Source organism: Rhodocytophaga aerolata, assembly GCF_030503435.1.
Lineage (GTDB): Bacteria > Bacteroidota > Bacteroidia > Cytophagales > 172606-1 > Rhodocytophaga > Rhodocytophaga aerolata.
Genome location: NZ_JAUKPO010000004.1, coordinates 115,344 through 173,014, shown reverse-complemented (window position 1 = coordinate 173,014; position 57,671 = coordinate 115,344). Strand labels below are relative to the sequence as shown.

At 42.2% G+C, this 57,671-nt stretch carries 53 protein-coding genes (2 of these 53 cut by a window edge); 42 read left to right on the top strand and 11 right to left on the bottom strand.

Annotated features, from left to right (window positions below):
- Together Q0590_RS09545 and Q0590_RS09540 are read right to left on the bottom strand one after the other, a co-directional pair.
- On the bottom strand, positions 1-677 hold the 5' portion of the coding sequence (locus Q0590_RS09545) for a PAS domain-containing sensor histidine kinase (RefSeq protein ID WP_302037295.1). Its footprint begins 460 nt before the window's first position; 677 of the gene's 1,137 nt are visible here — the first part of the coding sequence; the start codon lies at positions 675-677; the stop codon falls past the left edge of the window.
- Positions 678-1,189: 512 nt separating this feature from the next.
- Positions 1,190-2,008, bottom strand: coding sequence for a hypothetical protein (locus Q0590_RS09540; protein WP_302037294.1), 819 nt, complete (start codon positions 2,006-2,008; stop codon positions 1,190-1,192).
- 1,164 nt (positions 2,009-3,172) lie between these two features.
- Here Q0590_RS09540 and Q0590_RS09535 point away from each other — a divergent pair.
- The 5 genes from Q0590_RS09535 (at position 3,173) to Q0590_RS09515 (ending at position 8,919) form a co-directional block, all read left to right on the top strand.
- Entirely contained in the window at positions 3,173-3,811 is a 639-nt protein-coding gene (locus Q0590_RS09535; protein ID WP_302037293.1) for a vWA domain-containing protein, read from the top strand.
- Between the two features lie 154 nt (positions 3,812-3,965).
- On the top strand, positions 3,966-5,372 hold the full coding sequence (locus Q0590_RS09530; protein WP_302037292.1) for a PP2C family serine/threonine-protein phosphatase: 1,407 nt from the start codon (positions 3,966-3,968) through the stop codon (positions 5,370-5,372).
- Between the two features lie 81 nt (positions 5,373-5,453).
- Positions 5,454-6,998 (top strand): helix-hairpin-helix domain-containing protein, encoded by a 1,545-nt coding sequence (locus Q0590_RS09525; RefSeq protein ID WP_302037291.1) that lies wholly within the window; start codon positions 5,454-5,456, stop codon positions 6,996-6,998.
- Positions 6,999-7,093: 95 nt separating this feature from the next.
- A complete protein-coding gene (locus Q0590_RS09520) occupies positions 7,094-8,155 on the top strand; it encodes an acetate and sugar kinases/Hsc70/actin family protein (RefSeq protein ID WP_302037290.1) in 1,062 nt (353 codons plus the stop codon).
- Positions 8,152-8,919 (top strand): hypothetical protein, encoded by a 768-nt coding sequence (locus Q0590_RS09515; protein ID WP_302037289.1) that lies wholly within the window; start codon positions 8,152-8,154, stop codon positions 8,917-8,919. Before Q0590_RS09520 ends, Q0590_RS09515 begins: the two co-directional genes overlap by 4 nt.
- A gap of 241 nt (positions 8,920-9,160) precedes the next feature.
- On the opposite strand, the gene rbp is transcribed toward Q0590_RS09515, so the two are convergent.
- Positions 9,161-9,424, bottom strand: a complete 264-nt coding sequence (gene rbp, locus Q0590_RS09510; protein WP_302037288.1) for an RNA-binding regulator — start codon at positions 9,422-9,424, stop codon at positions 9,161-9,163.
- Between the two features lie 405 nt (positions 9,425-9,829).
- Here rbp and Q0590_RS09505 point away from each other — a divergent pair, with 405 nt between their 5' ends.
- Both Q0590_RS09505 and Q0590_RS09500 read left to right on the top strand, forming a co-directional pair.
- Positions 9,830-11,197, top strand: a complete 1,368-nt coding sequence (locus Q0590_RS09505; RefSeq protein WP_302037287.1) for a sensor histidine kinase — start codon at positions 9,830-9,832, stop codon at positions 11,195-11,197.
- Positions 11,198-11,389, top strand: a complete 192-nt coding sequence (locus Q0590_RS09500) for an ATP-binding protein (protein WP_302037286.1) — start codon at positions 11,198-11,200, stop codon at positions 11,387-11,389. It abuts the gene before it with no gap.
- Between the two features lie 99 nt (positions 11,390-11,488).
- Here the strand turns inward: Q0590_RS09500 and Q0590_RS09495 are convergent, their stop codons facing one another.
- Entirely contained in the window at positions 11,489-12,451 is a 963-nt protein-coding gene (locus Q0590_RS09495; RefSeq protein ID WP_302037285.1) for an O-fucosyltransferase family protein, read from the bottom strand.
- Between the two features lie 408 nt (positions 12,452-12,859).
- Between Q0590_RS09495 and Q0590_RS09490 the strand changes: the two genes are divergently transcribed.
- The 9 genes from Q0590_RS09490 to Q0590_RS09450 are packed head-to-tail and all read left to right on the top strand — an operon-like array spanning position 12,860 to position 29,456.
- Positions 12,860-13,867, top strand: coding sequence for a hypothetical protein (locus Q0590_RS09490; RefSeq protein ID WP_302037284.1), 1,008 nt, complete (start codon positions 12,860-12,862; stop codon positions 13,865-13,867).
- Between the two features lie 12 nt (positions 13,868-13,879).
- Positions 13,880-16,600 (top strand): hypothetical protein, encoded by a 2,721-nt coding sequence (locus tag Q0590_RS09485; RefSeq protein ID WP_302037283.1) that lies wholly within the window; start codon positions 13,880-13,882, stop codon positions 16,598-16,600.
- 32 nt (positions 16,601-16,632) lie between these two features.
- The gene (locus tag Q0590_RS09480) at positions 16,633-19,143 is read left to right on the top strand and encodes a hypothetical protein (RefSeq protein WP_302037282.1); all 2,511 of its coding nucleotides are present in this window, start codon (positions 16,633-16,635) and stop codon (positions 19,141-19,143) included.
- Between the two features lie 37 nt (positions 19,144-19,180).
- The gene (locus Q0590_RS09475) at positions 19,181-21,460 is read left to right on the top strand and encodes a hypothetical protein (RefSeq protein WP_302037281.1); all 2,280 of its coding nucleotides are present in this window, start codon (positions 19,181-19,183) and stop codon (positions 21,458-21,460) included.
- A 24-nt stretch (positions 21,461-21,484) separates the two neighbouring features.
- Complete coding sequence (locus Q0590_RS09470; protein WP_302037280.1) at positions 21,485-23,779, top strand: hypothetical protein; 2,295 nt, start codon at positions 21,485-21,487, stop codon at positions 23,777-23,779.
- 8 nt (positions 23,780-23,787) lie between these two features.
- Complete coding sequence (locus tag Q0590_RS09465) at positions 23,788-26,028, top strand: hypothetical protein (RefSeq protein WP_302037279.1); 2,241 nt, start codon at positions 23,788-23,790, stop codon at positions 26,026-26,028.
- Positions 26,029-26,040: 12 nt separating this feature from the next.
- Positions 26,041-28,341 carry a hypothetical protein gene (locus Q0590_RS09460; RefSeq protein ID WP_302037278.1) on the top strand — a complete coding sequence of 767 codons (2,301 nt, stop codon included), beginning with the start codon at positions 26,041-26,043 and terminating at the stop codon, positions 28,339-28,341.
- Positions 28,342-28,368: 27 nt separating this feature from the next.
- A complete protein-coding gene (locus Q0590_RS09455; protein WP_302037277.1) occupies positions 28,369-28,986 on the top strand; it encodes a hypothetical protein in 618 nt (205 codons plus the stop codon).
- Positions 28,986-29,456, top strand: a complete 471-nt coding sequence (locus tag Q0590_RS09450; RefSeq protein WP_302037276.1) for a hypothetical protein — start codon at positions 28,986-28,988, stop codon at positions 29,454-29,456. The genes Q0590_RS09455 and Q0590_RS09450 overlap by 1 nt, the downstream gene beginning before the upstream one ends.
- 177 nt (positions 29,457-29,633) lie before the next feature.
- On the opposite strand, the gene Q0590_RS09445 is transcribed toward Q0590_RS09450, so the two are convergent.
- Positions 29,634-30,416 (bottom strand): hypothetical protein, encoded by a 783-nt coding sequence (locus Q0590_RS09445; RefSeq protein WP_302037275.1) that lies wholly within the window; start codon positions 30,414-30,416, stop codon positions 29,634-29,636.
- Positions 30,417-31,038: 622 nt separating this feature from the next.
- On the opposite strand from Q0590_RS09445, the gene Q0590_RS09440 reads away from it, so the two are divergent.
- From Q0590_RS09440 to Q0590_RS09415, 6 genes are all read left to right on the top strand, one after another.
- Complete coding sequence (locus Q0590_RS09440; RefSeq protein ID WP_302037274.1) at positions 31,039-32,064, top strand: sensor histidine kinase; 1,026 nt, start codon at positions 31,039-31,041, stop codon at positions 32,062-32,064.
- A complete protein-coding gene (locus tag Q0590_RS09435; protein WP_302037273.1) occupies positions 32,061-32,807 on the top strand; it encodes a LytR/AlgR family response regulator transcription factor in 747 nt (248 codons plus the stop codon). The genes Q0590_RS09440 and Q0590_RS09435 overlap by 4 nt, the downstream gene beginning before the upstream one ends.
- 107 nt (positions 32,808-32,914) lie before the next feature.
- Positions 32,915-33,697: an acyl-CoA desaturase gene (locus Q0590_RS09430; protein ID WP_302037272.1), complete on the top strand. Its 783-nt coding sequence runs from the start codon at positions 32,915-32,917 to the stop codon at positions 33,695-33,697.
- Positions 33,698-34,131: 434 nt separating this feature from the next.
- Positions 34,132-34,350, top strand: a complete 219-nt coding sequence (locus Q0590_RS09425) for a hypothetical protein (RefSeq protein ID WP_302037271.1) — start codon at positions 34,132-34,134, stop codon at positions 34,348-34,350.
- 237 nt (positions 34,351-34,587) lie between these two features.
- Positions 34,588-35,028, top strand: coding sequence for a PRC-barrel domain-containing protein (locus tag Q0590_RS09420; RefSeq protein ID WP_302037270.1), 441 nt, complete (start codon positions 34,588-34,590; stop codon positions 35,026-35,028).
- 104 nt (positions 35,029-35,132) lie between these two features.
- Positions 35,133-35,504, top strand: a complete 372-nt coding sequence (locus Q0590_RS09415; protein ID WP_302037269.1) for a hypothetical protein — start codon at positions 35,133-35,135, stop codon at positions 35,502-35,504.
- A 164-nt stretch (positions 35,505-35,668) separates the two neighbouring features.
- Here the strand turns inward: Q0590_RS09415 and Q0590_RS09410 are convergent, their stop codons facing one another.
- The gene (locus tag Q0590_RS09410) at positions 35,669-35,881 is read right to left on the bottom strand and encodes a hypothetical protein (protein ID WP_302037268.1); all 213 of its coding nucleotides are present in this window, start codon (positions 35,879-35,881) and stop codon (positions 35,669-35,671) included.
- Positions 35,882-36,026: 145 nt separating this feature from the next.
- Here Q0590_RS09410 and Q0590_RS09405 point away from each other — a divergent pair, with 145 nt between their 5' ends.
- Both Q0590_RS09405 and Q0590_RS09400 read left to right on the top strand, forming a co-directional pair.
- A complete protein-coding gene (locus Q0590_RS09405) occupies positions 36,027-36,239 on the top strand; it encodes a hypothetical protein (RefSeq protein WP_302037267.1) in 213 nt (70 codons plus the stop codon).
- 455 nt (positions 36,240-36,694) lie between these two features.
- On the top strand, positions 36,695-37,657 hold the full coding sequence (locus Q0590_RS09400; RefSeq protein ID WP_302037266.1) for a bifunctional helix-turn-helix transcriptional regulator/GNAT family N-acetyltransferase: 963 nt from the start codon (positions 36,695-36,697) through the stop codon (positions 37,655-37,657).
- 303 nt (positions 37,658-37,960) lie between these two features.
- On the opposite strand, the gene Q0590_RS09395 is transcribed toward Q0590_RS09400, so the two are convergent.
- Complete coding sequence (locus Q0590_RS09395) at positions 37,961-38,155, bottom strand: cold-shock protein (protein WP_302037265.1); 195 nt, start codon at positions 38,153-38,155, stop codon at positions 37,961-37,963.
- A 591-nt stretch (positions 38,156-38,746) separates the two neighbouring features.
- Between Q0590_RS09395 and Q0590_RS09390 the strand changes: the two genes are divergently transcribed.
- Together Q0590_RS09390 and Q0590_RS09385 are read left to right on the top strand one after the other, a co-directional pair.
- Positions 38,747-39,262, top strand: a complete 516-nt coding sequence (locus Q0590_RS09390) for a hypothetical protein (RefSeq protein WP_302037264.1) — start codon at positions 38,747-38,749, stop codon at positions 39,260-39,262.
- Positions 39,263-39,383: 121 nt separating this feature from the next.
- On the top strand, positions 39,384-39,794 hold the full coding sequence (locus Q0590_RS09385; protein ID WP_302037263.1) for a RidA family protein: 411 nt from the start codon (positions 39,384-39,386) through the stop codon (positions 39,792-39,794).
- Positions 39,795-39,981: 187 nt separating this feature from the next.
- Here Q0590_RS09385 and Q0590_RS09380 read toward each other — a convergent pair whose 3' ends face one another.
- Positions 39,982-40,512, bottom strand: a complete 531-nt coding sequence (locus tag Q0590_RS09380) for an NAD(P)H-dependent oxidoreductase (protein ID WP_302037262.1) — start codon at positions 40,510-40,512, stop codon at positions 39,982-39,984.
- Positions 40,513-40,612: 100 nt separating this feature from the next.
- Here Q0590_RS09380 and Q0590_RS09375 point away from each other — a divergent pair, with 100 nt between their 5' ends.
- From Q0590_RS09375 to Q0590_RS09355, 5 genes are all read left to right on the top strand, one after another.
- Complete coding sequence (locus Q0590_RS09375; protein ID WP_302037261.1) at positions 40,613-40,969, top strand: winged helix-turn-helix transcriptional regulator; 357 nt, start codon at positions 40,613-40,615, stop codon at positions 40,967-40,969.
- A 120-nt stretch (positions 40,970-41,089) separates the two neighbouring features.
- The gene (locus tag Q0590_RS09370) at positions 41,090-41,482 is read left to right on the top strand and encodes an Imm10 family immunity protein (RefSeq protein ID WP_302037260.1); all 393 of its coding nucleotides are present in this window, start codon (positions 41,090-41,092) and stop codon (positions 41,480-41,482) included.
- Positions 41,483-41,528: 46 nt separating this feature from the next.
- Positions 41,529-42,098, top strand: coding sequence for a Riean_0653 family protein (locus tag Q0590_RS09365; protein WP_302037259.1), 570 nt, complete (start codon positions 41,529-41,531; stop codon positions 42,096-42,098).
- A gap of 212 nt (positions 42,099-42,310) precedes the next feature.
- Positions 42,311-42,754, top strand: coding sequence for a SpoIIE family protein phosphatase (locus tag Q0590_RS09360; RefSeq protein WP_366970385.1), 444 nt, complete (start codon positions 42,311-42,313; stop codon positions 42,752-42,754).
- A gap of 206 nt (positions 42,755-42,960) precedes the next feature.
- Positions 42,961-43,821 carry a coiled-coil domain-containing protein gene (locus Q0590_RS09355; protein ID WP_302037258.1) on the top strand — a complete coding sequence of 287 codons (861 nt, stop codon included), beginning with the start codon at positions 42,961-42,963 and terminating at the stop codon, positions 43,819-43,821.
- 73 nt (positions 43,822-43,894) lie between these two features.
- On the opposite strand, the gene Q0590_RS09350 is transcribed toward Q0590_RS09355, so the two are convergent.
- Positions 43,895-46,573 (bottom strand): ABC transporter permease, encoded by a 2,679-nt coding sequence (locus Q0590_RS09350; protein WP_302037257.1) that lies wholly within the window; start codon positions 46,571-46,573, stop codon positions 43,895-43,897.
- A complete protein-coding gene (locus Q0590_RS09345) occupies positions 46,570-46,908 on the bottom strand; it encodes a PadR family transcriptional regulator (RefSeq protein ID WP_302037256.1) in 339 nt (112 codons plus the stop codon). Before Q0590_RS09345 ends, Q0590_RS09350 begins: the two co-directional genes overlap by 4 nt.
- Positions 46,909-47,425: 517 nt before the next feature.
- Between Q0590_RS09345 and Q0590_RS09340 the strand changes: the two genes are divergently transcribed.
- The 7 genes from Q0590_RS09340 (at position 47,426) to Q0590_RS09310 (ending at position 51,348) form a co-directional block, all read left to right on the top strand.
- Positions 47,426-48,247: a helix-turn-helix domain-containing protein gene (locus tag Q0590_RS09340; RefSeq protein WP_302037255.1), complete on the top strand. Its 822-nt coding sequence runs from the start codon at positions 47,426-47,428 to the stop codon at positions 48,245-48,247.
- Between the two features lie 77 nt (positions 48,248-48,324).
- The gene (locus Q0590_RS09335; RefSeq protein ID WP_302037254.1) at positions 48,325-48,951 is read left to right on the top strand and encodes an NAD(P)-dependent oxidoreductase; all 627 of its coding nucleotides are present in this window, start codon (positions 48,325-48,327) and stop codon (positions 48,949-48,951) included.
- A gap of 91 nt (positions 48,952-49,042) precedes the next feature.
- Positions 49,043-49,372 carry an ArsR/SmtB family transcription factor gene (locus tag Q0590_RS09330; protein ID WP_302037253.1) on the top strand — a complete coding sequence of 110 codons (330 nt, stop codon included), beginning with the start codon at positions 49,043-49,045 and terminating at the stop codon, positions 49,370-49,372.
- 1 nt (position 49,373) lies between these two features.
- A complete protein-coding gene (locus Q0590_RS09325) occupies positions 49,374-49,847 on the top strand; it encodes an SRPBCC domain-containing protein (protein WP_302037252.1) in 474 nt (157 codons plus the stop codon).
- Positions 49,844-50,224 carry a DoxX family protein gene (locus Q0590_RS09320; protein ID WP_302037251.1) on the top strand — a complete coding sequence of 127 codons (381 nt, stop codon included), beginning with the start codon at positions 49,844-49,846 and terminating at the stop codon, positions 50,222-50,224. Before Q0590_RS09325 ends, Q0590_RS09320 begins: the two co-directional genes overlap by 4 nt.
- A 60-nt stretch (positions 50,225-50,284) precedes the next feature.
- Positions 50,285-50,851 carry a DUF4256 domain-containing protein gene (locus tag Q0590_RS09315; RefSeq protein ID WP_302037250.1) on the top strand — a complete coding sequence of 189 codons (567 nt, stop codon included), beginning with the start codon at positions 50,285-50,287 and terminating at the stop codon, positions 50,849-50,851.
- Between the two features lie 254 nt (positions 50,852-51,105).
- Positions 51,106-51,348 (top strand): TraR/DksA C4-type zinc finger protein, encoded by a 243-nt coding sequence (locus Q0590_RS09310; protein ID WP_302037249.1) that lies wholly within the window; start codon positions 51,106-51,108, stop codon positions 51,346-51,348.
- A gap of 50 nt (positions 51,349-51,398) precedes the next feature.
- Here Q0590_RS09310 and Q0590_RS09305 read toward each other — a convergent pair whose 3' ends face one another.
- On the bottom strand, positions 51,399-52,073 hold the full coding sequence (locus tag Q0590_RS09305) for a hypothetical protein (protein ID WP_302037248.1): 675 nt from the start codon (positions 52,071-52,073) through the stop codon (positions 51,399-51,401).
- Between the two features lie 642 nt (positions 52,074-52,715).
- Between Q0590_RS09305 and Q0590_RS09300 the strand changes: the two genes are divergently transcribed.
- From Q0590_RS09300 to Q0590_RS09285, 4 genes are all read left to right on the top strand, one after another.
- Positions 52,716-53,150, top strand: coding sequence for a hypothetical protein (locus Q0590_RS09300; RefSeq protein ID WP_302037247.1), 435 nt, complete (start codon positions 52,716-52,718; stop codon positions 53,148-53,150).
- A 461-nt stretch (positions 53,151-53,611) separates the two neighbouring features.
- Positions 53,612-55,882 (top strand): heavy metal translocating P-type ATPase, encoded by a 2,271-nt coding sequence (locus tag Q0590_RS09295; RefSeq protein WP_302037246.1) that lies wholly within the window; start codon positions 53,612-53,614, stop codon positions 55,880-55,882.
- Between the two features lie 252 nt (positions 55,883-56,134).
- Entirely contained in the window at positions 56,135-56,425 is a 291-nt protein-coding gene (locus Q0590_RS09290; protein WP_302037245.1) for an ArsR/SmtB family transcription factor, read from the top strand.
- A 162-nt stretch (positions 56,426-56,587) separates the two neighbouring features.
- Positions 56,588-57,671: the 5' portion of an ABC transporter ATP-binding protein gene (locus Q0590_RS09285; protein WP_302037244.1), read on the top strand. It continues 710 nt past the right edge of the window; only the first 1,084 of its 1,794 coding nucleotides appear in the window; its start codon is at positions 56,588-56,590; its stop codon lies beyond the right edge, outside the window.

Sequence of the window (57,671 nt, the reverse complement as noted above, 5' to 3'; positions counted from 1 at the left end):
TCTACGCGTGTTTTAATCAGTTCTATATCAGCCGATTCTAAAAACTCTTGCTTAACAAAATCTCTAATCAGCGTAATGCCTCTTGTACTGGTTTCTTTAATGAGCTGCAAAATTTCTATATCTTCTTTTTTTTGCGTATTCCCTTCTAGTATGGTGGCTAAGCCCTGAATAGAGCCAAGCGGCCCAGCCAGATCATGCGATAGAATTTCTAAAATAGAGTTTTTCTTTGCCGCATGTCTTTTCAATATGTCACTGTATTTTTTGTATTCGGTAACATCGGTTGCAAAGCCTGCTACAGCAACCCTGCCTGTTCTGGTTTTTATCAGGAAAGCAGACAGGCGAATGGTGCTTTCCGAGCCATCAGGATGGTTAATCCGGAATTCCACATTTTGTTGGGTTCCTCCCTTCAATTCCTGATACGCATTGGTTAGAAAATCCAGATCATCTTTATGAATACTTTTTACCACGTTTTCTGGGTGGGTACTAACACTTTCCCGTGTCAGTGTCCAGATTGACTCGAAAGAAGGGTTTAGGTAAAGAAACTGGCTGGTGGCAATATCAAAAACAAAAACTACCTGGTTAATTTGTTCGGCCATTTCAATAAGGAATTCTGCATAGGGGGCATTAGGCAAAGAATGTACATGCTCTGCTGCTAATGGCTTCTTTGGTTTCTTCATTGATATGAATTTACATAGATTGATAAAACGAAAGCAGCACGTTTCTATGCTGTATACTAGTCTTGGAGGCTCAGCAGGATTTTGTAGCTATCGTGTTTAGGTTTTCTATACTACAGAATTTTTCCTGCTTTATCAACCTCTCCACAGAAAACAATGGTCAATAGATATAAAACCCAGCCTGTTATCTGTTTGTTTTTATACCAAAAGGCAAGTATGTCTACATAAAGTTACTAGGATACAAAGACTCTGTAAATGGATCTGACTATTAGTGTATGCAGAGAGTAGCGTTAGGCAGGGAATTCTTGCAAACAAAAGAGATGTAACCTTTTGATCAAGCCTTCAAAGAAGCAAGACAGGGAAACAGCTCAATACACTCTGCTATGATTCCCTGTCTTACGTTAAAAAATAACCTCCATTATCTCAGAAACTGATACCCTTCCGACAGATTACCTAATCTTTTTCTCAAGCAGGCGAGAATCTATACTATCAAATTAGAGAGGATAATTGTGTGATCAAGGTTGGAGCAGTTCATTTTCTGCACTCAGCCAGTTGGCTTCATGGGCATCCGGATTTTGCTGGGAAAGTTCATAAGCTCTTCGACCGATCTGATCATGTGAGGCAAGTTTATGAACATGTAAAGTAGGATAAGAACCGGCTTTGTTTTTCTGCGCCAGCTCGCCTGCTATGGTTACATACTGCCCACTATATTGATCCAGCTGATCTTCCAGTTGTTGTGGATAACGTAATTGAAGCTTCTCCTCAGGCACATTCCCTTCTTTAATAAAATAGGTATTTTCTGCCTTATATAGCACACCATATATTCTGCTTATCCGGGCAGCTTGCTTGGGAGATGATTTTCTTTTTGCACTTCCGGTAATAGTTTTTTTAGCAGTCGGTGAGCTGGTATCAGCCTCACGGATCTGTCCTTCACTTCCAGCGTTTACGGCAGCCGGGGTGGAGATTGGCGTTGCGGCAGTTTCTTCTACGGAACTGGCCAAAACCTCTGGCGTAGCTAAAAAGGGAGTTGGTGAAGCAGAATTACCACCTATATCTTGCTGAGTGGCAGCTTCCGGATAATTTTCTTGAACTACTTTAAGTGAATCCACTTCCGCCGATTGTGCATAGGTGTTTGTGGAGGTGTCATTAACTAACTCATCGGAAGTAGCCTCGGCACGTGTAGGAGTAACTTTATCGGCCGTAATCTGGTTTTCTTCCTCCTTCGACCCGCCAGGTAACTGAGCAGCTATTCCTGTAGTATCTGTATCTGCCCTCTGGTTATCTTTGTTTACTTGGGGGTCTTTAGTAACAGCTTTGTTTTTGTCTTTTTTCATAGTGTATAAAATAAATTACTGTATGAAGAATATACGACAGGAAATTGAAAAGGTCAATTAAATAATGGACCAGTGCAAATTTTTGTCAGAAGAAAAGCATTAAAAAGGCTTTGGTTTAAAGATAGCAGGGTAGAGTAGGAGATAAGCCCCATTGACTTACAGGAAGATAGTCCATCGTTTTGAAAACCCCAGTGGTGAAGAAAATTTCGTGAGGGCTGAATGTTTTTTCTGACAAAAGTTTACTGGATGAATTTACCCTCTCGATGTATCTATCTTGTATTAATGTACTTATAGGTCAAGCAAGAAAGGCTGCCTACCCGTAAATTTGATTTACCAATGGATAAAAGTATTGAAATTCTATGAACAGGTACCTAACATCAATTTAGGTTTGGTTAAGTCAGCCTTAGCAATGTTTGTAAGTAAAGTAGGTGGAGAAGATCGTGTTTATAGGTTTTTGCTAAATATATCCATAAAAAAAGAAGGCTGCATAACAGCCTTCTTTTTCACAGTTGCTGGAATAGTTTGAAATAAAAATAATAACCAATTCTAACCCACTTAACCCTCAAATAGGCATACTACGAAATACCTCTTTTATCATATTACCTCTCAGACGCAGATGGGGAAACTGAAGTTATACCTACTTTTTAAATTGGGTATTAGCCGTTGAATGTTGCTACAAACACCTAAAATCTTTCGGTTTGTACGGTAGACACTTTTTGTAAGAAACCTTTTACTGGAAAAACACAGCAGAAAAACACTAGCCATTAACGTATACCAAAATAAAAAGCAGATAGACTAGTAATTGATAACAGCCTTATCAAAAATAGTCTTCTGTTGAAAGTTAGTAAGTAATTTGAATTTTATATGAGTATAAGGATTTCCGCATATAACAGAATTGCCATGCTGCGTACCTCCCTATGCGTTCTTACCGGAACATTGGCTCAGCATAGTCTTCCAAGGTAGAAAGCTGTGGATAAACCAATGTTTACGCCGCACAGAAGAAACTTTGAATAGAGGGCTACGTTTAAGTTTGGGAACAACTATCAACTGGTACATGAAGCATGTATTCTTAACCAGGAAGAATAACAGAGCAGATTTGTTAAATATACGAATAGCTGTTTCCATTGCCTATCCTGACTTTGTAAAACTAAACCACGCATAAACATGAGAAGACTACCAGTCTATTTAGTATTAGATACTTCCGGCTCAATGACCGGAGAACCCATAGAAGCTGTAAAAAACGGCGTACAAGTGATGATAAGTTCATTGCGTCAGAATCCGCAAGCTATTGAAACGGCTTATATCAGCATTATTACCTTTGATAGCACTGCCCGGCAGATAGTCCCATTAACCGATTTAGCTTCTTTTCAGATGGTAGATATCAAGGCAACTGGCACCACGAATCTGGGAGAAGCTTTAAAGCTGGTTTCAACCTGTATAGATAACGAAGTAACGAAAACCACTGCTGAGCAAAAGGGTGACTGGAAACCTTTGGTATTCATTATGACCGATGGTATTCCCACCGATGACTGGCAGAGTGGCCTGGAGGAATTCAAAAAACGCAAAACAGCCTATACGGTAGCTTGTGCAGCCGGAAATGCCGCAGATTCTAACCTGCTCAAACAAATAACTGAAAATGTGGTAAGCCTGGATACAGCCGACAGTCAGAGTATAGCTAAGTTCTTTACCTGGGTAAGTGCTTCTATTGGTGTTACCTCTACTAAAGTGGAAGATGCCGGCAAAGAAGTAACCGGGATGAGTGAATTGCCGCCACCTCCATCAGAATTAAACATTGTAGTATAAGAACAGGTAGCTGGTTGAACAAACGGCATCTTATCTAACGTAAGGAGTGAGCTAGTTACTTGACATATATACTAGCTTACCCCTATTATTTTTAGATACAGTTTTAGAAATATATGTATAAAAAAGTTTTGGGTAATCAAGCAATAAAGCAGGAATGAGCGATGTAAAACAACTGGTAGCCCAGCTTTTCAAAAGTAATCACATTCCGATACCTGCTCACCGGATGGCTTTGTTTGAACAGTTTATACAGAACGAGCAAACCCAAACGGCAGCTACGATCATCAGTCAACAACAACAAGCACTTATGGCCAGGTGGAAACAGGAAGACAAGCTAGCAACCATACTTGAGCAGCCGCTTCGTGTTGCCAACGCAACAGTAGGTAAACCCTACGAAGCAAAAGTAGATTTCGGGCAAACCAACTGGAACGATATTGTTGCTTTTCAGGTAGAGGGCCTGGAGCAAGTGGGCTTAGCCTACGACGGCACGACCAAACAAATTACTGGTGTTCCTACGCAAAGCGGGGATATAAAAGTTGTTTTTAAATTCAAGATCGAGGGTGAGCCGCAGGAAGCAGCTTTTCATGAGAAGCCGCTGACGCTTATTATTAATCCTGATCCGAAAAGTTTGTGGAAAAACCTTCCCAGTGATTCAACTGACCCTTACTGGAAGGAGGATGCTGTAACCGTGTTAGCGCCTCTCAGTGACCGGCATATACTGGTTTCTTCCAAACGGGGCCGTTCGCATGCCAATGTAGGCTCATTCCGGGAAGACGATTTTGCTTTTGCCAATCTTGAAAATGGCTGGAGTATAGTGGTAATATCTGACGGTGCCGGAAGTGCCAAGCTTTCCAGAAAAGGGTCTGCTATTGCCTGCCAGAGCATACTAGCCCATTTTAAGGATGCCGCTTCCATCGAAAGTCTGATCCAGTTTGATGAGTTACTGCAACAACATACAGCAAATACTGGCGATGATACACAAAAGAAGCTAAACCGTTTTGTGTACAATACGTTGGGAAAGGCAGCTTTTAGGGCACATAAACAGTTAGAAGCCTTTGCTGCAACAGCAGGCGTTACGCTGAAAGATATGAGTAGTACGCTTGTTTTTACCCTGTTTAAAAAATATGAAATAGGCTATGCCCTGCTATCATTTGGCGTTGGCGATTGCCCTGCGGCAGTACTAAACAAAGATGTATCCGCCGTAACCTTACTTAATTGGATAGATGTAGGAGAATTCGGTGGAGGAACCAGGTTTATCACTATGCCTGAAATATTTCAGAGTGACAAGTTTGCTACCAGATTCAGTTTTAAACTGGTAGAAGATTTCTCGTATTTAATCCTGATGTCAGATGGCATTTACGACCCAAAGTTTGTGGTAGAGGCAAATTTGCCCAATGTGAAGAAGTGGCAGGAGTTTTTAGCAGATCTGAATGGAAATAACCAGGATGGAGTAAAAGTAGAGTTACGCCCAGACAATGAAGCTATTGAGGAACAATTCTCCAGGTGGATGGATTTCTGGAGCCCAGGCAATCATGACGACCGCACCCTGGCTATTGTATTTTAAGAAGATAGGTTTACAACCATACCATACGTTGACAAAATTAGTAGGTGAACACGTACAGAATCAATCTAAAAATTTCATGCTGTGATTAATTTCAACAACTATTCTCCTAAACCCGCAACGAATATAAAGTCGGTGCCATCTACTATTCATCCTGGCAAAACCTACCAGTATGTGGATAACGGAGAGCCTATGCGGGGCGGAATGAAAGATGTCTATTTTAGCCCAGATAAGTCGTATGTAGTGGCTTTTTACCGCGATAAGCAGGATTATAATTCCAGGGAACGGTTAAAGAAAATTGTAACACAGTATTACGAAAGCTTTTTTAACCGGGAAGGCGGCGACTATTACAAAGAACTCTATTGCTGGCCAACCGATATGGTAGAAGCCAACAACCAGGTAGGGTTAATTGTACCGGCCTACAATAAAAATTTCTTCTTCAAAAAAGGATATGCCACCAGTGAAGGCATCAAAGGCAAAGAAAAACAAGGCTTATGGTTTGCCTCCGCAAAGTTTAGAAACAAACAGTTTGCCCTGCGTCTGGATGAGAGTGAGCTGGGAAACTGGCTAAGTTATTTCCAGATTTGCGTAAAAATTGCCAGAGGTGTAAAACGCCTGCATGCCGCTGGTTTAGCCCATTCGGATCTTTCTTACAAAAATGTGCTGATTGATCCGGTAAGCCGCTCAGCTACTATTATTGATATTGATGGATTGGTGGTACCCGGATTGTATCCGCCAGATGTTATTGGGACAGCAGATTTTATTGCACCAGAGGTACTGGCTACCAAGCACCTGGAGTTAAGAGACCCTGCCCGTAAACATGCCAACCGTACAACCGATCTGCATGCCTTGCCGGTGATGATCTATATGTATTTATTGTACCGGCATCCGCTGAAAGGAGGGAAGGTAAATTCTATGGATACTGAACAAGATGATCTATTATCCATGGGTGAAAAAGCACTCTTTATAGAACACCCTACCGATACATCTAACCGTCCCAAATTAGATCAGGTGTCGAAATGGACCTTACCCTGGGCAGATGTTACCAAACTTCCCTATACCATTACCGGCCCTTACCTGAAAACACTATTCGACCAGGCGTTTATCACCGGTTTGCATAACCCTAGCCAGCGGCCCAATGCCGATCAGTGGGAGCAGGCTTTGCTAAAAACAACCGATTTGATGCAGCCCTGCAGCAATGCATCCTGCGATCAGAAATGGTTTGTATTTGATAACACCACCTCGCCTAAGTGTCCGTTTTGCGGAACACCTGTTAAAGGCACCTTGCCCGTACTGGATTTATATTATCAATTTAAACCTTCCGTATGGAAGCCTGAAAATCACCGATTAATGGTTTACCATAATCAGTATCTGTTCCAGTGGCATGTCAACCGGCATGTAGTGAGAAACGAAAAGCTGACCGATGAGCAAAAAGTACCGGTAGGCTATTTTACCTATCATTACAACAAATGGGTACTGGTGAACCAGAAACTCGATTCCTTGAAAGATTTAACTGAAAATAAAGAAGTGCCGCTTAATACGATGGTAGAGCTAACAGACGGCAAAAAATTACTGCTCTCTAAAGAAGAGGGTGGACGGGTGGTAGTGGTTACCATAGCCAATAAATAGCTGAGTTTAGCATACAAAGAAGAGTAGTAGATGCAACAAAACAAGCCATAAAACCGATTTACATCATTGATAAACAAACTTAACGTACTTAAAAAATGAGACTCAAACCTGCAGGTATAATTGTTATAGTATTGGTCATAGCTGCGCTTGCCTATTTTGCTATTTCGCCACGACTATCAGACCAGGGCCGCGATGCTACGGCCACCCTGCCTACCACAGAACAACCGGATAACTCAGAAAGCAGACAAATTCCGGCACCCAATAATGAAAATACAAAGGCAGAGAATACTTCCCCTTCTTCAAGCGGCACAGATGCGAATGCCGAAGACCGGGAGTTTAGTTACACGCCAGAAAAACCAGAGGATGGTGTTTTACGCGGGGTAGTGGAAGTGGGAGCCACCGGGTTCAATTCCTTTGTAATCAACATGGATAATCAGCGGCGGTGGGAAATTGTATCCAAAGATTTTGGACAATCACTGGCCTACGAAGGTCTGGCAACCACAGAAGACATCCGGGCTGGTTTAAAAAAATACCTGGCTATGATGTTCGACAAAGGAGTTAATAAAAAAGACATGCACTTTGTTATTTCTTCCGGAGCCCAAAAAGAGCCAAAAACTACCATAATCGGCAATGAGCTGAAAAAAATGGGTTATGTGGTAAACAATGTAACGCCAGAGCAAGAGGCAAAATATGGCTTTCAAGCCACTGTGCCCCCTTCCTTTGCCGATAACTCGTTTATGGTAGATATTGGGTCTGGCAATACAAAAGTATCGTGGGAAGAAAACGGCAAATTGCAATCCATAGAATTGCCCGGAGCAAAATATTATGAGAAAGGAACCTCCGATGAGCAGGTGTATAATGAAGTAAAAAGAGGCATGAGTAAAGTACCAGAAGGAAAGCGGAACGTAGGATTTGTGTTGGGAGGCGTACCTTTTACACTGGCTGATCAGCACCGGAAAGGTGAAGAAAGATATACCGTGTTACGGGCACCCGAATCGTATAAAGCAGCCGATAAAAAAATGGCCTCCGGACTAAACATATACAAAGCAATGGTAGACGCCACCCAGACAGATACCTTTGTATTCGACTGGGATGCCAACTTTACCATTGGCTTTTTACTAAACCTGAAAAAACAACCAACTGCTGCTGCCCTATGAGTTTTTTAAAGCAACTATTAACACCGTTCGTTGAATTTGATGAAGATAAAAAAAAGGAGCAGGCCGGGGGAAGTCCACCCCTGGTCACTCCTCCAAAACCTGCGGTAAATCCAACTTCCTCTCCAGTACCGCCACCTGTTCCTCAGATAGATGAGAATGCCAAACATCCCTTAATCACAGGTACGGAAAATGCGGCAAATCCACCTCAGCCATTGCCTGCCAGCCAGACACCTACCTACTCTCCATCTGGTACCTTGGTTGGACCCTTACCAGAACATGAACAGTATTTTGAAAAATTAATTGAAGAGGCCAATGCTAAAAATCCGCTTTTTCAGGGGCCGGATTATAAAGAATTTGTTGACAGCAAACTAGATATTGATGATATACAAGATGAAGCCTTAAAGTATAAAACTGCTTATAACATACTAAAAAGTTCTGGCCTTACGAAAGAAAAACTCCTGGCAACCGGCCAGGAATACATAAACCTGATAGGCCGCGATTTAAATACTTTTCAAAGTGCCCATGCTACGCAATACCAGAAAGAAGTAAAGCAAAAAGAATCGCTGATTCAAAAAAAAGCAGAGGAATTACAGGCCTTGTCTCAACGGGTAAATGCACTGAAGGCAGAAATAAACCAGCTAAGCCAGGATATAAACCTAACTAAAGATAAGCTGAATACCACAAAGAATTCATTCCTGCTAGCCGGGGAGAAAAAGCAAAACGAAATTCAAACAGAGTTACAGAAGATTGCTAATTACTTTTAAAGGACGGTAAACTAAAAAATGTACAAATGCTTTGCAGGAATTGTAACTCTAAAAGTAAATGGCAGCATTCCGGTTTGCGCTAGACTTTACATAAGAGTAGGAGGGCAATTCTTTTAGTTCTTTCAGCAAATAATGACCGAAGATTTACGCTCAAACCTGGTAGGTTTTCAAAACCTAGCAGGTTCCTACCGGAATAATTATTCACTGGAAAAGCTATCAGATAAACGTGTCTTTGGGAAGGCTATCTTCTTCGCTTAGCATCCTTTTTTCCTTCCGACTTGCTGACAATAATTGTACGTCCACTAATTTCAGAGCCGTTCAATTCGTTAATTGCCTTTTGTGCTTGCCTTACATCAGGCATTTCCACAAATCCAAAGCCTTTGTTCTGGCGGGTGATATTATCGATGACAATGGTTACCGAAGAAACTTCTCCATATTGTTCAAATAATTCTCTTAACTGACTTTCCTTTAGTTTAAAAGGTAGACTGCCCACATAAATATCCATATAGTAGTAGGTATAAAAATAGATTTGTGTGCCAATTTACTAATTTCTAGGGAATAGCAGGGCAGCCTCCGGCCGGGCCCATGTTCATATAGGCGATTCTGTTGCAACAGAGCTTGGAAACATATAGATACGCTGTTAGTTTAACGATTACTAAAGCAGCAAAAGAAGCTGAATCTGTCTAGGAGTTACGTAAGTATTTTCAGACAAAAATCTTAGTACAACCCAACTAACGCTGATGCTTGTTAAGTATTTTTGCATTATTTCCAGGAATAAAAAAATGTTTTTATATAGGATTAACCTAGAACGACCTGAATAGTATAAATAAATTTCTCTAACATTACTCTGCAGAGGCATTTGCTCGCTAGAAGCAAATGTACCTGTATTCTTATTTAACCTTTTCCCTATATGATTGAATTAACAGACCTGGTAGATGAGCGGTTTATGCCGCACGGACATTGCTATTTCTGGGAGCCTTGGGTGCTTTGGTCGTATGCCATATCCGATAGTATTATTGCGATTGCCTATTTCTGTATTCCGCTTGCCTTATTGTATATCTACTTAAAAAGGAAAGATTTTACCTATGTCTGGATGGCGGTATTGTTTGCTGTTTTTATTGCAGGCTGTGGCATTACCCACGTATTTGATGTGGTGAATATCTGGAAGCCACTCTATACCCTGGATGTGATGGCAAGAATTATTACGGCAATGGCTTCTATAGGTACAGCGGCCGTGCTGATTAAGTTTACTCCGAAAATTATAGACATACCAACGGCCGAACAATGGAAAAGGGTAAATGAAGAATTGCAAGCACTCAATGAAGAGCTACGCGCTCAGCTGGAAGAGTCAAAAGAAAAAGACAAGACCATTCAAGCCTACAAGGAATTTGAAAAGATCACTGAAACCTTGCCGCAAATGGTATGGACCACCAATCCGTTTATAACCAATGGAAATAAAGCCTCTACCGGAGAATCCCTGTATATTAATCGCCGCTGGTATGAGTATACAGGCTATACGGACCAGACACCCTTCCAGGAAATGTTTATTGAAAGCGTATTACCTGAACAACGGGAAGACCTACAAAAACAATGGCGCAAAAGCCGGGAAACCCTGGAAGACTTCAGTTGCGAAATCCAGATCAGACGGTTCGATGGAGCCTACCGCTGGCATGCCGGAAAAGGGGTGTATATAGCTTCCACTAATTCGTGGGTCGGTACATTTACCGATGTTGATGACCAGAAGACATATTCTGAAATGCTGGCTAACAAAAACCAGGAGCTTGTCCGGATCAACACTGATTTGGATAGTTTTATCTATACCGCTTCACACGATTTAAAATCACCCATTGCTAACATGGAGGGATTGGCCATTGCCCTTACAAAAAAACTGATTACCAGGTATACGCTAGATGATGAACTGAACCAGATACTTTCTATGATTGCAGGCTCCATCAGCAGATTAAAGCTTACCATCTCCGACCTTACAGAAATTGCCAAAGTGCAAAAAGAAGATGCAGACAAAGAAGTGGTATCAGTGAATGACATGGTAGCCGAAGTAACTTCAAGTTTAGATCAGCTTATGAATGGCAATGAAGTAGTCTTGCATAAGCGTATTGAAGTGAAAGAAATAGCTTTTGCTCCAAAGAATCTGCGCTCCATTATCTATAACTTACTATCGAACGCCATCAAATACCGCTCCCCGGAAAGAACGCCAGAAATTGTTATAGAAACCCGCAGGATCGATCAATATTTGTTGATCAGGGTGGAAGATAATTGAATGGGTATCGCAGAAAATAACCTGAAAAAACTGTTTAGAATGTTTAAACGCTTCCATACGCACGTAGAAGGCACAGGCATCGGACTCTACATTGTAAAACGGATCGTGGAAAATGCCGGCGGTAAAATAGAGGTAGAAAGTAAAGTAGATGAAGGCACTAAGTTCAGCATATTTTTACCTTACGCAGAGTAAATACAAGGAAGCATCTGGGTGGAAGTATTCAGCTAGAGACACGCCAGGTTGACGTGGAAGTAGGATTCCCTATAATAAAAGCGGATAGATTGCCTGAAATTATGCAGGTATGTGTATATCATCACAGTGGTCGACTCCCTTGACACACATCCAGTGCGGATGATTTCCTTCCTCAAATTCAACCTCCAGCTCCTTTCCTGTTTGGTGAAAGAGTTCTCTGGTATGAAGTCTTGGGGAATATATGGCTGCATTACTTAGGAATGCCGCCCACCAGCTAAAAGAAGAGTTAGCTCTGAAAATTGTTTTTGCAAATTTTAACTTTAAAAAGTCTGGCAGCCAGGTGAAAAAAATATCCTTCCTAAAAACTGACCCTTCCGGATAACTCCAGTCATCGGCAAAGGAAAGTGGAGGAATGCCCCAGTTTCCGGTTCTGTCATCGGTTACCCATTCTATTGTTTTAGGGTCATAGCCATATTGTACAAATGCCTTTTCATACGATTTTTTGGAAATAACAGAATACCCCTGATTGGTAACATTAGCCCTGTTCGCTATATCATCTCTTCTTAAATGTGCCACATGATAGGTGCCCTGTTTATCTTCCATTCGCCGGTATAAATCTGAGTTTAACACTTTTTCAGAGAACCTAAAATAGTCAGTAAGCATTTTGGCCTTGGAGTACTTGGTAAAAATATAGGACTGATAACAGCATAAACTATCAATACATATATTCACTCTCCCATATTCAGCTTCTATATCCGGGTTCATATACTGTATCGCATCGCCGGTTTTCAGGTTATACCTGTTAATGGCTTCCAGCCTGGCATCTAACGTATCTAGCTCTTTCATCGTCTGGTTTAAGTAAAGCCGGAGCTCATCATCTTCAATGCATTTGTGCACTGTATTTTCAAACAAAATGTCGCCTTCCCATGAGGAGGGTAACCATATTTCCAGATTAAATTCATCGGCATAGTGCCGCAGAAAAGCATAGGTAAATAATCTGTTACCAAACCGTCCGTTCCAATGGAGTAACACAATTTTATTCTTGTTTACAGGCAAATTCATAGGGTATGGTGGTATTAAGTAATCTACAGAGGTTTCTATAAAAAAAATTACAAACTATTTTATCACTAAATAAATTTTATTTGATTTTTTTTTATAAATGTCTATTTTTAGGTATTAAAATTCTTATCATAGTAATCTGCCGGTAATAGGTCAGATTCAACTTCAGTAAGTCCTTTAAAAAGGCATTGTTCGCACCTGTATCTTTTCGGTTTAATGTTTTATTTCAATCCGCAAAAGGTTAGTGAATGGTTTTTCTAGTAAATCTCAACGAAACAAAAACATCCGATAACATTTTAATTCCCTAGAGATCTTTCTTTTTCTACAGTTGAAATCCTTACCAAGCGGTTTCAGTATAAATTTTTCTATTCGTATGCTTGTCAACAACCTGTGTTGTAAAAAATTATCAGGATGATAATTGATGCCGACATATTGGCTGAGCTGTGCAATTTTTACCAGTACAGCCTTACAGAGCAAGACTATCTTTTTTTTGCTGTTCGTGGGAGCTTACCTGAAGCCGTATTACACGGGGATTTTGTGGAGGCAACAAAGCTCAAAGCATATCAGACAATCAGGCGTACCAGGGTAAATTATAAGACGGCCCGTTGTACGATTGGTTTATGGGATGTTAAAAACAGTAAACTTGCCCTATTCCCGGGGAGTACGGTGCCGTCAAAAAAATACCTGTTTACCCATGCATCCAGCATAGCTACATTTAACATACTCTGCCCGGGAAGATACGAATTACGAAGGGGCGTACATCCCAGAAACGAGCATGGCTTTCAAAGGCACGAGGCCTTCTTAATGGATGGCTACGGCCTGGTAGAAATACCTCCAGTGGAGAGATTAACGCACACAGTTAGGTTTGACTGGAGCCAATCAGTATATACCGTGGTACTCGCTGGTGATAATCTGCATGCAGCCAGAACAGAGCCGCGACAGGATCAGCCCGATTTAGCCGGGTCCATTATGCTGAAGATGAATTACAGCAGTTCCGGATGTATGACCATACTTGGGCAACCAAAAGAGTATGTTCGCTCCAATAGGACTTATACCGCCTGGAATGGCTGGCAAACCTTTGTGGATTTGGTAAATGAAGTAGGCGCGGATAAAAAGAATTTTACTTTTCTGTTGTTTACCTTTTCCGATTTTGAAAATAAAAACCAAACGTCTTCCGGCAGCCTGATACGTTACGGCTCACAGGGCCCGGAGGTAGTGCAGATTCAACAAAAATTAACGTCGATTATCCGGTTAAGTACCGGATTGCCATATTATACTGGGCCAATCAACAGCCTTTTTTCTGGCCATACGGCCATGTCTTATGTAGTATTCCAGGAAGATTATTCGAATGGGAAAATAGCACCAGAGATCCAAACCTGTAAATTTTTAAGCAGCACAAAGCATTTTCACGCCTCCTAAAACAACCAGATAATGTTATCTATTGAACATCAACTCACTGTTAACGGGATTACCGTATTCCGCGACAGCCATAATCACTCCAAGTACTGGTATTTGCCATCAGACAAAGTGCGGATTGCCAATAATGGCAAAGGGATTCAATTTGTGGCCTATATAGATGGCGAAGTGGTAGAAGGAACCGAACCGAATTTTACCGATGATATGGACAGAACAGGTGGTTTCTTAACACTTGAAGTAGAACTGGGACCCAATGAAGCAGAACTGGACCAACTAAAAAGTAAACTGGAATCAGAAGCAGGAGAGGTGCAACTAGGCCAAGTGCCTATGACCAATGGGGCCGTAAAATTAGTGATGTTCGGAAGCACGGGCGGAGATACCAATTCTGTTGTAGATTTTAGTGTAGCCGGTTCTACCAAACCTTCGTTATTTGGCAGGCAAACAGCTGTTTTCTCTGTGCGCCTGGGCGGAAAAGAAGCACAAATTATGTGGAATCTGCTGAAAAAAGGCTCGCAAACGCAGGTGGGGATTGTATACGATCTGGAGTTTCAGGGGCTGATGCCCGCCTACCATTTGGATATTACTGTAGATTTTAAGGCAACTGAAGATTTCTGGCAACACCACATTGATGCAGATTTTAATCTTACTTCCAAAAACCTGAAAATTGTATCCAATAATGACATAGATCTGATTATGCGCGCCCTGGTAAACCAGGGCGCTATTACCATTAACCAGATTGACTATACCGGCGGAGGAACCACCAGCAATCCATTGGGCTCCGATAACCAGGATGTGATGAAAATTGTAAAAGATCTGCTTTCGCCTACCTTATTTGATGCCACGGCTATACCCCGGGAAGATTACAATGTGTTGGGAAGCACCTTGCCAAGTGAGAGAGAAAATCCGGGTACTACGCCAACAGCCAGTGCCACACCAAGGCCAACACCAACAGCTACGGCTACACCCACACCTAGCCCAACAGCCACAGCTACCCCGTCGCCTACACAACCAGCTACGCCGAGTGCAACAGTAACGCCTACCGCTACTGCCACTACCACACCTACGGTATCTGCTACGGCTACAGCAACGGTAACCCCAACAAATCCACCGGTGCCGCCCAGCAATGATGGAGGAGATACACCTATCCCTTCGCCTACCCCTGAGCCTACACCCAGACAGACCCCTACACCCACTACCCCGACACCGACTACCCCGACATCGACACCGACACCTACTTCACCTACGCCGACCGGACCAACCCCGACACCGACACCCACTTCGCCTACACCCACCGGGCCTACGCCTACACCTACGCCTACTTCCCCAACACCGGAGCAGCCAGAGAAGGTAGGAACCAATATCAGTATTAATGCAGGCTATTCGCTGAAGCACAGGTCTATTTCCCAGCAGGTGAAGCGTAAATTTATATTCGATAGTGCGGCTGCTAAAACCCATACGTATCATCCATCCGGTGCTCTTAGCCTGGAAGGAACAAATTTTGATGCCGATAAGCAGGTGATGCTGGTACGCCTGGGAGATGGTCCGTTCAAAGAAATTAACATAGAAATCCGGTCAGCCCTTGATTTTGAAGAGTTCCAGATCAGGGAGGCCATCGTCCATATTTCGTATGGTTTCCGGGAGAGAGAAGGAGATAAGAGCAAACGCAAACATGAGATCAGTATAGCCGTAAACCCCCTGGAGCAACGGAAGTTTATTAACTTTTTTGTAGATGATTTTGGCACCCTCACCTATGATTACTTTGTTGAATTTATTCATAAGCCCGGCTCCATAATAGGTACGCACGAAACCAAAATCCGCTCCCGTACATTTGAGAATGTGACAGAAAGAGATATTGCCGTAAATATTTCTGATCACTCACCCTTGATTCCGGTAGAAATACAGCCAGGTAATATCAATTTTTCAGAAGATGGTATTCAGTCCGTGCAGGTATTTGTGGCCCCGGGAAAAGATGCCAACGGCCGGACAGTAATCTTCAAAGATGGTGCTACAGACCTGCAGAAATTCCTCATTTTCCCGGCCTTAGAAGATACATATGTGTATTTCAAACGTGAGAAATTCTTTTTCAGAGAAGATACCATTGAAGAAGAGTTTAATAATTTAAAAGATTCGCAGGTGATTGTAAACCGCCCGGAAACCAGAGTACTCAACATTTCGCCGATTCTGGTAAATACTGCCGGCCTGATTTCTAAGGCAATAGTAAAAGTTAGCTACCGGAATGTGGAGGGCGAAGAAATAACAAAAGCTCTTGTGCTGACTTCGCAGAATGGCGATACTCCCCCACCAGCTTTTGCGGTTGTAGTAGAAGAAGAAGACCCCCGGATCTGGACGGCCACTACCCAGTTCCTGCTCCAGAATGGAGATATTCTGGATGGCCTCGAACGTACCTATACCATTGAACAACCTCCCATCAGCCTGGAAAGCTGTGGGCTGAAAGTGCTCAAAATATCCACACTGCTTGGCGCAGATACCTTTAATGAAAACATTGCTGCCATTCAGGTGCAAGTATTCGACAATGAAGGTGGCGCTACCCCTCTGGAAACTATTATCCTGAAAAAGACCAAAGCAGAAGATACGGTGGTGTTGAAAGGAGTAGATGTAGCTGACCCCCTCAGTGCGGTAGTAAATGTATTTAAGAAAGATGGGTCGGAAGAAGTACTCAACTTAGTAGTGCCCAGCGGACTAGATGAACTCTTGCTTAGAATCACCAATATTTAATTTCCACTCCATAAAATCCTACCACCATGTTAATGTTATTTCCAACTGTGAAAGTTCCGGGCTTAGACGATATCGAAATATTCCGGGACCATGAAAAAGACGATACATTTTATGCATTACGGGGCAGGCCCAGAATAGCCCTGGATGACAAAGGCAATCCCCAGCTCTCTTTCTATTTCTTCTCCAGAAATGCCGATATCGCCTATGCCAGCAGCCCCAATAAAGAACTGGTAGAAAGCCAGTTAGGGCAGTTATTGTTTACCACCGACCTCTCTATTTCGGAAGAGGAACATAACACCATTACCGAGTATCTGGCTACCATTGTTGAAAATCCCAACCATCTGTTTGTCAGGTTATACAACAAGCTGGGTGGCGGCCGGAGATTTATGCCGGTAAACCGGGCAAACAAACCTATAATCAAGCTGGGCACCCCCAACACCTGGAAGGAAGGAACGGCCAGACTGGAGTTACTCGAAGGCCTGGGAGATACGTTTAAGAAACAATCCAGTGCGGAAGTAAAACCCTCCTTGGTCGGATCAAACTCTGCGGCCTTTTATGCAACGTTTGGTATAGAGGGCGCACAACTTTATTACGATGCGCTCACCAAAGGCTACAAAGGGGAAGGAAATAACACAGATGACCTGACCCCTCTACAAGCCATCGTCCGGTATGATTTGCAGGGATTTGCCTATGTGCCCAATATTGAAGTACGGGTTACTGCCAATTCCACCCAGATTTACGACCACATGCAAACCTACCAGGAAGATTATAGCAAAACCAGACGAGGAGGGGTGAAAGTAGTAAGCGGCATCGGCTATTACCGGAAAACAGACACCAGAAGTGTAACAGCCAGCAAAACAGATATTGCCAGGCTGATAGAGGAAATGATTGACAGGAAAGTGATCAATATTGAAATTACCGATTTTGGGGATGTAGCGGCAAACAGTGAGGAAATCCGGGAAGTGGAAACCAACCTGCGTACTACCCTGATGGATACAATCATGAATACGATTTTGCCTAACTTCTTCCAGACAGCTTTTATTGGCGAGGAAAAAGAGGCCGAAGGGGAAGATGGCACCACCGGAAACGGGCAGCCTAAACCCAATCCGAATGTGGGCGTAAGTGCCTCTGAACGAGACCGGCCTAATGTGGAAACGCATTATTATTTCCGCAATGATGTTGACAAAACCAAAATCAACAGCCTGGATTTCCATTTCAAGAAAAGCGGCACCGTGGAATTCAGAAGATATCCGAATGGTACCTTAATTACCCAGCTGACAGAGGACCAACGGAAGCAACTGGTACGGCATATTGATATCAGCAGCCCGGAAGTACAGATTCTGGAAGTGCAAGTGGGGGTGAATGCCGATTTTGTGGCAGATAATATCCACAGCATTATTGTGAATGTATCCTACAGCCAGCGGGACGCCAAGACCAATGTAGTGCGGGAAAATTCAAAATCGTTCCTCTATAAAAAGGGAGACGAAGTATACACGTTCCGGGTAACCATGGCCAGAAATGACAAAGGACAATTACTGGATTTCTATAATGTGGAAGCCAAAATTTCCTATATCGGCACCGCTGATTCGCCTCCGCCTATCCAGCTGAATAACATCAGTGACCGGTCGCTGGTTATCTCCTACGACAAACTTGGTTTCATCACTGTTGATTGTATAGCTGGTGATATCGACTGGACGCTGATCAAAGAAGCCATAGTTAACCTGCAGTACAAGGAAGAGCCAAATCAGCCAGATACCAAAAAAGAAATCAGGCTTAGCAAAGAAAAGCCTAACGGAAACTGGCGGTGTTATATGTACGGGCATAAAAATAAAAACTACACCTATCAGGTAAAATACCTCTACGCCGACGGACAAGAAGCCACTGGCCGGGAGAAAACCGATACCAGAGGAACGCTGATGATTGACGATTTGCTGGCAGGAAGAGCAAAAGCCTCCTTTGATGTAATCCTGGATGCAAACACCGTGAAAACGGCAAAAGTGGAGATATTGTATGAAGATACAGCCTTGGGTATTAAAGAAGAATATTCACATTGGTTTAATGCCACTGAAACCTGGGACTGGTCGATGCGGCTGCGGGAAAATGCAAAAGATACATTCAAATACCGCTACTTTGTACAGTACAAGGATGATATTGTCTATACATCGGATTGGAAAGAATCCAGAACGGACGAAGATATTCCCCCTATTCACCTCAGACGGCATATAAAAGCACTGACCATCGACGGAGGCTTGCTGGACTGGAACAAGTGGCAGGTAGTGTATGTAACAGTCAGCTACAACGAACCTGATAAGAACTACTTCGTCCGGAAAAACATCCGCCTGGATGCCAACAGTATGATGCAAAGCTTTGAAGTAATGGCCTTTTCAGCCGAAGGGAAGCCCTTTACTTATTCACTCCAGTTTGCCAAAGCCGGCAGCGCAACAATTAAGGTAGACGAGAAAGAGAATACCACAGATCTGCTGATTGTAGAAGAGCCCCCAGTTGTAGAACCGCCAGCACCGGTAGTTGAACCATCAGTATAAACTAGCATCTTTTCCTACACTCTAAAACAACTTTGTCATGGCACAAAATGGAAGTTATGCGGTTGCATCCAATGCAATCAAGATGACGGCAGTACAGATGCATACCAAGATGATGTATTACCTGGCTTACACCAATCAGTTGCAGGAGGCACCGGTAGATCCAAACCGGGTATACGTAGTAGATGGCAAAAAATATGGGCAACCCAGATTCAGAATCAAAAGAAGATCCGGAGGCGACGTGCTTCCGGATTCAGATGCATTCTGGTTTACAAAAGAAGAGAATACAGAAAAAATCACGCTACACTGTATTATCGAAGTGTACCGGGACGAAGCGGATGTATACCCGCTTTCTATCAGGAATTCGCAGATAAGCCTGGAGTATGAGGCTGCCGGAAAGGAAATTCAAAAACCCCTGGCGATCACCCAGTCGCCCATGATGAATGAAATTAATATTCTGCAAGACCTGCATGCCGAAACGGAAATTGCCTGGGATGAAATTAAAGACTTGCTTATTGAATTAAAAGACCCCAGCAAATCGGCTACCTTTCAGCTGGTGGTTACCTCCGAAATGTGGTGGCAAAAACCTGCTGCATCACCACAGACATCTACCGTTGAAACCCCGCCAATTGTGGTAATGCCTGTTATGTTTAGTGCCGTTATTACCGACACAGTAGCTAAACAGGCAGAAGCAGAACCCAAAGTGAAAGTGGCAACTGCGTTTAGTGCAAATATAGCAGATAGTGTGCGGATAATGGATGCCAGAATAGTAAGAGACCACCGGAATAAAGACAAGGAAACAGGCGGCGTAGTAGTAAGAGACCACCGGAATAAAGATAAGGTGATAATAAGAGATCACCGGGATAGAGTAGTGGAAGACGTTAAGGTAGACAACACCCCTCCAGCACCTGAGCCGCCGCAGAAAATTGATCTCCGCCATGTAATTGTCCGCCAGTACACAAAGCAGGACCAGGCTGTTTTTGGACCCTTATCTGCAGAGTTCGAAGACCCTGCTCTCAAATGGGAAGTAGTGAATCTGGTGAAAGAAAATGTGCCCTATACCATTTATTACAGGCCTACTACCCAGCCGGATGATTTTTATTTTCTGCCGCAATCATTCCGGATCAAAGCCAAAGAACATAATGGGGAGCCAAAAATATCTATCTCTATGCTGGCAGGCGAAGATCCCAATAAACCGGAAATGTACCGAATCAATATTGGTATTACGCTGATTCCCTATTACAATCCAAAAGCAAAGAAAGACCTCTATCGGACCTTAGATAGCCTTTCTAAAGGTACCATTAAGTTTTGTAAGCTGCGCTTAGGCGGGTACAAATCGGCACAGTTCAAATTGAAGGAAGCTTTCGCCGGAGAAAATGCCGTGTTCAGAGGCAAAATCCAGGAAACGATCAGTTCCATTGATCCGGTAAATGGCTTTACATTAATGGTTGATTGCTCGCTGGAGTCTTTTGATTTCTTTAAGCGCGAAATAACCGATGGCCAGTGGATCATTGGAGACATTGTGTTTGAACTTATTTCGGATAAAGGCGGCCAGGAGCAGATCAGTCTGGCATCTATTCCGGTAGAGCTGGATATCCGGAAATTAGCCGGTATTCCGGTAGCCATTGATTCAGTGGTTGAAAAAACAGAGGACGACGAAGTAGCCATTAAAGGCTTCAAGATCAACAATACGAACACATTTCCCATAACAGTAAACGGAGCCGAACTGATGTTGCTCTCAAAAATAGGCAGTACCGTATACGATGCAGATTACGAGATTGGGGTGCAGCGTTCCTGGCCTGTTGCTGTCGACAAACAAGCCGCAGAAGAGGTACTGCTTAAAACGGAAGATATAGCCGACATTGCCGACAGGTTCTGGACAGAACTGATCTGTGAGCCGCATGGTGTTTCATTAAATACAAGCCCGGATGAAGTGTTGGGTAAAGTTATTGACTATGCCACTGGAGACCCGCAGGTATGGCGGCTGGAAGTAAGCTGCCCGCTGTTTGAACGATGGACACAATTGGATGAAGCTACCTTGGCGCCTTTTCAGCAGGTGCATCTGGTAAGTGTGGAAATTAAGAATGAGGACGGGTCCGTTTTTTCTGTACAGCTGGACAAAAACAAACCGGTAGCTTCTATTGAAATGGCTAGAAGTATTACCCAGATTCTGAAATCCCAGCAGCTTTCCAGCCGGAAATACCAGTACAGGGTTGGAACAGTTTACGTGGTCAATCCGACGCACTGGACCGACTGGCTGAACCCCGAATCCACAGCCGCCAATTATTTGAGTGTCATTCCTCAGAAATTAACCAGTTAATCACCTAAGTAAAAATCAACATCCATGATAACTATACCGAGTGTTCTCAATCATAAAAATGTAGCCGTATTTCCCGATGATGAAGACTGTAACTTATTTTATGCCATCAAAACCAGTCCGGAAATCAGAATAGAAAACGGACAGCCTATCTTTAGCGGACTTTTCTGGACCGACCAGGCCGACGGATCTACCACAAGTGTGGCCGGCTTGGCTGGTGGCTGGATTAATTTTGATGCCCACCTGGGCGTAAGCGAAGATATCCTAGAAGAAATATCTGGCAAACTAAAAAGTGCCCAGGTACAGGAAAGTCGCAGAAAAGCCCTGATCAAGAAGGAAAAAGAACGCCTGGGATTAATTGCAAAGGCACGTGGCGAAACCTCCATTCCTGAACCGGATATACCATCTGTAAAAGAAATCAGGTACGGGGCAGTGAATTTTATAGAAGGCACCGTAACGCTTCTGGAAGAGCAGGGAGGCGACCTGGTTCCCTGGTCGTCTGCCGGTGGATCTGCCAGTCTGATAGGCGATAATAATGCGGCTTTTGCCTTGCGTTTGAGCCCTACCGGAGCAGCTATCTGGTACAAAGCACTCAAAGATGGCATCAAGGCAATCAGTATCCGTTATGACCTCAAATTTCAATTACGCTTACCCAGCCTGGAAATTAGAGCTTGGGCAGGCTCCACCCAAACCAGTGAAATTGAAAGAAAAGTAGAACGCGTCTGGCGCAATACCGACCAGGGGTGTTCGGATGCCGATGTGGAACGCATCAATGTGAAAGAGGTAACTAGCAAACTAGTAGAAGAGGGCCTGATGAATATAGAAATCAGAAAAGGGTCTTCCGAAATCTCTGATGAACACGTGAGCCAGCTCCGCAACATGGCTATGAAGCTCATTGAAGATAAGGTGCAGGAAATTATTAAGAGCCGGGTACATGGCATGACCGAAGAAGAACGCAAAAATTCAATGATTGAATTGATGAAGGAAGAAGTGCGTTCGTTTGTGGAACTGCGTTTTACGCAGGAAGATGTGGTGGAGTGGCAGATTGCGCCACAGGGCACCATTATGAATTTTCTGGAAGGTGTGCCTGAAAGCAAAAAGCAGCATATCACCAAACTGGTAGACCTAAGCGAACACGAGGTTGAAACCATTACGATTACTACTTCGGTAGATGCCCCCTGGGATGAAGCACCTTTTGTTAATGCGGTTGTCGTTAATCATACCTATCCGTGTGCCGATCAGAAGCATTCTGCGTTATTCAAAAAAGATTCGCCCAAAGATGTATGGCATTTCAGAAGACCTAAAAAAGATGATGGCATTGTTAAATATACCACTGAGGTATACTTTAAAGGCATTTCAGAGCCGGTGATCTTGCCTTCCGAATCTACCAATTCTGATATCAATATTAACATTGGCAAACTGGGCTTAATTGATGTAAACTTTATTCCTCACCCAATTCTTAACTCATTAACCGGAGATAACGAAGTAAAAGCCATCCAGGTAGATATATCCTATAAGGAGGATACCCACCCGGATCATTTTATAGACACTGTAGTACTAAAAACTGATAAGCCGGAAGGGGAGAAGCTCACAAAAATTCTGGGTAAAATCATTGATGCCCCCCTTACCTATAAAGCCACCTATTTCTCCAAAGACGGCAGTTCAATTGAAATTCCTGAAAAAAAATACTACCTGACAGAAAATAACACGGTAAAAGTACTGGTGCCAAGCCCGTACCAGGATATGCTGGAACTGAGTGTGGAACTGCCCCAGGTGCCAGACGAATCGGTGAGAAAGATTATTGTAGAATTTACCTATGAAGACCTGGCTAACCATTTTTCCAGCACTGATAAAGTAGAGCTTTCCGCAGAAGATGACTGGGAACCGGCAATGGCTAAACTGGTACTGCTTGATAAAACGCAGAACAAATTCCAGTACCGCTACCGCATTATTTCTATAGATGCCATTGCCAAATCTGATTGGATTGAGGGAACAGGCGAAGAAGCTTTGATATTGCCAATCCTGAAAGTGAATATCAATGCCAGCCATCTTAAGTTAGGCACTTCGTTCACCAACGCCTTGCTAACCTTACAGTACGGAGATGCAGCCAATAAAACAACCAGGGAAATTTTCCTGGACCAGGAATCAGCTGCAAAACTCATTACCTGGTATGTACCCCGCACCAACACCAACACGGCCGGCTATGCGTACCAGCTGACATTGATTAAAGAGGATGGAACAACTGTTGAATCAACAGGTACCAATATGGGAAGTATTCTTATCCTCAAAGCGCCAGACCTGACCACGCCAGAACCAGCCTAATTACAGATATGCTTAGTTACAAAGCCCCTTTTTTAGAAGCAGGGAACCTGACTATTTTCAGGGACGATGCCAATGCAGATGTATTCTATTATGTCCGGTTACAGCCTTCTATTGTACTGGATGCCAATGGAGCGCCAAAAATGGAAGCCTATGCTATCTTGCCGGAATCCGGAATTGGTATCGAAAGCGAAAGTATTATGGAAGCCAGCCTGATGATGGATGTTAGCCTTGGCGCAACTGCCCAGGAGCTGGAGCTGGCTGAAAAAGAAGTTAAAGACAGATTGGGTGTACAAGCCAAAATACTCGTGCCCGCACCCATTCATTCCGGCAAAGTATATCTGATTGTGGCGGCTGCTGGCGACGAGCCAGACCCCAAAAAGTGGTTTGTCACTTCTGAGGTAAAACCTTCCATTTTCGGAGATAACATCGCCTCACTGGTAGTAAGGGCTGTGGGGAAAGATGCCAAAATGCTCATTGCTGCCCTGGATTCAGATGTGATTGCCGCCAGTGTGCATTACGAACTGGAAATGCTGGGAATAGCCCCAGTATTTAAAGCCCGGATGAAAGTGAACTGGGCTAAAGTGTACCATCATTTTGAACAGTTTGACAAAACCAATTTCATTTTTTACACCGATGAAATTACAGAAGCCGTTGACCGGCTAAGGGAGAGCAGCGCCATTGAAATTGAGATTCAGGAACTGGACCCGGTAATCAAAAGCGAAGCCATGAAAAGCCTGCTGAATGAACTGAAATCGGAAATAATCAAAAAACTTTTTCAGCCGGCTTCTTCTCCCTTAAGTGCTTCCGCTAAGCTAGAAGACCGGATAGCTAACGGTGTAAGCCGGGTACTGTCGTCAATCGCCCCAGGGGTACATCATATCCGCCGGAATATCGATGAAACGCAACTAAGTGAGACAACGGTAAATCTGTTTCAGAAAAATGTGAAAACGTATCCTTTTAATCCACAATCCTTACTTTCCTCGATGATCCGGGCAGTGGGGGGAGTTAAAGAAAGAATTAAATGGATTAAGCTGGATGAAATACCCTTTATCGACCAGAAAGTAGAAATACGTTTGTCTGCCGATACTTTTAAAAATTCAAATATCAAGTCTGTCATTATAGAATGCCGGGTAGTAGATACAGAGGCTGAAGAAATAACCGTACAACGCAGTGTGGTATTCGATACGGACGATGCCCTGCAGAACCATATCAATTTTACGCGGAAAAAAGACAGCAAATACCGTTACGACTACCGGACTACCCTGTTTATGACAACAGATTCTAACCGGCTGCCCAGTAAACTGGAAATCGACTGGAATTCAGAAAATAGCCCGTATATTTATTTTAATGCGGCTGAGTATTTTGAAACACGCGAAATAACCATAAGCCTGGACGATACCAGTATTTTTGAACATGCTCATCTGATAGAAGCCGCATTAAAAGTAGTAGATAAAAATGACCGGATACCTGTCTTAAACAGAACCTTCTTGTTTTCTGCCACAGATAAAGAGCAGAAAGTACTATCGATCGTTACCAACAAAGCCATACCCATTGGCTTCGACCTGGAACTTACGTACTTTATTGCCGAATCAAAAGAGCACCGGTCTACCTTTACCGATGTAGGTTCAGCTTTTTTCTTTATCCCCAATATTTTTGAAAACAAATGGTCGGTAGATCTGGTCTGTAATGCCGACTGGGAAAAAACCAGTAAAATCATTTTGGAAATACGCATCAAAGATGCCGAACGAATAGATTACATCCAGAGAAAATTTGACTTCACCAAAGAGTTAACCGAATCCAAATTAACCGTTGCTACCAGTTTAGATACAGCCAAAGAAGCCTTTGAATACCGGGTAACGTGTTTAACTACCGATGCTGCCATTATACAAGGCCCTTGGCACCTGCACCAGGGACCTATTCTGGTGGTGCATGACAACATCCAGTCTGAACGTATTATACGGGCTACGCTTACCCAATCTCCCAATTTTGAGGCAATGGACATCAAACAGGTGAGTGTAGAATTTATATACGAAGATAAAGCCAACAATATCCTGGTAGAAAGTGAACGCTTGCCTTTTGCCCAAATAGGCGATACAGTTGAATTCAAACATCCTATGCCTGATTTTAACCACCGCGAATTTGCCTACCGGAAACGGGCCAGAGGACGTGGCGGTGAGAGTTATAAGTCCGACTGGATTACAGAAAGTAGTGAGAAAATAAACATTGAAATTCCGGCAAATATCTGGTAAATAAGAGAATTTATGCTTGATCTAGCAAAACCACTTGGCACACACGAAGGGCTGATTTTTTATGGAGACCATGAGCTTACTGACCTGGTCTATTACTTTCCGGATGAGGTAAGCCTTGCTCCACAAGCATCTCCCGATGGAAATCCGTCTGAGTTCTACGAACTGTTCTTCCAGATATTTAACGAAGGCGATATTGTGGAAGGTGGGATTGATGATTTACGCAAAACAGCCGGAGCCATCTTATCCTTAGGGGTGCAATGTTCCGTTTCGCCTGCCCGCTTAGAAAAAGCCTTGCAGCAACTCAAAGGAAATGGTGCTTTCCCTGAAACAGTCAGTGCTACGGCACCTCCCTGGAAAGATGGGGCCGTAAACTTACTGGTACTGGATGCCATTACAAGCAATACCAATTCCTTAGGAGAAGACGCTTTTGTTAAAAGTATCGTAGGCTCACAAAAGCCTTCGTTGATGTCCGGTGACCTGAAAAGCCTGTTCAATGTACGGCTGGATAGGAGAGGAACCGCCCTGATACAGGCTGCATTGGATGGGGATACGGGCAATGTAGCCGGTGTATTGTATGACCTGAAATACACTGCTATCCGTCCGGCAGTAGACCTGCGGATCTGGGCCAATCTGGGCAGGTGCTATGACAGTATTGCCCATCAGTTAGGCGTAAAGGCTGAATTTACCTATTATGTAAAGTTTTCTTTGGGTGCAGAATTAAACTGGCTCACTAAAAAATTAGAAGAAGATGGAGATTTGAAAATTGAATTATTAACGCAGGTAGAAGATCCGGAAACCATGAAAATGATTGATGAGATGGTAAAGGATTTCAAGGAGAGTATTTTACGGGAAATATTCCGTCCCTATGTAAATCCGCAAACCGTCAATGTAACCAACTTGGATAGTATGGTGCCGGTCGTGGGGGTATCTTATAAATTCACCAAAGAAAAAATCTCTCATGAAAAAGTAATTGAAGTAGACTACCGGGAACGTTCTACGGTTATCCGTACACACAACCCGCAGTCGCATTTATGGGTATTGGGCAAGCAGATTGCCCAGAACCGGAATAAATATATTCAGCGGGTAATATTCAGTGATATCTGGCGGGAGCAATCTTTATCTATCAAACTGGTACATGACTTTAATGATCCCAAAAATGATTTGTTAAGTGCAGAAGTAATCATCTGGCGGAGCAAGCATGGCATTGTAGAAGAGGTGCCGGAAGGAAGATTTTCGATTCCTGCAACGGTTGACCCGTTAAAAAACCTGACTTTCCACAAAGGCAGCAGCCAGGAGAGTAACATTGCCTGGTTGTATGATAGAGATGAACCCATTGGCTATTTTTATCAGCTCCGGTTTAACTATAATACCACCATTGATAATATCAGCAGCCCTGCCGAAATTATTACCAAGCCTGTTTTCAGCACCAACGAAAACCTGATTTTGTTTCCCGATACGTATGTATTTTTCAAAACCATTGAAATCCGGGAAGGCAATATTTCTTTTGAAGAGTTTAAAAGTATAGATGTGGCCTTGCAACTAAAAGATGCGGACGGAGCAATAATAGGAATAGAAATTATTACCATCAATGCCGAAAATACCAGGGAAACTTGGACAATCCGAGGCAAAGATAAGAGCCTCCTTTTTGTGGAAGCATCCAAGGAATACCATTACCACGATGGCAGGCCTTCTGTTAAAACGGAGCCTTTGTTTATCCAGGATGATGAGATAATTATCAACAAGCCTTTTCAAAAATCTACCTTTACGCTGATCCCGGTTATTGCCGGAAAGAATGAGGAAGTGAGTGAAATTTTACTGGAAATACGTGTTGCCTCGCCGCTATTGAACGAGCCCATTAAAGAGCTCCATCGGATAAAAGGACCAGCATTTGTAGCAGAAGAAATCAAAATCAAGCTGCATTCCGACCAAGACCAGCTGACCTATGAAGCGCAGGTTATTACGCAGGATGGCCGAATTATCAGACTGGATAAAGGCGAACTAAAAACCAATGCCCTGGTAATAGATTTGAAACGGATGGATATTAATGAGGTCATTTTTATCTGGCAAGGCCGTAGCCCGGAAGCCTTAGGTTTGAGAAATTTAAAAGTAGAACTGCGGGCCATAGGAGAAATAAGTAAAGAATTAGAAGCCATCGAATATACGGGTAGCCAGGTACCTCTGCCGGTTAAAAAAATATTTCCTACTACCGAGAAGGTGGAGTGGCGGATATTCAAACGGTTTGAAAATGGCAGCAGAGAAAAAGGCGAATTCAAGCCCATAGAAGATCACACCGTGTTGATTGTGGCTGAGTAATGGAAATTTCTATTTAAATCCCCAAGTATGAAAAAATATATCATTTTGGTAGCCGGGTATGATTATGCCAACGGCGGTGTCGATTTCTCCTACATTGCCGACAAACGAAGGTTGCACCTGCTCAGGCAAAATCCTGCCTGGCAGAATGATACCGAGGTTGTTTTTGTACGGTTTGATGTAAAAACCGGCAAAATCGAGCGCAATGTATCGAATGGATCTATGCGTTCGTGGCAGGTGGAATCTAGTGCTTTTCAGGCAATCAACAGGCGCATCCATTACCAAAGCGAACATTTCATTCCTGCCGAAACTACCGTCATGTCTATTACCGATGCGTACCAGTATATTATCAATATTGGAAATTCGGAGCCAGGTACCGTGCAGGAGTTTAGTATTCTGGGACATGGATGGTTTGGAGGCCCGGTGCTAGTCAACTCCTTTCAGCGGAGTGAGTTTAGTTCTGGGGGTGCCCGCCCTTCTGAAAGAGATCCCTGGGACAAAGATGGACGAACAAAAGATTTTTTTGCCCAGAACATGAGCGATGCCGACTGGGATAACTTCAAAAAAGCCTTTGTTACAGATGGCTATTGCTGGGTATGGGGCTGTATTTTCGCAAGAGCTTATTACAATACACGTTGTATAAAGTGATGCAAACAGGTGCCTTCCGCAGCAAGTCATTTGGTAGCCATGCGGATACCGATATGTTCACCATTTCAGTGAATGCTTCCTTTGTCAGCAGTTACTACTATGCCGACCGGACTTTTTTCCCCGCCAATAATAACGAAATGACTTTTACCCGGTCGCTGCTGGATCTGAAGAAGTTCTTCAAAAGAGGAATGCGGCGTTCCTATCCCGGCAGATTCACCGGAGATACCGGCATCACGTGCAGGGCGGCTTACCTGGGGACGTATTCTGATTATGAACGAAGCCATGCGGGACATAACCCCGTGCATTCGGTGATGGTTATTCCCAGGAATACCAGCGCTTACGGAACTGATTTTACCCGTACCATTAATTTTTTTAAAACGTACCTGAATATGCCGGAAGATCCTGAAAACAGAGGATATGGCATGTATACCAGCACGCAAGTGAATCAGTGGTGGAGCGAACCAACGTAAGCTGAACTCACAAATGTCGAAGGCCTGAAAGTATATACAGCCATAGAAATATGCTCTGGACTGTACAAGCTACTAGGGGGAGTAAGACAAGAATAGCCATCCTAAAAAGAAGCAGGCCTGACGTTGCTAAACATCAGACCTGTTGCTATCATAAATTGACCCTTATCGTGTATTTCCTTATTGAGAAGCGACGCCATTTTCTGCAATCTCGAGCTCTTCTATAGTGAGGTTATTCGCTTTGGCAATGGCCCGTTCCCGTTCTGTATCCCGGATGATGATGGATAGATCCAGCGCAGCAAAATTATTTTTCCGGCCAATGGTGGTTTTGCCCAATTTGTCGAAGTCTCCGTTAATATCGGTAAAACTTTGCACCCAGGTCATGAGGGGTTTGTCATCTACTTCACCTAAGAATTTTCCGAAAATGGCAGCTACCGAAAACAAGGTATTAGATAACTGGTCTACAGCATTGGCATTTTTTATGGTTTCTTTCATGGTAGTTACCAGATCACCAAATTCCTTGTCGTTCTTCACATCGGCAAGTACCCTGGCCACATCCCGCAAAGCCTGCTTGCTCTTGACAACCGATACTAGAATGTGTATCTGCGAAGGGCTTTCGTTGTCATCATTTTTCTTAAAGAAATAAATCGTTTTGTCTACGGGCAGATCTTCATTGTCTCCTACTTTGGCAAAGCTCTTTAGATCCAACGTTTGCACAATGTTTCCCTGGTCGCTTACCACGGTAACAATAAGATAGAGTTTGGCAAACCCGGGAAAAAACAGCACTGGCTTAGTCTTGTTTTCGATGATGAACGCCCGCGACAAACGCACCTCAATACCGCTTATATTTTTGGAACTTGATATTCCTTTTGAAATGCCTTTGGGTACCTCTCTGGGTACATTACCTAGGGCAAACTTTTCGACAAAAGCATCTTCTTTGATTGTTTCTAGTGTTAAAGCCATAGTTTTAGATATAGTTAGGGTGATTGACTTTTGCAGGTGAACTACAATTGGTTTATGTGACACACCGCTAACCAGTGGGCCAATAAAAATAGAGGAATACCTTCTCCAGACGAGCCAAAAACGAATTGCGGTAAAATTTTTTAGAAGCCGTTTATTTTCCGGATTCTATGCAGGGAGTAAACATACCCTTTCAAATAAACAAGTAATCGTCAGGAGAATTTTACAAGCTTTTAAATCACAGAACCAGTTAAGGTTTTCTGTTAGAGTAACTTAGGTACTAATGCAAGATATTATAATCAGTACATAAAGACAATACGTGTAAGCAGGTATTTATTAACTGTTTTTTGATACATGCCAGGTGCTGTCCGCAATACTGTTTATGAGAAAATGGCTGAAAGGTCAACCGGAAAGTAGAACGATTTTATACTGTCTGATGCATCCTTGTCCTTTGAAGCGAACAACAGTAGTGTGTTTGTACCGTAACCATGTTAACGTTAAGCAGTAGTGTTTTATCCTGGCAACGCCTCTTCAGGTATCGTAGCTGCTTTCGGTTTTAATTATAGTATATTTGCAAAAAAAGATACAATCCTCTATAAGGATTTGTAGCTATTCTACTTTCAAGGTGGCAGAACGCTTTACGTATACCTTTCGTATTAAATGGACTTCGCTGCTAGGCGCACTTTCTTTTGGTATAGTGGTTCCTACCTTTTTTATTCCCTTAGAACTTGGGTCTGTGGCCCATTTGCTTTCTATTCTGGTAGCTACTCTGACAAGTTATGTAATCTGGGAGGGAAGCAAACTAATTCAGGCACTGGTGCTTTATTTTTTTCCCTGGGAGAAGAGCATTATTAAACACCTGGTGTATGAAATAGCCTGGATATTTGTGTTTTCTTCGGTGATGCTCATTATAGGTATTCTCACCTATGGCTATTTGGTTTCGGCCGTCAATATTACTGTTGGGGTAATCTTGCAAAACATCTTTGTGTCGTTCCTGCTTGCCCTTTTATTCATCGCCTTTAACGAAGGTGCTTTTTTGTTCACTAAATGGAAACAGTCGCTGTTGGAGCAGGAAAAGCTTCGTCAGGAAAATCTGGTGGCGAAGGTAGAAAGCCTGAAAAAACAACTGGACCCTCATTTTTTATTTAATAGCCTGAGTGTGTTGAGTGGTGTAGTTTACAAAGATCCTGAACTTGCCGATCAGTATATTACCAAACTTGCGCAGGTGTACCGCTATGTGCTGGAGCATAACGATGAAAAGCAGGTTGAACTAACCAAAGAGCTTACGGTAGTGAAAGCCTATTGCTTTTTGCTGAATGTACGGTTTTACAACCAGGTGGTTTTAGATGTGCAAGTGCCTGAAACTTCTTTTTACATACTCCCAATGTCTATACAGCTGCTGGTAGAAAATGCAGTGAAACACAACCGCATCTCACAGCATCACCCATTGATCTTGCGTATCTATTGTACAGATACTGTTTTATGGGTAGAAAATAGCTTATATTTAAAAGAAGTAAAAGAAGAATCTACCGGTATTGGCCTTAAAAACCTGGAAGCCCGGTATAAATATGTTACTGGTAAACCCATATTTATAGAACATACCAATGGGGTATTTAAAGTAGGTTTACCAAAGATTCTGGAACAGCCATGAAAATAGTAATTATCGAAGATGAATTTTTCTCTGCCGAGAAATTAACGCTTCAGCTTCATAAAATAGATGCAAGCATAGAAATACTGGCCGTTCTCACTTCAGTGGAAAGCTGCTTGCACTGGTTTCGGAACAATCCGGAGCCAGACCTTATTTTCTCTGACATCCAGCTGGAGGATAAAGAAAGCTTTGAGTTGTTCCACCAGTTGCCTATTGAAGCCCCCATCATTTATACTACTGCCTATAACCAGTATGCCATACAGGCTTTTAAGCAAAACAGTGTCGATTATCTGCTCAAACCAATTGACATAGATGAACTCCGGGCAGCCCTGAAAAAATATGAATACCAGACCTACCGGATGCTCAAAAAAAGCCACCTGACCAGGCCTGAGAAGCCCAGAGAAGACTATAAAGAACGGTTTTTAGTAAAAAAAGGCAGCGGCCTGACTGTCATCAAAATCAATGAAATTGCCTATTTTAAGAGTGAGCAAAAACTCAGCTTCCTGGTTACCTTCGACAATGTAAAATACGCTATTGAACCCACCCTGGATCAGCTTACCGAGCAGATTGATCCGAAGAAGTTTAACCGCATCAGCCGCAGCCGGCTTATTTCGCTAGACTCCATCAAAAAAATACATCCGCATTTTAACGGCCGGCTAAAGCTGGAATTACACCCGGCCGAAGAGGAAGAAGTGTTTGTGAGCCGCGAAAGGGTTCAGGCTTTTAAAGACTGGCTTAATTCCTGATGCAGCCCAGCCAGAAAATTTTGCAAGTCATCTGCTATATTCTACCAGTCGTCTGATTTCACTCGATTAGCTTATGGATATGCGGCATATTTGTAAGAAAAAAACGTATGACAGCTATATTGATCTTCTTTGTCCTTCACTGGTACGGCTCCTTATTCTTCCAGACCTTCTTCTTGCACCGCTATGCGGCACATAAGGCCTTTACGATGTCGCCAACCTGGGAAAAGATTTTCTATGTATTAACCTTTATTTTCCAAGGTTCCAACTATTTAAGCGCCTATGGCTATGGGGTAATGCACCGCATGCACCATGCATTTGCCGATACCGAGGAAGATCCGCATTCACCTAAATACAGCACTGGTATTTTTGATATGATGTGGAAAACAAAGACTTTTTATTCTGCCATCCGCAGAAGAACAGCTGTGGTAGACCCTAAGTTTACAGTGAATGTTCCGGATTGGAAAGCCTTTGATGATTTTGCCTCACAAGGATGGGTTAGACTTGTATGGGGAGCCTTGTATACCTTGTTTTATATTTACTTTGCTCCTTCCTGGATATGGTTTTTATTATTACCTGTTCATTTTCTGATGTCTCCAATACATGGGGCTATTATTAACTGGTTTGCCCACAAAATTGGCTATATCACCTTCAAAGTAAAAGATACTTCCAGAAATTTAATGCCGGTGGATGTATTTATGATGGGTGAAGGATTTCACAACAACCATCATACCTATGGAAACCGGGCTAATTTTGCCTTTAAATGGTATGAGATAGATCCTACCTACCAGGTTATTAAATTGTTGAATCTGATAGGCATTATCCAGTTACCTAAAGAAAAAGCCGCCGCCAAAGTATTTTTGAAAAAGAAAGAAATGGCCAATGTTTCTTAACTAGAAAGTATATATGTAAAAAAGGCTGATACCTTAAAGGTTGTCAGCCTTTTTCTTTTTCTACCGGAAAAAACGAATCATAAACTATCGTAAAATGAAACCATACTGGTAAATTTCATAGAGGTACACTTGGTTTAGTAATGCATCCTTTCAGAACTAGAGCCCCTTGGAAAAAAATACGTAGCCAGCTGTAGCTGATTCCTGGAATAGATAGGTATCCGTGCACTAGGCTAGTTGTATTGCTGTAGGAAGAAGCGCAAAGGAATGACTCTACTTTTATAACCCGGCCAGGTAAATTATCACGATAACTTACGAAAAAATGAGTACCTTTAACAAATAGCTATTTTTGGTAAAGCATCCTGTCCGCCTTACTTACCAAATCTACTTAGTAAAGGTGATCTCACCAGATTTTCTTTCCTACATTTCAACCAGACATGATGAGAATTTCCATTGAAAGAAAATCAGTAAAAGTGTATCCAGATACAAAGCAGGTGATTGCCCGCTTTTTTTTTAAGGGGGATGAACGGGCAACTCATGGTATTGGGCATGTCTTGAGCCTTAATGAGCAAGAAGTATTCAGCACCATTTCACCTATTCTGCAAGAGTATTCCAAAAAGCACCGGAATGTTACTAAGTTGCTAAACAGGCACTAGATATTAAGAAAAAGCCAATGAGCTTCCAACCAGTTCTAGTGGTTTCTTTCAGATGGCCATATTTCTTATAAAAGCGTTAAAGATATAGAGACGTACACCAGAATTTTAGCCATCTAACAATTCTTAACAGCAGGTCAGCCATTTCTCTTATACGTTGTTTCATTACCTATTCCTTTTATCAATGGTTGTATAATAAGTTGAGCTGGAAATAGGACTAACCAAAAACAAATTACTACTATGAATGAGCAATCACAGGATTTATCGGCTAGCAATATGAGCGGCCAGAATCAAGAAGGAAGTAATGCTAACTGGCCGGTAAAAACGCTTACGGCCACCTCCATGATCGGAGATGGGATAGAAAACCTGCAAGGAGAACACCTGGGCAAAATTAAAGATCTGATGGTAGACCTGGAGAGTGGATCTATTACCTATGTTGTTATAGAATATGGAGGTTTTTTAGGAATGGGAGAAAAATTATTTGCCCTTCCTTTAAAAGCCCTAAAGTTAGATCAGGTGAACCGCAAATTTACGCTGAATATAGACCGGGCGCTCTTTGAAAAAGCCCCAGGATTTGATAAACATCATTGGCCTGCCACCAATAGCCATGAGTATTTTCAGGAAGTAGGTTCTTACTGGGGATCATTTATGGGGGCTAACACTGGTGGAAAAGCCTATTGATTCCTTCTCAGAAAAAGGGTAATTCCAGGTTGCCTGAACGTAGTTTCAGATAATACTTTTGGAAAAGGCTTGGTGTGCAATTATTGGCAATACAGCCATTAGTCATGGAAAGTATCAGTCAGCGACAAAAACAGATAAATCATTTTAATAATTATATGGGCAAAACCTCACTTACCGAATTAAAAATACTTTTAGACCAGGTCAACGACTTGTCTATAGCTGATGATAAGGCCAAAGCACTGGAATCTTATATTGAGCAGTCTATTGAGATAATTTCAAAAATGAGCAGCCCCAAAGATGATTTTTTTGAGGGGAGAAAAAGGGTAGCCTTAGATGATCTGCAAAACCAATCTTCCAGGCATCTGAAAGGGTATTGGCTTGAGAAAGATAAAATTGAAAAGATATCAGAATTCAGCCGGGCCCGAAGTGAAGCAAGCCATGCGATTAACAGTATTTTAGTCAGTTTTAATAGGTAAGCAGTTTTATCGGCTTATTTATCTGTGTCTATTCTTGCTTTATGGGCTTTTTTAGCTTTCAGAGCCATCTTAGATTCCTTTTCAACATTTGACGCACTTTGCTTAGCCAGCTAGCTTTATTAACTTCCATTTTGTAGTCGTGTTGCATGTTTCCGGCATCCGCCTCAGATTCCGGTCCACATCACTTTTCTGGGTTCTGTTTGGATGGTTTCACTTTCTACTACTTCGGTTTTAAGCCCATCTGCATTCTGTTCATTAGCTTCTTTGGCATACTGTTTTTGGCGGTTTATTCCTATGGAACCAGTTTGTGCATACTGACGGACACAAAGTCTATAAATGGAGCTTACGAGGACTATAATAATGGATTTGATAATCATAGTTTTTCCCAATTAGAGGCAGGATATAAGTAGCACATTATTGATTTAGTATTGGAATGATACATTACCTTGTCTGTTAGTTAGTCAGTACACAGGGGCCAATAGGGTGTTTGTCAAAAAAAAGACGTATCTTGAGAAAAAAGCTATGGGGAATTATATAGAATTAATCAAAAACCTTCCGGAAGACAATCAGACTCTTAGTGAATTAAAAGATACCTTCAATAAAGATGCTCAGGAAATGAACCTGAACTGGCCTAAGTTATCTATGGAGCGAAGAAGAGAGTTGTGTAGTAAGATGAGTGCTACGCAAGTGCAAATAACCGCTTTAAAAACGGAAGAAAAGACCCCTACTACCTAGGGGTCTTTTCTTTTAATTCTGTACAGTAACCTAATGGCCTCCTCCTTAACTGATTTATCTAAAAAGTAGGTAAGCTTTAGGTTGGGCTTCCAGCGTTTTTAACAGGGAAGTTGTTTAAACTTATTTGAAATGTTATTAAGGTTATGACTAAACTAGATGATGTTGAGCCTATCATCTTACTTTTTTGTCATTGCCACAGGGCAAAACGCACGTTTTGAGCCAGCCCAGTGCCTTGAGTAACAAAATAGGTCTAGGAAAAATAATGCTTCTTCCCTGCATTCCCAACACACTCTCGCTATTTTTCCGGGCCTACGCTCTTTATTTAATAGTATTCAGAAAAGTTTAAACAGGTTCATGGTATGCGAAAAAATCTGAACTTTTAAATAGGAAAATATTTGACTAATAAAATCAGTTTTATATATTTACATAACTAGTTATATAATTAATTATGTAATATGAATTTCTTTTCTAAAACAGGCAAAATGGCCCTTGGCAGCCGCTTACGTTTATTGACTGCCAAAATAACGGATGACGCAGCTCAAATATATGCGTTATACCAAGTAGAGCTTTCCCCAAAGTGGTTTCCGGTATTTTATATTCTTTCGGAGGAGGGAGAAAAAACCATTACAGAAATTGCCCAGGCAATCGGACATTCCCAGCCTTCGGTCAGCAAAATTATTAAAGAAATGACGGTAGCCGGACTAGTCAAAGAAAACCTGGAATCGCCAGATAAACGAAGAAATAGTGTTTTACTGACTCAAAAAGGTAAGGAACTTTCAGAAAAAATTAAAGTACAATACCTAGATGTGGATGCCGCCATAGAAAACATTATCTCCGAAGCCACGCACAACTTATGGGAAGCAATGGCAGAATGGGAGTTCCTGCTGGAACAAAAGTCGTTGCTACGAAGAGTGCAGGAACAAAAGAAAATGCGTGAGAGTAAAGAAGTGCAAATTGTGGAGTATGAAGCTCACCATCAATCCAAATTTAAATCCCTCAATGAAGAATGGATTTCTACGTATTTTGAAATGGAAGAAGCCGACTACAAAGCCTTAGATAATCCCAAAGAATATATTTTAGATAGAGGCGGAAAAATATTTGTCGCACTCTACAAAAATGAGCCTGTTGGTGTTTGTGCACTTATCAAAATGAATGACCCTACGTATGCGTACGAACTGGCTAAAATGGCGGTATCACCCAAAGCACAAGGTAAAAACATTGGCTGGTTGCTCGGTCAGGCGGTTATCAATGCAGCAAAGGAGCTGGGATCATCCAAACTGTATCTGGAAAGCAATACGATTCTCAAACCTGCCATCAACCTCTACCACAAACTAGGTTTTCAGAAAATTGCCGGACGCATCACGCCTTACAAACGCTGTAATATTCAGATGGAGGTAGACTTAAACGCTTCCAGGTAGGGTATAAAAAGCAGATACCAGGTAGACCATCATACATTCCCTAGCCCAAAGCTTCTGTTAGGATGTTCATCTGGAAGCCGAAGGTTGATAAGAGGTAGTAGTTGTTGTATGTACAAGTTTTGCTTGCCTAAAGCTGCATGAACTTAGGAGGCTGAGACCAAATGGTATAAGATGAGATCAACAAGATGTCGCCAAGACTTTTGGGCCAAGGTTTCTGTACTGACAGCCGCAAGCCAAGCGCAGCCTACGTTAGTTACTAGGCTGAAGTAGCCAATGCGGCTGTCAGGTTTCTTATTTGTACAGTTACCTTACTTTTTTTACATTCACTGCATTCATTCCTTTGGGACCACGTTCTGCTTCATAGCTCACCCGGTCATTTTCTCTAATCTCATCTTTCACTGCTGACATGTGCACAAACAGATCATCTCCTCCATCTTCAGGTTTAATGAAGCCGAAGCCTTTTGAAGTATTAAAAAATTTTACGATACCAAATGCCATACATTTTTAGGTTAGGGTTAAAAGCTAAAGATAGTATTCTTTTCACTAGAAGAAAATTTTATTTTGCTTGCTGCTCATTGTAATCTTGGAAGCCGACAGCTGAATGATGGATTAGTAAGGCCAGGATGAGTATTTTCACAGATATGTCATGTAAAAAATAAGTAAAACTACCGGCATGGCATTAGAATAAAAAGCCATTACATGTAGAGGGCTTACGCCTGTGTAAAGGTAGCCATGGGGCTTGTTGCTGGTTTTATTTCTCTCGTATAGCGTATCAGCAGCCGGGTCAGAACTCAGGTAGGGCTAGCACAGCGCATTCGTCGATAATTGTATGTAAAACACCTTCTTCTCAGCGTATCTTACTAGTATGATGCACATACTATTTTAGCAGTCCCGACAAACTATATTTTATTCCGTTAATTAATTAACCAGGGAAAAAATTAGTGATAGTGGTGGTAAAATACCAGCCATCCATCAACCCTGTATAGCGCATATTTCTTTATATTTGAATATACCAGCTATGTATATCCAATCTCCGGCTGCCTTTAGCGGCTGGTCTATTGGTAGCTATTAGAATAAATACAAAATGTTATGAAAACCATCTATATGACAATGTGTATAGTCTTAATTACTATACTACCGCTCCATGCTCAAGCTACTTTCGAAAAAATTGCAGTAAAAAAAGGCTTTCCCAATCCCGGCTACAAATATGGAGAAGTCTTTTTAAGCCTTCCAGCCATAGCACCGGTGCTGAAAAAAAATGAACAGGCCTACAAGTTGATCAAACCGGCCAAGACTAATTATTCATTAGCCAATTTCTTTGGGTATTTAGGCATAGGTATGGCAATGGCTCCCTTATATTCATTGTTTCCACCGCCTAATACACAACTGAGAGAGGACAATGGCAAGTTAGTGTGGTCGTTTGTTGGTCTTGGCCTTGGTACGTTTGCTGTTGCCATCCCTTTACGAATCAAAGCCCATAAACAAGCCGCAAGAGCTGTAGAGGTATACAACGCAGGTTTAGAAGGCCAATTATATAAGCAGCAACCCTTTGAGTGGAGAGTGGGTACAACAAATAATGGGATTGGTCTATTAATCACCTATTAAAAATAATAGCCACCAAAACCATGCACAGTCGTCAACCGAGCCGCTGACGTAATAGGCTGATCCGGGAGGCTTCGGCTGCGGGTGCATTTGGTCTATTACCTTCAAGCTAAAAAAAGACAAAATGGAGAATAAAAAAGAACACCTGAATCCTGAGGGGCTTTTCAAAAGTCCTGCTTTCTCGCAAGTAGTAACAACACAAGGGAATGGTAAAACCATTTACATTGGTGGACAGAATGCAGTCAATAAAGACTTAGAAATTATTGGAAAAGGTGACTTGTCAAAACAAGTGAAGCAGATTATGTTAAATCTGAACATTGCTCTTAAATCGTGTGGAGCAAATTTTAGCGATTTGGTAAAACTGAATATACACCTCCTCCAAGGTCAAGATGCTAGAAAGGGATTTGAAGCAGCACAAAAGTTTCTTGCTACAGTTTCACATCCACCAATCGTTACTGTTTTATTCGTAGCTGGGCTAGGGCATCCAGACTACCTGGCGGAGATTGATGCAATTGCGTTTGTTTCAGTAAAGTAACTTTACTGCTCGAAAAACACTCAAATCTAAAGATTAAATCAGTAACATAATAAAGCTAGCAGGTAACATCCTGCAAAGGATAACTTTGGCCCAGCTACACAAACCTAAGCTGAATCCAAATGTATACGTAGGTTCATATTACGTTAGGCGACATACTAACCGCCGAAAAAATGCTGGTACCAGATTCTTATAAAGAATTTAAGAAATTCAGATACAGAGGGATACTTCTTTCAATCCATTCGCCCGAAGCATTTAATTCAATCCCATAGTAAGCAAAAAGTGGTTGGTAGTCTGCTCTTACATATTCAAAAGTAAGTTCGAAAGGCCTGGTTAACTCAGCTAAGGTATATTTGTATTTTTCAGATGAACGGTATTCATGTTCATCGGCCCCTGCTGAAATCGCCAAAGCAATTTTCTTTCCCGAAACTTTGTAACCACTTTTACTGCCAAAAGCCCAGCCATAAGTCAAAACTTCATCTAACCATTTCTTAAAGAGGGGAGGACAATTGAACCAATAAAAAGGAAATTGAAATACAATTTTGCTGTATTGCTCAAGTAGTTTTTGTTCTGCCAACACATCAATTCTTTCATCAGGATACACTTCATACAAGGGATGAACAACATACTTGTCAGGGTATTTATTCAGTTCTTCAATCCATCTTTTATTTACAGCCGAACTTTTAATATCGGGATGGATAACAATTACTAGTGTTTTCATGCGGTCAAAATGTAAAAATTTGCTGAGGCAAAAATAAAGTGCATCACCTAAGTTTTGTACATTAGCAACCCATTGTAGGGTACTATAAAAAATGTAAGTAATGTCAGCAGTTAAGGAAACCTCAACAAACTTTGCCAATAAGCAAGCATTAGCCGAGGAATGCCCAGAAGTGTATGCGGCCAACACAATCGGCGGCCAATGGGCTTTAGTGATATGTTCCTGGTTAATGAAGGGAAAACTTAGATTTGGAGAATTGAAAAGGCTTCTGCCCAACATAACCGAAAGAATGCTTACGTTGCAGTTGCGAAAGTTAGAAGCAAAAAAAATTGTGAAACGAACGGTTTATGCAGAAGTTCCGCCACGGGTAGAATACGAATTGACCCCAATTGGCTACGAACTGGAACCTGTTATCAAACAACTTGAAAAATGGGGTGAGAAACACAAAAACCTAAGGTAACAGAAGTACCTGGCCTACCACCAGGCAATCCGTTAATCGATCCCTTCCAACCGGAAAGCCTTACCACTACGGGACCGGTCTCCGGTTGCCTTTGAATTATCGCTATCGAAGAAAATTTACATGATGCTACAATTTCATGCAGATGCCGTTTCAGCTGAGTACAATGAAAATGGGGTTTTAGTTAATGTTTTTGCTGATTTGCAAGAACGTATAGAGGTAAATCACTACTTTCTGATTCAATGTACGAATGAGGATGACCGACAGAATATTGCATCAAATATAGATACCTACTATATAGAAAGGGATGATCAGGGGTATAGTACCTATGGTGGCATTAAAAAGCTTAGCCTTAGCCCTCATCAGATAAACATTGAATTAGATGAACTAGGGCAAAAAAAGTTGGAAGTGTCAAGAATAACCATTGGCTTTGCTCTTACTAATGAAAAATATATTTATTTAAAGCAGCAGCTAAAGAAAATATTCGACGAAAAGAGATTATCTGTAGAAGCATAAAAAGCTTAGGTATGGGTTAGGTTCATGTCAGCCATCATATAATGTTATGAACGCAAAGTATATACTCTGGATATTTCTGTTATTGCTATCAGGATGCTTTCCGGATGACCCGGATTTAGAATTTACCTTGCCACCCGAGACGCAAGAAGGAAAGAATACAGTTGGTTTTCTGAAGAATGATGAGGTATGGGTCAATTATGGTAAAGACTGTAAATTTATCGGCGGCTGTCAGGAAAGCATAGAAAGTAGTTTTTATACTTACAAAGAGGGAAAAACACTTTTGTTGACAGCGTTGCAGTTGATAAGACGCGACAGAAAACTCGCTGTATCGCAGCATTTCGATATATCGCTTGACAATATTAAAGGCACAGGTGTGTATTTGATAGATGGCACAAGGCCTGATGATAGAGTATCTTTTAGTGATGAAACAAGAAACGTCAATCATTACTATCTGATTGACTCGACTAAAACACCTTTCAACTTATATATAACTAAGATTGATACTATCGCAGACATAGTCTCGGGAAGATTTGAAGGAGTCCTATACCATCACACAAATAAAAAAGATTCCATTATTATCAGAGAAGGACGTTTCGATATAAACATAAAAGAATGAAACGTTGGCTAACATCGACTTTAAACGGACAGCGGCCCATTTTAAATAACAGGCTTACAACCGTGTGACTGGTTGGCTTCCCGAACAGCCTGCGAAAAGATATACGACTTTTTTAAACAGAATCAAGGTGAAAACAGGTAAGCAAGCGGGTAGAAAAGAGCATTCAACAAGCTAATTCTTTCATCTTGCAGGTAGAAGGAGCTTGCCATAAAATGGCATCCACACTTTCGATATTCGTTTGGCCTATAGGGCAGGCTTGCTGTTATCTGGCTAATATAGGCGATTCCCGGATATATAGTTCTTATCAAGGCCAGTTGCAGTTGCTCACCAAAGATGATGCAATTATGTTTAAAGAGAGGGTACTCATGCATGGAGGGGTACGGATAATAGATAAATATATGCTCAGTAAAGTGATAGGGATGAGTAATCTACAAATATCGGTAACAGAAAAGCCTTTGAGAGAAGAAGAAATTATTATATTAGCAACCGATGGGTTTTATGACGCTAGAAAATCTATTTACACACAAACGATGGCCGGACTTAGCTTGCAGCAGCATCTGGAGGAAAGCTTTCAGGAGACAGTAAAAAAGTTTGAAATTTTGCGGGGAGATGATTTCACGGTTGTTATGATAAAGAAACGCAAACACAGCAGATAAGGCCAAAGGTAGTTGGTAAACCAATGTGTCACAGCTAAATGGCACCGCATAGAACAAGGCATAGGTCAGTGCACAGTAGCTTAGCCGAAAGCCAGATAACTTCCCGGACAATTGAATTTTCAACACAGTAATTGGGTCCCAGAGAGCACGCAACAGATTAATTTCACCCTGCAAATTTTAGTAATTTCACAACCGACAGAATACGAATGATCAATAAAATGGAGATAAAAAACATTGAGAAATTTTTCCTCAACACCATATTGATAATTTCAATAGCAGGCGTGTTTTTAGTGCTTATGTCTAATGTGCTGCTATTTCCTGAAGATATCTTGTCTATTTATATTTCCATTGCCATATTAGCTGCATGCATTGTTGCATACATACTCAGGCGTAACTATCCTACGGTAGCCGTATTAACGGTGACTTCGGTTGTTTTGGCAGCTATGAGTTACCAACGTTTAACAATACCAAATACCACCACCACCTTAGCGGTTGTGCTCATTGTAGGTTTTATTTTTTCTATCATGTTAAAAGGGCGAATCATGTGGATAATGCACGGAATCACCTTTATAATTATCAACACCCTATTTCTCCATCATATACAAGATGCCCTTACGGCAGGCATAACGTACTCTGTGTTATATTTCATTCTTACCTATGCAAGCGGAGTATTGAAAGCAAGCTACGATAGAATCCACCAGCATTTGAGAGACACCAATAGCCAACTTAAGGAGAAGGCAAAAGAAATTGAAGCCCAAAACGAAGAGCTACTGCAAATTCAAAACAATCTTAGCGCATTGAACAGAGATCTGGAAAAAATAGTAAATGAACGGACAGCAAAGATTCAGCTTCAAAACGAAATATTGATTAAGTACAGCTATACCAATGCCCATCAGTTAAGAGGTCCGGTAGCACGGCTGCTTGGACTTGCCTCCATCTATAAACTTGAACCAGACACGGACCCAGCCTTTTTTATTGAAAAAATGGTGGATCAAGCCATGGAGATTGATTCGGTAATAAAGCAGATTAACCTTGAGTTAGAATCTAATCATGTAGAATCTAAATAGGGGTGAACCATGACTTTAATAAACCCAATGATATTTTCTCATTCCCTAACGCTAAGTCTGCTAGGATATCGGTTTACTCGTTCCGTAAAGATTTTACCGGATTCATTAAGGCAGATTTTACTGCCTGGTAACTCACGGTCAGAAGTGTGAGTAGTAAAGCTCCAATACAGGTTAAAAATATAATCCAAAGTGAAATTTCTGTATGATAGGCATAGCTGGCTAACCATGTATGCATTATCCCATAACTGATAGGGATGGCTAGTATACAGGCAAGAATCACCAGGGTAACAAACTCTTTTGTTTGCATATGCCAAAGTGTATATACGCTGGCTCCCAGTACTTTTCTGATACCAATTTCTTTGGTACGCTGCTCGGCCACAAAAGAGGCTAAGCCAAATAATCCCAGGCAGGAAATAAATATGGCAAGCAGGGAAAAGACACCTGCCAGTGTACCAATGCGTGCCTCCTGGCTAAATTTATGGGCATATGCTTCGTCTACAAACGTATAGTTGAAAAGGGCAGAGGGAACAATGTTTTTAAAGACCGCTTCTATTTTAGGCAAAGCCTCGCTGGCACTTACTGCCGGATTAATTTTAATATGGAGCAGCGCGTAGGCATCTTCATTCGTAAAGTATATAGCCGGCTGAACTGGCTCATAGGGAGATTCCATTACTATATCTTTTACTACACCAATGATGGTTCTGGTCCATTTGGGCGTACCAAATTCATCCACATCCGTAAGTTTTTGCCCGACCGGATTCTGTAAACCCATGTACTGGACCGCTGCCTGATTTATGATGATGGCATCGGTTGAGTCAGTGGCTAAGGCTGTAGAAAAATCACGTCCGGCCACTAGTTCCCAACCTACTGTTTTTCCATAGTCAGGACTTACATTACATCTGACCAAGGAGGCATCCAGATCGGGATCTTTACCTTGCCATTCATATCCGCCGGTTACATTCCATACTTCTGTCAAGGGAGAGGAAGAAGTGGCTACTGAGGCTACTACGCCGCTCCGGAGCAGTTCGTTCCGCAGGACTTCCTGTTTACTTTTGTAGCCAGGATCACTCATATCTAGGGTAAGTAAACTTTGCCTGTCATACCCAATAGGCCTATTGCGGGCATACTCGATTTGCTGATATACCACCAGCGTACCCATTATTAACATGACAGACACGGTAAACTGAACAACTACCATTACTTTACGAGGCAAGGCAGCCGTACGTCCGTGCTGTATTACCCCTTTTAATACCTTCACTGGCTGAAAAGAAGACAGATAAAAGGCAGGATATAACCCAGCCATACAACCTGTCAGCAGAAGAAACGGAAGCATACATGCCCAGAAAAGAGGCTGACCAAAAGGTAAAGCAATATCCTTATCTGCTAGTTCATTAAACGGATTTTGTACGAGCAGAAGCAGCACTACCGCCACCGAGAAAGCCAGGAGCACTACCAAATACGATTCACTTAAGAATTGCACGATTAACTGTCCTTTCCCGGAGCCAATTGCTTTGCGGACGCCTACTTCCCGGGCACGGGTAGAAGCACGGGCCGTACTTAAGTTGATAAAGTTGATACACGCCAGCAGCAAAACAAAACTTCCAACGATGCCAAACAGCCATACATAGGTAATACGTCCTCCGGCAGGTTTTCCATTTTCAAACTCGGAATATAAATGCCAGCTGCTCATAGGAATGAGTTGCACAAAGGGCTTATTCTTTTCTATCGTGGTGAAAAAATCTTTGGGTACGTATTGGGAATATAAGTCTTTGATAGCTGCATTGGCTGTTTCTATGGGCGTATTAGGTTGTAGTTGTACATACACATTCACTGTCCGGTTGTCCCAGTCAGTAGCACCTTCTTTCATCCACTCCCGGTACGAAACAAGCAGAGGCCAGGGCAAGAAAAGGTGAATGTCGCTGAAATGGTTATTCCTGGGTATATCCTCATAGATGCCTGTTACCGTAACTTCCAGGAGGTTATCTATGCGTAATCGCTTGCCCATGGGATCTTCCTTGCCAAAAATGGTCTCAGCTGTAGATTGTGAAAGTATCACCGAATGAGGGTCATGCAGACTTTGATAATTGCCCTGCAGCATACGTAACGAAAGCATATCCAGGGCATTTTCTTCTATAAACTGTCCTCTCTTACTGAATTTTTTATCTCCTGTGGAAACCGTACACTCCCCGATACCAAAGGCCATGGATACATGTTTGAAATACTGCGCATAGTTATCCTTCAGGGTGGGTCCAACGGGATATTGCAGGGCATACGAACCTTCAATAGTGGAATTTTGCGGATCTGTGCCGCCACCCCAAACCTGAGCTATATCTGGGTAATGTTGGTGGTAGGTATTGTATGACAATTCATCGTAGATCCATAAGCCAATCAGCATAACAACGGTCATGCCCACCGCCAGACCCATAATGTTGATGAAAGAGTAGGCTTTCTGGTGTAAGAGATTCCGCCAGGCAATAGTCAGGTAATTGCGAATCATAGCAGGTGAAAGGAGTAGAGGTTGAGAATAGGAATGGTTGGGTCTGCGCCGCCGGACAAAAGGAGGCAGCACGGAGAACACTGCCAGAATATAACGGATGGTTGCTTTTTGCTTGCCATACTGCCTATACCAGTAAGCATATAGCTCTGCCAGGTCTCCTTCTACTTCTTCCAGAGTAGCAGAAGGGTGCAAGAATTGGAGCATTTTTCCTGCCCACTTTGGTGGCTGAGGTAAGGGTTTGCCTGGAGAAGTCATATGCCTGCTAATTTGATGGTATGTGGAGGTACTTGCTGCCAGAGCTGCTGCCGTAGCTGTTGTATATCGAATATGGCCCTGCTTCCGGCAGGGGTGAGGGTAAATAGCCGCTTGCGCCTGCCGCCTCTTTCTGCCGTAGCTCCGCCCAGGTTCGAATTAACAAAACCTTTCTCCTCCAGCCGGATCAGGGTATTATGGACCGTGCCAAAGGTTACTTGCCTGCCGGTTTGTGTTTCCAGTTCCTGGCTAACGGTAACTCCATAAGCTTCCCCATCCAGAATAGCGACCATTAACAAAACTACTTCTTCAAATTCTCCTAAGTACGTTCTGCGCATATATATATTAGTTTATATTTTGTCGTACAAATAAAATGCCATAAGAATAACTATTTGATATTCAATATTTTATAATATGTTAATAGATAAAATATATAAGATGAGTGTTACACTTTTAGACAGTGATTGTACGGTATGGAACACTATCCGAACAGGAGGGATGAGGCCAACACCCTGCAACTAGTCAAAGATGAAATGGTATTAAAACTTCCCGGTTCGTTTACTTTCTGACTTCGTAATACGCTGCCTTTTTACACGAATTAATTAAATTTTTCTCTCAGAACGTGTATCTTGTATTCAAACGTAATTTCTTACAAATAACTTCAGGTATAATAGCCTATACATACCCGAAAACAATAATAGTCCTTAGTCAGAAATGTCGGTTTTATTCTAGTTACGTATATGGCAAAAAGATTATTTTGCATTACATACGATTAGGTTGTATCCAAACTATAAATATAAAAGGGTAGGGGTAACCTAGAGTCTGCTCAGCAACAAAGCACAAATTTCTCTAAACATGGTCAATTACCTGGCAAGCAAGTATCAATCAAACAAACAACAGGCACTGTTGCAAGGCTATATCAAAAGTATGTTGGTGGTAGAATCCGGTACGCCTCAAAGCCCTATGCAACGCTTGCCATTCTTTGCCGATGGCTTGCCTGGAATAGTCATCAGCTTGGCAGATGATACGCTGTACCTGAATGGGGATGAAAAGAAATTACCAGAAGTATTTGTGTATGGGCAAACCGTAAAGCCTATTGACATAACGGCCTACACAGGTTGTAAAATCATGATTATCTATCTCTATCCGCATGTGTTAAAATCATTGTTTGGGATAGATGCAAGTCTGTTAGCGGATACCTGCCTGGATGTAGACCTGCTAAAAATGAAAGGCTTTGCATCGCTTAAAGAACAAATAGCCGATTGTAGATCTACTGAAGAGCAGAAGGCGTTGCTAGGTGGCTTACTTACTGAACGGATACATCAGCAGGCAAAAATACCTGAAAAAGACTTGCACTATGCCACTGACCTTCTGCTGCGCACAAAAGGGAATATACCGCTGCAAACATTATATGAGGAAGTAAATTTAACCGAGCGGACGTTTGAACGTAAATTTCTGGCGCATGTGGGCATAACTCCCAGCCTCTTTTCAAGAATATGCAGGTTCCAGGCAGCCATCACCCAGTTGCGGTCTGGCAAGCCATTCACCCTGACAGCTATTGCCTATGATAACGGATTTGCCGACCAGTCGCATATGGGAAGGACATTCAAGGAATTCACCGGCTTAACGCCTGCCCAATACCAGTTGCAATATCAGATGGCCAGGGAGAACTGGTAAGCAAGCATCCGTAATTGTCGGAATGGTTCTATACATAGGTTTTTTGAGAGCTTATTTTTGATAGAAAAAGCTCACCTATGAAACTTATCATTTTTGGAGCCTCAGGCACCATCGGCAAACAACTCGTCTTACAAGCTCTTTCTCTGGGACATTCAGTCACTGCATTTGGTAGAGACAAAACCAAACTGCAAGAATTCACTCATCCGCACTTGCACTTCTTTGAGGGGGACGTACTCAACAGTGCCGATGTAGAACGTGCCATCTCAGGTCAGGACGCCGTATTTTGTGCTTTAGGCAATGGCCGGAAAGGCATAGTGCGTTCGCAAGGAACCCACAACATTATTCGCGCCATGGAAAAAAAGGGCATTAAACGGTTGATCTGCCAGACTACGCTTGGCGCTGGAGATAGTAGAAGCAATCTTACCTTTTTCTGGAAACACCTGATGTTCGGATGGTTGTTGAAACAAGCCTACCTGGATCATGAGCTACAGGAAAAATACATTACCAGATCTTCCCTGGACTGGACCATCGTACGGCCAGCTGCTTTTACTGATGGCAAGGCTACCGGCCACTACCGGCATGGCTTTTCAGCTACTGATAAAACGCTGCAGTTAAAGATTTCCCGTGCTGATGTGGCTCTATTCATGCTGACACAACTTTCAACAGACGAATATCTGAAGAAAACTTCTGGGCTTTCCTATTAACTAGGTATACTGGTAGAACTGAAATAAAAACACAAGAAAAATTTGCGTAGTTAAATGGCTACATGTATATTTGTAGTCAAATAGCTACGCAATGAATTTACGAAGAGATGTATTCCAAGCCATAGCAGACCCCACCAGAAGGGCTATTCTGGTATTGGTTGCTACCCAATCTATGACGGCCGGAGCCATTGCCGCCAATTTTGATACCGCCCGCCCGACTGTTTCCAAACATTTGCACATACTCACTGAATGTGAATTGCTCCAACAAGAACAACAGGGCAGAGAAATGTACTATCATTTAAATCCCCAGAAGATGAAGGAAATAGCCGATTTTATTGAGCCATTCCGCAACATGTGGGAAGATAGGTTTACTAAACTGGAAACGGTAATGAAAGAATACAAAGCAAATAAACCAGCGTAATATGCTACAGAAAACAAAAATTAATGCCCAGGACGGTAAGCAGGATTTAGTAATAACCCGGGAATTTGAACTGCCGGTAGACTTACTGTTTAAAGCTTATGTGGAGCCTCAACTTGTAGAGCAATGGATGGGGACAAAAGTGCTCAAGCTTGAAAATAAACAGCACGGCAGCTACCAGTTTGAAACCACCGACCCATACGGAAACAAACACAGGTTCAATGGAGTCATCCATGAGTTTAGTCCGAACCGGAAAATTACCCGGACCTTTGAAATGGAAAATACCCCTTTTCCCGTTCAGCTGGAGTTTTTAGAATTTGAAGAACTCCCCCAAGACAAGAGCAAACTCACAATGCATATTGTTTATAAATCGGTTGCTGCCAGAGACCAACTATTGCAATTACCATTTGCTCAAGGCATTAATATGGCCCATAACCGGTTACAAGACCTGGTAAGCAATTTACTGAACATACGATGACAAAGAGACATAAAATCATCTATTGGGTATCTACCAGCTGGCTTGCCTTAGGCATGTTATCCACGGGGGTAGTACAGCTATTGAAAGTAGAAGAAGAAGTAGCGGACATCACACGCTTGGGCTATCCGCACTATTTTCTACCCATACTAGGTAGCTGGAAACTCTTGGGTGTAGTAGCCTTGCTTATTCCTAAGTTTGCGTTACTCAAGGAATGGGCCTATGCAGGCTTTTTCTTTGCCATGTCGGGAGCAACCTTTTCACGTATCGCATCCGGTGATCCGGTGAATGAATTGTTTCCTTCATTGTTACTGCTCATCCTGACGGTGATATCGTGGTATTTCAGGCCTGCCGATAGAAAAGTCATTTCCGTTACTTAGTAACTGAACCGTACACTTGACACACATATTTAACATAGATAATCTACCCATATGAATAAGATGGCAAGTCAAATAAAAGAGTTGTCCGCAGAACAACAGGAAGAATTACTTAGCGTTTTAAAAAACCGGTTTGAGAAAAACAGGAACCGTCATCAGGGACTTGAATGGGCTGATGTACAAGCAAAACTGGAAGCTATTCCCCAGAAACTATGGTCACTCCACCAGATGGAAAGTACCGGCGGTGAACCTGATGTGGTTGGCCAGGATAAAAATACAGGTGAATATTTATTTTATGATTGTTCAGCGGAAAGCCCAAAAGGCCGCCGGAGTGTTTGTTACGATTGGGAAGGACAACAGGCAAGGAAAGAACATAAGCCAGCAACTAACGCCATCGATATGGCAACGGCTATGGGCATCGAACTTCTGACCGAACAGCAATACCGGGAATTGCAGACACTTGGCAACTTCGATACTAAAAGCTCTAGCTGGGTGAAAACGCCTGAAGCTATTAGAGAACTAGGCGGCGCTCTCTTTTGTGACCGGCGCTACAACCATGTTTTTGTGTATCATAACGGGGCTGAGCCTTATTATGCTGCCAGGGGATTCCGGGGGATGGTAAAGGTATAAATTTGTACAAACAGGCAAATAGGTACTCTAGGCTATGTAGTTGAAGAAGTGACAGGCATTTCCTACTCTGCTAAACCACGCCAATGTTTATTAAATTGTACACGTAGCTAACTCTGGTATGGATAATTTCAAAAGGGGGAGTTGAATTTAATGTCTGCGAAAAATATGTATAAAAAAAGGGCGTATTTTTGACTATTGATTTACTTAAAAAAAATTACCATTACTATGTCGGTTTTGTATTAAAAAATGGTTCCATGAAATGTATTAAATGCAACAATGAAATACCAGAATTACGATTAAAAGCATTGCCAACTGCCAAAACTTGTATAGCATGTAGCCAGACAAACCGGGTAGCAGGCTTTCCAATTATTTCAAGCAAAACAACTTATTCAGAACTACAGATAGTCTCACAAGAAACAGCCGATACCTTATATGCAAAGCAAGAACGAAAAGGAAGCAGGCCATCGGAGGGAATGAACCAGGCTAACAAAGAATGAAAAGTTTCAGGATCTATTTTAATTGCCTCGACTTATTTTGCTGCTAGCTTTTACATGGCAGTCCGTTCAATTTCATTCAATGTTTGTTTGTACGCTTTTGTGCGCTCTACATACTTGAAGCGCTCGTTAAGCGTATGTTTGTTTACCCGGTAGCGAATCTGCTGATCTTCCACTTGCCAGATTAGCTGATAATTGTCTAAGGCTTTGTTGAATACTAATCCATCGGTTGTAGAAAGCATAATCTGCCTGGAGCGGATCAGTTCCTGATTCTTCGGATCATGACCAATAATTCCAAAACTGCCATACATTTTTAGCAAACTATCTACAATGTCCTGCTCTACGATATACCGGGTTTGGCTTAGTTGGCCATCCAGATAATATAAGGTCAGGGATTTTACTTTTGCCTGGAATAGCTTGTTCTGCGGCTCTTCAATAATGTAGAACGCTGCCCGCTCGTCAAAAAATTTCCCGTACAGATTTTCTTTAGGTAACTGAGTTTTATGGGCTTCTACTTTTTTCGCTTGAGCTGATAAAGTAAGCAGACCTTGAGGGACCTCTTGCCGATCAAAACTTGTGACAGACCGGCCACCTCCTTTGCCAGTATTTAGTGTAGTTACCGCTTCCTCTTGTCCTCGCTGCTGGCAGCCTATCAAGAAAATAACCAGAATTGGTAAAAGGAAACTTTTCTGTAGATTTTTACTTAAGAATAGTATGCAATTTCTCATGCGGTTTGTACTGTTAGGTTAAGTTGAATATTTTTTCTACGCCTGGTTACAGGGATTTATTTACTTCACAAAATATCCCCTGGGTTGCTTTGAACGTGTTAAACCCTACCGTTAGTAAATCAATCAGTAAGGTAACTAATCAGGCAATTACTTAAGCCAATTACTAATCCAGTATAGGTAAGCAGGGGATACGGTTTGTTGTGACACAGATTGCGCAGGATAAGCATAAGATGGTTGTTCAGCATAGGTAAAATTCGTTAAAAGTTCTCATACGCTGGTTTAAGCAGAACTACTTACAAGCGCTTTAGGCATCTAAGATATGCTCTTTCTCAAGCTTCCAGATCCTATAGTCTGGAAGGAATAGTCTGGCGGGCAGAAGCAGAAAGAGACCAATTAAGAAACGGGTAAACCAATATAGGCACTAGAGATGAAAAAGTAAATACCTGCCCGGACGTATGCACATAATTTTTCAAAGAAAGTTTCTTGAATAGTACAGATGCTATAGCCACAAACTCGCAGGAGTTATTTTGTTGATTTTATACTTCAAAATAAAGGGTTACTAAATACGCGGCTACACATAAACAGCAAATCGATAGTGAAGACTTACCATTCAGTCCTTACCTGCAAACCTATAAATTACTTATGCAACTAAAAGCACTTTTTACAAGATGGACAAAACTTGCCGCTTTATTTTTGATGGGAGGGGCTTTTGCCTGGACCCTGAAGTTAGCGGTAATTATTTCTACCAATGGACGAATTATTGATACAGGGGCAGCTGCATTTTTAATGAAAGTAGGCCTGGTATTGTTACTTATCGGATCTACTGGGATAGGTTATCGCCTGAGCCAGAACCGCCAGCTCTGGCTGCGTATTGTTGCCATTCTTATCTCCCCCTTTTTGCTCTTTGCTGCCTTTATGCCGTTTGCCTGGATGGCAGGTCCTTTGTTTAATGACATCCCAGTATGGTACGCCCAGCAAGAAGCACCCATTGCCATAGCAGTTCTCGTTTCTTTTGCTATTGGCTACTTGCTTTACAGAAGCTACCAACACACAAAAGAGTTGTCTATTAGCAAATAATCCTCTAGGAACTGTTAACCCTGACAAGCTAAACAACTTTACGTAAGATAAATTGCATCAGCCTGCATCTATGCTAGCGTATTTGCTTTAGGCTATTCCCTATATTAGTATATTAAAAAATGAGTCTGCTAACAGGGAAGTTCCTCTTGAAACTTTGTCTCATTCGTCCCCAAAAATCCTCTTTAGCTGCAATTGTTTTTCAAACAGGTTATGGCAGCGTAGCTCATCTGGCTAATCAATAATAAATACAGGTTTGCCGCCTTCGCATATCAGTGAATTGCAAATAGCTTAACCATGAATGCTTTCGTATCCAACTATGTTTCCAGTAGCAGGTAAATGGCTATAAATTTTCTCACCTGAAAATCATGTACATTATATCCGGAATTGTGTAAACCCATTAACAAAGGAGATGAGTACCTTTGTATGGTTTAGTTGTCGAACGTAGTTAAAGATATTGAGTCATGAATGCAGTTACAGAAACCTTAACTAAAAATGCAAGGCTGAACACCTCAAATACATCGAAAGGTCGCAAAGTTACGCTGCCTGTTACAGGTATGAGCTGTGCAGCTTGCGCGGTCAGTGTAGAGTCTATGCTGAAATCAGAGGAAGGCGTAAAAGATGCCGGGGTAAACTTTGCTAATCAAACGGCCTGGGTAGATTATAATCCTTCCCAAACAGCATTACCCAAGTTGCAACAGGCGATACAATCCATCGGGTATGATCTGATCATTGATGAGGATAATGCCAGTGAGAAGCAACAGGAAGTACAAGCAAAGCACTACCAGGAGCTTAAAACCAAAACCATATGGGCAGCAATTTTTTCTGCGCCGGTTGTGGTAATCGGGATGTTTTTTATGGATATACCCTATGCCAACTACATTATGCTGGCTCTATCGTTGCCGGTACTCTGGTTAGGGCGTAACTTCTACATCAATGCTAAAAAGCAGGCGCAACATGGCAAAGCAAATATGGATTCCCTGGTGGCCTTAAGTACAGGGATTGCTTTTTTATTCAGCTTGTTTAACACCCTGAATCCGCATTTCTTTCATGAACAAGGCTTACATGCCCATGTGTATTATGAGGCCGCCATCATGATTATTGTATTCATTCTGCTGGGAAAGCTGCTGGAGGAACGGGCTAAATCCAATACCTCTTCTGCGATAAAAAAGCTGATGGGTTTGCAGCCAAAAACAGTAAGAATTATTGAAAACGGCCAGGAAAAAGAAATTCCTACGGCACAGGTTAGCATCGGTAATATACTAGTGGTTCGGCCGGGAGAAAAAATTCCGGTGGATGGCAAGGTAACTTTTGGTACTTCCTATGTAGACGAAAGCATGATTAGTGGCGAGCCCTTGCCAGTAGAGAAAAAAGCAGAAGATAAGGTATTTGCCGGCACGGTAAATCAAAAAGGGAGTTTTAGATTCGAGGCAGAAAAAGTGGGTGGAGATACCATTCTTTCTCAGATCATAAAAATGGTGCAGGAAGCGCAGGGGAGCAAAGCGCCGGTACAGAAACTAGTAGATAAAATTGCCGGAATCTTTGTGCCGGTGGTAATAGGCATAGCCATCCTGAGTGCACTTGCCTGGATAGTACTGGGGGGAGATAATGCTTATACGCATGCCTTGCTTGCTTTTGTTACCGTGCTGGTGATTGCTTGTCCTTGTGCATTAGGTCTGGCCACACCCACAGCCATTATGGTAGGGGTAGGGAAAGGGGCAGAAAACAATATCCTGATCAAAGATGCCGAGAGTCTGGAATTAGGCTATAAAGTTAATGCCATTGTGCTTGATAAAACAGGCACCATCACCGAAGGCAAACCGGAGGTAACCGATGAACTGTGGCTTGCAGACGACAGAGACAAAGGTGTATATCAATCCATTTTAGTAGCCATTGAAGCCAGCTCCGAACACCCGCTGGCTGAAGCAGTCGTACGGAAGTTGCGAACTTCCGCGAGTCCATCTGTCGAGTTATCATCCTTTGAAAGCCTGACAGGAAAAGGAGTGAAGGCTACTTTTGAGAATGAAACATATCTGGTCGGTAATCAGCAGTTGCTGTCAGATCATCAAGTAGCTATCAGTAGTTCGTTACTTACTCAGGCAAACGTGTTGCAGGAGGAGGCCAAAACAGTGATTTTCTTTGCAAGTACCCACCAGGTAATAGCCATACTGGCCATTGCCGACCGTATCAAAGCTACATCTAAACAAGCCGTAGAAAACCTGCAAAAACAGGGGATAGACGTATATATGCTTACCGGAGACAATGAGCAAACGGCTAAAGCAGTAGCCACGCAAGTAGGGTTAGCCCATTACAAAGCAGAAGTACTGCCATCAGATAAAGCAGATTTTGTGAAAACTTTGCAACAGCAAGGCAAGGTTGTGGCCATGGTGGGCGATGGAATCAACGATTCACATGCCTTAGCGCAGGCAGATGTTAGTATAGCCATGGGCAAAGGATCGGATATTGCCATGGACGTTGCCAAAATGACCTTGATCACCTCTGATCTGAACCAAATTCCGAAAGCGTTAAAACTTTCCCGCAAAACCGTGCAAGCTATCCGGCAGAACTTGTTTTGGGCATTTATTTATAATATTATTGGTATACCCATTGCAGCAGGTATTTTGTATCCTTCTTTCGGATTTCTGCTCGACCCGATGATTGCCGGGGCAGCTATGGCCTTGAGTTCAGTATCTGTTGTTACCAATAGTTTACGTTTGCGGGGTGTGAAGTTGTAAAAGTACATTACAGTTTATATTAATGAATAAAGAAGGGGGATGATTCCCCTTTTTTATTGTGTAGGTTGATAAACTCTTCCTGATGGATCTACCTGCTTATTGACAGTCCTGAACTCTATGCTGCTACAGGATAGGAGGGATCTATACTTGCCGGATTGACCTGGCCATTTCCCTCACTTATAAAGAAGATTTAGTCTAAAAAAATTTGAAATATGGATATATATAAATATATTTAAAAATATTGATATATTTATGAATCAGGACATGGACCCCAAAGCAGTAGAAAAGTTGGCTAAGGCATTGAGTGATCGTAACCGTCTGTTAATTTTGCAAAAGATAGCCCAGCAACGGTGTGTTGGATGCTGCCAGGTGAATGAAGTTGTACCCCTGACCCAGCCGGCTGTATCTCATCATCTAAAGGTGTTAGTGGAAGCAGGGCTTGTTCATTCTGATAAAGCAGGAAGGAACATTAACTTATCGCTAAATATGGATAAGGTACAGGAGTTAATTAATTATCTAACACAGCTGAAAAGCAAGGAGTAGTAAGCTTTACCTGAGTATGCGTTGATTGTGGTATTTCCTGCCATCATCAGCCATAAGCACAATTCACACAGAAAGAAAAACTACTATTGCTTCACTGATGCTATCTGGCGAAACTGTTTTCATTTCTACCTAAGTTATTACTCATTCATATACCTTTTTTGCATGAAATTATTGTATTCGTACTTAAGCCAGTACAAAGGCTTAGTTCTGCTGGCACTATTGCTGGCAGCCATTAACCAGATTTTCTCCTTTCTGGACCCTTATATTTTTCAGAAAATAATAGATGGGTATGTCATCAACAAAGATGGTTCGCTGAAGAATTACAACAGTGTTAGTGTTTTCCTGAAAGGAGCCGGCCTATTGATTCTGGCGGCCATGGGCGTTGCGATGGTATCTCGCATAGCTAAAGCTTTTCAGGATTATTTTATTAACGTAATTACACAGCGCCTGGGTGCCCAGATCTATTCAGATGGCCTGCGTCATTCTCTGGATATGCCGTTTCAGGTATTTGAAGACCAGCGGAGCGGCGAAACCTTAGGCGTACTCCAGAAAGTGCGGATAGATGTGGAAAAGCTAATAGCGGCCTTTGTCAATATCTTGTTCACCTCTTTAGTGGGCATCATTTTCGTGATGACGTATGCCATTTCGGTAAACTGGCTGTTGGGTGTGGTGTATCTCTCCTCAGTACCCATACTTGGATTGGTAAGTTCTTTGCTCAGCAAACGGATTAAAGTAATTCAGAAAACAATTGTTGCCCAGACAACCAGCCTTGCCGGGTCAACTACAGAGTCGCTGCGGAATATAGAATTAATTAAAAGTCTGGGCCTTTCCGGACAAGAAACCAAGCGGCTAAACGATACCACTGCCAAAATTCTCAAATTGGAACTCAAGAAAGTCCGCTACATCCGCAGTTTGAGCTTCGTGCAGGGTACATTCGTAAATCTGCTCCGTAATGGACTATTACTGATGATGCTCTACCTGGTGGTGATTGGCGAACTTACAGTAGGGCAGTTTTTTACTTTCTTCCTCTACTCATTCTTTGTGTTCGGGCCGCTACAGGAGTTAGGGAATATTATTAATATTTACCGGGAAACAGAAGTATCGCTCGAAAACTTCCAGCGGATACTTAAGATGCCAAAAGAGCGTATTCCGGAAAATCCGGTAGATGTGGGCCGGCTTCAGGAATTGGCCTTTGAGCAGGTAAGTTTCAAACACCTGACTGCCGGGCAAAATGCCCTCACCAATA

Bases quoted from the DNA above. Each gene is read 5' to 3' on its own strand.
- Q0590_RS09435 (WP_302037273.1), top strand. From the start codon at position 32,061: ATGAAAATAGTAATTATCGAAGATGAATTTTTCTCTGCCGAGAAATTA.
- Q0590_RS09415 (WP_302037269.1), top strand. From the start codon at position 35,133: ATGGAAAGTATCAGTCAGCGACAAAAACAGATAAATCATTTTAATAAT.
- Q0590_RS09475 (WP_302037281.1), top strand. From the start codon at position 19,181: ATGGCACAAAATGGAAGTTATGCGGTTGCATCCAATGCAATCAAGATG.
- Q0590_RS09365 (WP_302037259.1), top strand. From the start codon at position 41,529: ATGAACGCAAAGTATATACTCTGGATATTTCTGTTATTGCTATCAGGA.
- Q0590_RS09290 (WP_302037245.1), top strand. From the start codon at position 56,135: ATGAATCAGGACATGGACCCCAAAGCAGTAGAAAAGTTGGCTAAGGCA.
- Q0590_RS09490 (WP_302037284.1), top strand. From the start codon at position 12,860: ATGATAATTGATGCCGACATATTGGCTGAGCTGTGCAATTTTTACCAG.
- Q0590_RS09395 (WP_302037265.1), bottom strand. From the start codon at position 38,155: ATGGCATTTGGTATCGTAAAATTTTTTAATACTTCAAAAGGCTTCGGC.
- Q0590_RS09405 (WP_302037267.1), top strand. From the start codon at position 36,027: ATGGGGAATTATATAGAATTAATCAAAAACCTTCCGGAAGACAATCAG.
- Q0590_RS09540 (WP_302037294.1), bottom strand. From the start codon at position 2,008: ATGAAAAAAGACAAAAACAAAGCTGTTACTAAAGACCCCCAAGTAAAC.
- Q0590_RS09315 (WP_302037250.1), top strand. From the start codon at position 50,285: ATGGCAAGTCAAATAAAAGAGTTGTCCGCAGAACAACAGGAAGAATTA.
- Q0590_RS09455 (WP_302037277.1), top strand. From the start codon at position 28,369: ATGAAAAAATATATCATTTTGGTAGCCGGGTATGATTATGCCAACGGC.
- Q0590_RS09480 (WP_302037282.1), top strand. From the start codon at position 16,633: ATGTTATTTCCAACTGTGAAAGTTCCGGGCTTAGACGATATCGAAATA.
- Q0590_RS09430 (WP_302037272.1), top strand. From the start codon at position 32,915: ATGACAGCTATATTGATCTTCTTTGTCCTTCACTGGTACGGCTCCTTA.
- Q0590_RS09345 (WP_302037256.1), bottom strand. From the start codon at position 46,908: ATGCGCAGAACGTACTTAGGAGAATTTGAAGAAGTAGTTTTGTTAATG.
- Q0590_RS09420 (WP_302037270.1), top strand. From the start codon at position 34,588: ATGAATGAGCAATCACAGGATTTATCGGCTAGCAATATGAGCGGCCAG.
- Q0590_RS09320 (WP_302037251.1), top strand. From the start codon at position 49,844: ATGACAAAGAGACATAAAATCATCTATTGGGTATCTACCAGCTGGCTT.
- Q0590_RS09330 (WP_302037253.1), top strand. From the start codon at position 49,043: ATGAATTTACGAAGAGATGTATTCCAAGCCATAGCAGACCCCACCAGA.
- Q0590_RS09335 (WP_302037254.1), top strand. From the start codon at position 48,325: ATGAAACTTATCATTTTTGGAGCCTCAGGCACCATCGGCAAACAACTC.
- Q0590_RS09350 (WP_302037257.1), bottom strand. From the start codon at position 46,573: ATGACTTCTCCAGGCAAACCCTTACCTCAGCCACCAAAGTGGGCAGGA.
- Q0590_RS09445 (WP_302037275.1), bottom strand. From the start codon at position 30,416: ATGGCTTTAACACTAGAAACAATCAAAGAAGATGCTTTTGTCGAAAAG.
- Q0590_RS09300 (WP_302037247.1), top strand. From the start codon at position 52,716: ATGCAACTAAAAGCACTTTTTACAAGATGGACAAAACTTGCCGCTTTA.
- Q0590_RS09495 (WP_302037285.1), bottom strand. From the start codon at position 12,451: ATGAATTTGCCTGTAAACAAGAATAAAATTGTGTTACTCCATTGGAAC.
- Q0590_RS09355 (WP_302037258.1), top strand. From the start codon at position 42,961: ATGATCAATAAAATGGAGATAAAAAACATTGAGAAATTTTTCCTCAAC.
- Q0590_RS09380 (WP_302037262.1), bottom strand. From the start codon at position 40,512: ATGAAAACACTAGTAATTGTTATCCATCCCGATATTAAAAGTTCGGCT.
- Q0590_RS09425 (WP_302037271.1), top strand. From the start codon at position 34,132: ATGATGAGAATTTCCATTGAAAGAAAATCAGTAAAAGTGTATCCAGAT.
- Q0590_RS09325 (WP_302037252.1), top strand. From the start codon at position 49,374: ATGCTACAGAAAACAAAAATTAATGCCCAGGACGGTAAGCAGGATTTA.
- Q0590_RS09370 (WP_302037260.1), top strand. From the start codon at position 41,090: ATGATGCTACAATTTCATGCAGATGCCGTTTCAGCTGAGTACAATGAA.
- Q0590_RS09305 (WP_302037248.1), bottom strand. From the start codon at position 52,073: ATGAGAAATTGCATACTATTCTTAAGTAAAAATCTACAGAAAAGTTTC.
- Q0590_RS09530 (WP_302037292.1), top strand. From the start codon at position 3,966: ATGAGCGATGTAAAACAACTGGTAGCCCAGCTTTTCAAAAGTAATCAC.
- rbp (WP_302037288.1), bottom strand. From the start codon at position 9,424: ATGGATATTTATGTGGGCAGTCTACCTTTTAAACTAAAGGAAAGTCAG.
- Q0590_RS09310 (WP_302037249.1), top strand. From the start codon at position 51,106: ATGAAATGTATTAAATGCAACAATGAAATACCAGAATTACGATTAAAA.
- Q0590_RS09450 (WP_302037276.1), top strand. From the start codon at position 28,986: ATGCAAACAGGTGCCTTCCGCAGCAAGTCATTTGGTAGCCATGCGGAT.
- Q0590_RS09410 (WP_302037268.1), bottom strand. From the start codon at position 35,881: ATGATTATCAAATCCATTATTATAGTCCTCGTAAGCTCCATTTATAGA.
- Q0590_RS09520 (WP_302037290.1), top strand. From the start codon at position 7,094: ATGAGACTCAAACCTGCAGGTATAATTGTTATAGTATTGGTCATAGCT.
- Q0590_RS09460 (WP_302037278.1), top strand. From the start codon at position 26,041: ATGCTTGATCTAGCAAAACCACTTGGCACACACGAAGGGCTGATTTTT.
- Q0590_RS09465 (WP_302037279.1), top strand. From the start codon at position 23,788: ATGCTTAGTTACAAAGCCCCTTTTTTAGAAGCAGGGAACCTGACTATT.
- Q0590_RS09400 (WP_302037266.1), top strand. From the start codon at position 36,695: ATGAATTTCTTTTCTAAAACAGGCAAAATGGCCCTTGGCAGCCGCTTA.
- Q0590_RS09505 (WP_302037287.1), top strand. From the start codon at position 9,830: ATGATTGAATTAACAGACCTGGTAGATGAGCGGTTTATGCCGCACGGA.
- Q0590_RS09375 (WP_302037261.1), top strand. From the start codon at position 40,613: ATGTCAGCAGTTAAGGAAACCTCAACAAACTTTGCCAATAAGCAAGCA.
- Q0590_RS09485 (WP_302037283.1), top strand. From the start codon at position 13,880: ATGTTATCTATTGAACATCAACTCACTGTTAACGGGATTACCGTATTC.
- Q0590_RS09470 (WP_302037280.1), top strand. From the start codon at position 21,485: ATGATAACTATACCGAGTGTTCTCAATCATAAAAATGTAGCCGTATTT.
- Q0590_RS09515 (WP_302037289.1), top strand. From the start codon at position 8,152: ATGAGTTTTTTAAAGCAACTATTAACACCGTTCGTTGAATTTGATGAA.
- Q0590_RS09360 (WP_366970385.1), top strand. From the start codon at position 42,311: ATGGCATCCACACTTTCGATATTCGTTTGGCCTATAGGGCAGGCTTGC.
- Q0590_RS09500 (WP_302037286.1), top strand. From the start codon at position 11,198: ATGGGTATCGCAGAAAATAACCTGAAAAAACTGTTTAGAATGTTTAAA.
- Q0590_RS09390 (WP_302037264.1), top strand. From the start codon at position 38,747: ATGAAAACCATCTATATGACAATGTGTATAGTCTTAATTACTATACTA.
- Q0590_RS09535 (WP_302037293.1), top strand. From the start codon at position 3,173: ATGAGAAGACTACCAGTCTATTTAGTATTAGATACTTCCGGCTCAATG.
- Q0590_RS09340 (WP_302037255.1), top strand. From the start codon at position 47,426: ATGGTCAATTACCTGGCAAGCAAGTATCAATCAAACAAACAACAGGCA.
- Q0590_RS09385 (WP_302037263.1), top strand. From the start codon at position 39,384: ATGGAGAATAAAAAAGAACACCTGAATCCTGAGGGGCTTTTCAAAAGT.
- Q0590_RS09295 (WP_302037246.1), top strand. From the start codon at position 53,612: ATGAATGCAGTTACAGAAACCTTAACTAAAAATGCAAGGCTGAACACC.